Origin of the sequence: Nocardioides gilvus (assembly GCF_003194605.1) — a bacterium.
Taxonomy (GTDB): Bacteria; Actinomycetota; Actinomycetes; order Propionibacteriales; family Nocardioidaceae; genus Nocardioides; species Nocardioides gilvus.
Genome location: NZ_QHKY01000003.1, coordinates 568,263 through 620,429 on the forward strand (window position 1 = coordinate 568,263; position 52,167 = coordinate 620,429).

Sequence of the window (52,167 nt, forward strand, 5' to 3'; positions counted from 1 at the left end):
TCGTGGGCACGCTCATCGGGTTCGGCGTGATCGGTCTGGTGCACCTAGATGCCCTGCTGGGGCTCACCCTCCTGGTCGTCGGCACACTCACCTCGCCGGGGCTCTTGCGTCGGCTCACCGGGAGCTGCTGGATCGCCACGGACGCTCCGGCCGCTGACGAGGGGCACGAGGTGCGTTCCCAGCTGGACGCAGGTCTCGCCGCACTCGACGACAAGGAACTGTGTCGCAGGTGGCGGGAGAGCTACGTGGAGTTGGCGGTGGCCGACCCGGACCGACGCTGGCTGGTGGCGCAGTTGCGGGCCGCCTACCTGGACGAGATGACGCGGCGGCACCCCCGTGCGATGAGCGCCTGGTTGGCCGACGGCTGTCGCGCCTGGGCCAGCCCGGAGGCGTACTTCAAGGACTCCGCCTGAGCGTGGTCAGCCACGCAGCAGCGGCAGCAACTCCGTGGCCGCAAGGTCCAGGAACTCCTCCTGGTACTGGTCTCCGACCTGCACGAGTGCCAGGTCCGTGAACCCAGCCTCGGCGTACTGCTTCACCTGGGCCGCGATCTTCTCGAGGTCAGGACCGCACGCGATGGTCTCGGCCACGTCCTCGGGCCGGACCGAGCTGGTCGCCTCTGCGAATGCCGCCGGCCCTGGCAGCTCGGCGTTGACGCTCCACCCCGAGCCGGACCACCGGAACTGGTCGTGGGCCAGCTCGACCGCCTCCTGCTCCGACGGCGCCCAGCAGACGGGCAGTTGTCCGATCTTCCTGCCGGATGATCCGCCACGCTCGCGGTCCCACGTGTCCAAGAGCTCGGCATCGGGAACCACCGCGACCATGTCGTCCACCATCGTGGCGAACCGTTCGATCCCTCGCGGACCGGAGATCGCCGCCGCGATCGGCAGCCGGTCCTCGGGCAGGTCCCACAGCTTGGCCTCGTGGACCTCGAAGTGCTGACCGTCGAAGTTCACGGTCTCCCCGGCCAGCAGCGGGGAGATGATCTCGATGGCCTCCACGAGCATGTCCTGGCGCACCTTGGCCGCGGGCCACGGCCCCACGACGTGCTCGTTCAGGTTCTCCCCCGACCCGAGCCCCAGGGTGAAGCGTCCTTCGCTGAGGACCCCCATGGTCGCCGCCTTCTGGGCGACCACGGCGGGGTGGTAGCGACGTGTCGGGCAGGTCACGAACGTCATCAGCCCGACTCTGCTCGTCACCTGGGAGACCGCGCCCAGCATGCTCCACGCGTACGGGGAGTGGCCTTGCGAGGCCAGCCACGGGAAGTAGTGGTCACTGCTCACCAGGAAGTCGAAGCCGACCTCCTCGGCGCGTGCGGCGTACCGGACCAATTCGCGCGGGCCGGACTGTTCGGTCATCAACGTGTATCCGAGTTCCATGGGAGGCAGGTACCCACCCAGCCGCGCTCGTACACGCTGGACTCGACAGTTGCGGACAGGGCGGAGGGTGCGCCAAGGTCGCAGACACGAAGAAGAAGTGACGAGCGAGGGAGCGGCGATGGCCGAGAATGCGACACGACGGCAGCAACGCAAGCAGAGACTCGTCAACGCCTTCCAGCGCTACCTGGCCAACCCGGTCGTGAAGTTGATCGCCGGGCGCGTCCCGGGGGCCCCTGTCCTCCTGGAGACCATCGGCCGCAAGAGCGGGGAGCCGCGTCGCAACCCGGTGGGCGGGAGCCTGGTGGGCGACTCGTTCTGGCTGGTCTCCGAGCACGGGACGCGCTCGCAGTACGTCAAGAACCTCGTCGCGGACCCCCACGTCCGGTTGCGGATCCGCGGGCGGTGGCGCACCGGCCATGCGCATCCCTTGCCGGACGACGACCCTCGGGCCCGGCTGCGCAGCCTGCCGCGGGGCAACAGCTCCGCGGTCCGCGCGATGGGGACGAACCTGCTGACCATCCGCATCGACCTGGATCCCCTTACCGACCCGATGAACACCCGGGTCGGCGCATCTCACCCCAGGGTGGAGTTCCCGCGCGGCCCGTAGGCTCGTCCCGCCACACATTCCCCGATGGCTCACCGCCGACTCCCCGGCCCAGGAGGCCCCGTGTCCCGCACAGCCACCAAGATCCGGACGATGCTTCCCAGCCCGGCCCGCTCCGCGATCGGCGCCACGATCGCCGGCGGCGTGCTGACCGGTCTCTCCACAGCGCCCGAGCGAGTGGGCCGGCTCTTCCGGCGCCGCTTCCCAACGGTCGCGGTGACCGGGATGACCGGCGTCGGCAAGTCCCAGTTGGCTGACCGACTCGCCCGACGTACGTCCGGGGCCGGGGTCGCCGAGGTCGGCTCGGCGGTGATGGAGCGCCGTACGCGTCGTTCGGCGAAGTTGCGCGGGTTCCGTTTCCTGGTGGTGCCCGGCGACAACGCAGCCACCCGGCTCGGCGCCCTGGACGAGGTCTTCCACGACGAGCCGGTGGACGGCGTGATCCATGTGGTCGCCAACGGCTACGCCACGCCACGGCGTACGGCGGGCACCACCGGCACCGCGACCGCGACCCGTGAGGAGCAGTTGGCCGCCGAGCTGGAGGACTGGGCGATCACCTCGCACCTGATCGCGTCGATGGCGGTGCGCCGCGACAAGCCGGTCTGGCTCGTGATCGCCGTGACCAAGGCCGACCTGTATGCCAACGAGCTGGACGAGGTCGTGCGGTCCTACTCACCCGGCAGCGGCACCCCGTTCGGCAACAAGATCGATGAGTTGCGGGCCCTGGCCGGCGGCGCACGGCTCTCGGTCGACGTGCTCCCGGTCTCCAGCCATGGCGGTGAGCGCACGTCGGCGATCTCCGCCAAGGAGGCCAGCGCCATGGTCGATGCCCTCGCGGAGCGACTGGCCCAGCTCAGCGGTCATGTCTGAGCCGGGTACGCGCGCGGCCGGCGGCGTGCCCGCTGACGGCGCCTCGCCGGAAGCGAAGGTCCCGCCGGAGCTGGTGCAGGGGTACGCCCTCATCGAGCTGCCCTTCGAGGCGGCCTGCGAAGTGGCGCGTGAGGCGCTGGTCCCGAGGGCGCGCGTCGTCGCGCGCTCGCGGTGGCTACGCCGCTCCGAACCGGAGAGTGTGGTGGCACGTGATCTCGACACGGCCGCTGGGGCGATCGAGGCGATGGACTTCGTCACCTACCCGGCCAACACCTACCTGCTCTTCGGAGTCAACGAGCGCTGGACCGCGCTGGTGACGAACACCAGGGGTGGTTCCTCGGTCCCTGACGAGGCCCGCTGGATGGCCGAACGGACCGACGCGACCGTGCTTCGAGTGGTCGACTCTCCTCCGTCGTGGGTCATCACGCCGACCGGGTTCAAGGTCAGGATGAGCCACGAGGCACGCATCTTTGAGTTGTACCGGGACGGCGAACACCGCAGGGCCATCAGCAGCGCCGACGACGGCGGCCGGTCGACGCACGACGTCGTCGGCGATCCCCTGCCCATCGAGGCGACCTTCAACGTGACGGCCCGGCGCAAGTTGGACCGCTTCACCTCCGACGACCTCGCTCGCCTGCTCGAGTCGTTGGGCGCGGCGTCAGTCACCGCCGAGACGTTGCTGGCTGCTCCCCGCTACCGAGTGCTGCGCGTGGACCGGGAGGTCCACTCCGAAGGGCCCCGCGCGGAGGAGCAGAGTCCTGCGGCCGATTACTTTCGTCGCGGGCAGAAATGGCTCCCGGCCATGTCGACCCAAGCCAGCAGCGTCGCCCTCGACTTCACGAAGGCAACGCTGCTGGACCCGGCGTACGCCGAGCGGTGCGCCGACCCCCTCGCCCGGGCCCGTGAGGTCCTGGGGGATGAGGAGTTCGACCGTCTGGCTGCAGAGGCACGCGGCCAGCTCGAGGCTGGTCGCGGCTGAGTCGCCTCAGGGCTTGAAGACCACCTTGACCATGCCCTCTTCCTTCTTCTGGAAGTGCTTGTAGGCGTCCGGGGCTTCGGCCAACGGCAGGTGGTGAGTGGCGAAGGCGTCGACACCGAACGCGTCGTCATCGACCAGCATCGCGAGCAGCTCGTCGGTGTGGGCGCGCACGTTGGCCTGACCCATCCGCAACTGGATCTGCTTGTCGAAGAGCTGGAACATCGGCATCGGGTCGACCGCGCCGCCGTAGACGCCGGAGATCGAGACGGTGCCACCGCGGCGTACGCACTCGATCGCTGTGTGCAGTGCCGCGAGCCGGTCGACTCCGGCCTTCTTCATCATCGGCTCGGCGATCGCGTCGGGGAGCAACCCCACGAACTTCTGGATGCCCTGGGCCACCGGGGAGCCGTGCGCCTCCATCCCGACTGCGTCGATGACGGAGTCCGCGCCGCGGCCGCCGGTGAGTTCACGGACCCTCTCGGCGATGTCCGCGGAGCTCTTGACCTCGTTCATGTCGATGGTCTCCGCACCGAAGGCCTTCACGCGGGCGAGCCGCTCGGGGACCCGGTCGACGCTGATGACCTGGTGTCCGGCGCGTACGCCCATCCGTGCCGCCATGTCACCGATCGGGCCGGCGCCCATCACCAGCAGGGTGCCGCCGTCGGGCACGTCGGCGTACTTGAGCCCCTGCCACGCGGTGGGCAGCACGTCGGAGAGGAAGAGGAACCGATCGTCGTCGTGCTCGTGGGGCACCTTCACCGGAAGGAAGTTGCCGAAGGGCACACGCAGCAGCTCGGCCTGCCCGCCCGGCACCTGGCCGTAGAGCTTGGAGTAGCCGAAGAAGCTGGCGCCGGTCCCGTGCTCGTGGTTCTGGGTGGTCTCGCACTGGCTGTAGAGGTGACGGTCGCACATCCAGCACGACCCGCAGGAGACGTTGAAGGGGATCACGACCCGGTCACCGACCGCGACCTTCGTGACCTCTGAGCCGACCTCCTCGACGATGCCCATCGGCTCGTGGCCGACGATGTCGCCGGGCTCCATGAACGCGCCGAGCGTCTCGTAGAGATGCAGATCGGAGCCGCAGAGGCCGGTCGAGGTGACCCGGATGATGATGTCGGTGGGCTCCTCGATGCGGGGGTCAGGGACCTCGGTGACCTGCATGTTGTGAACGCCCTGCCAAGTCACTGCCTTCATGATCAACCACCTTCAAGTCGGGGAGGACTCGCAACGAGCCCTGCACCCCCGTACCCGCGAGCGGCCGTCTCTACACAGGCGAATCAGGAAGAGGCAATCCTGTCCGACATCTCGGAGGGCTCGTACGGCACGAAGTCCAGTTTCTCCCGCACCCCGCAGTCGGGGCAGCACCAGCTCTCGGGGATGTCGGCCCAGGCCGTGCCCGCCGCGAAGCCCTCGTGCTCGTCGCCGGCAGCGACCTCGTACGTGTAGCCGCACCCAGGGCACCGGGCCGCCAGCACCTCGGGCACCGCACCGGGCAGAGCTTCCGTACGAGCCTGCGGGACGGCGGGTACGAGGCCGCTCGACCCGCGTGGGGCGTACCGAGCGAGGATCTTCTCCCGCTTGCGCGGCGACAGGTTGGCGCGGCTGAGGTCGCCGTCGAAGTGGGCCAGCACGCGCGGGTCCATCACGCGCCGCCACACCGCCGGCACGATCGCCAGGACGATCATCCCGGCGTACCCGGTGGGCAGGACCGGCGACTCCTGGTAGTCGCGCAGTGCCTGGTAGCGCCGGGTCGGGTTGGCGTGGTGGTCGCTGTGGCGCTGCAGGTGGTAGAGCAGCACGTTGGTGGCAATGTTGTTGGAGTTCCAGCTGTGGCTCGGGTCGACGCGCTCGTAGCGCTGCCGGTCCCCCTCGCCGACCTTCTGGCGCAACATCCCGTAGTGCTCCATGTAGTTGACGACTTCGAGCAGCGAGATGCCGACGAGCGCCTGGATCACCAAGTACGGCACCAACCCGACGCCGAGCCACGCCACCAGGCCGACCCACAGGACGGCGGTCATCAGCCAGGCGTTGAGCACGTCGTTGCCGATGCGGAAGGGGTGCTGCTTGCGGCGCGCATACCGCCTCTTCTCCAGGCGCCAGGCCGAGCGCAGGGAGCCGAGGACCGTACGCGGCCAGAACTGGTAGAAGTTCTCGCCGACGCGGCTGCTGGCCGGGTCCTCCGGGGTGGCGACGCGGACGTGGTGGCCACGGTTGTGCTCGATGTAGAAGTGGCCGTACGCGACCTGGGCCAGCGCGATCTTGGAGAGCCACCGCTCGTGGGACTCGCGCTTGTGGCCGAGCTCGTGGGCGGTGTTGATCCCGATCCCGCCGACGCAGCCGATCGAGATCGCCAGCGCGACCTTGTCGACCGGGCCGAGGTCGGGAGCCCAGCCCAGCGGGTCGCCGCGCATCACCAGGTACATCGCGAGCACGAAGGCGACGTACTGGATGGGCAGGTAGAGGTAGGTGATCCAGCGGTAGTACTTGTCGTTCTCCAGCGCCTCGATCACGTCGTCGGGAGGGTTGGAGCGGTCGAGGCCGGCGATCAGGTCGAGGGCCGGGACCACGCCCAGGATGACGATGGGCCCCAGCCACAGCCAGACTCCCCAGCCCGTCGCGCCGTAGCCCGCGTACCCCACGAACGCCAAGGACGGGACGACGAGGCCGATGAGCCACAGGTACCGCTTGCGGTCCTTCCACTGCTCGGTGGACTCGGGTGTGACTGTGCTGCCGCGGGCCATGGCGACTCCTCCGACGTGCGAACCAGGGCCATCCCGACGTTAGCGATGTGGCGTCAGTGTGACAAGGGTCACGTGCGGCGGTGCGCTACTGCGTACGCGAGGGGGTGGGCCGTGCAGCCTTTGGCGCTGCGCTGCCGACCCTCTGTCCGTAATTGAACGTAGGAAGGTGCCGATTTCGCGCATGGATCGCTCCCTGACAGCACTTTTCTACGTCCAATTACGCCGGCTGAGCCCACCGCGCTTCCGCAGGCGATCAGCGGCGCCGTGTCGTGGCCACCACGGTGATGGCCACCGCCCTGGCGCTCGTAGCGAGGCCGATCATCATCATGGCGAGGAGGGGTCCGCTCATCTCTGTTCACTCCCGGGCGATGCAGGTGGAGGCACTCGGTCATCATGGTCCACGTGACCGATGACGACCTGCTCTCCCTCCTCAGCCAGATGCTCGGCCCGACGTTGGAGGCCGCTGGCTTCGGCGAGGCCCAGGGCGGGTGGGACGGCGTCACCTTCTGCGCGGCACAGGCCGACTTCACGGAGCGCTTCCCGTGGCTGCCGCAGGCCCATCCGGAGGACTGGCAGCGTGGGTCGAGCACCGACCTGGTGATCGAGTTCGACCAGACCACCGGACTGCTCGGCCGGGTGGACCTGGAGGGGATCACGCTGGCCGCCACGGTCTACCGGGTCGGTCGCGGCGAGCTCGCTGCGCGCCTGAAGTCCTCGATGGGGTGGCCGTTGGCCGAGAGCCTCCCGATCGTCGCCGAGGCGCTCGACGCTGCCTTCACCCATCGCGAGGAGCCGGCAGCGGAGCCTCCGGAGTGAACGTGGCTAGAAGACCAAGGTGAAGAGCATGATCAGAAGCACGCTGAGCGCGAGCGACACCAGAAGTGAGCCACCGCAGCCGAGGCGATTGCTGAAGAAGAAGAACATGTTGACCCCTTGAGTTCGTTGAGGCACGCCTCCTACCCGCGGCGAAGCTCAGCCAAGCCAAAGGTGAGTCAGGTCTCCCCTGTCGCCGAGGACTCCCAGTTTGACGCTCGGCCCTCGCAGTCGACGTTCCCCACATTCCGCGCTGACAAGCACCAACCTCGGCCGCCATGCTGGAGCGATGCGAGTCCTCTTCATCCACGGCGCCGGCGGCTACCTCGAGGACCAAGAGATCGCCGCCACCCTGCGTACACACCTGCAGGCCCCGGTCGAGATGCCGCAGATGCCCGACGAAGACATGTCCGTCGAGGCGTGGGCCACCATCGTCCGTCACCACCTGACAGGGCTCGGCGAGGACGACGTCGTCATCGGGCACTCGTTCGGGGCGACCATCCTCGAGTGGGTGCTGGGCGAGAAGACCTGGGCACCCCACCGGGCACTGCTGCTGGCGATGCCCGACTGGTCCCCCGACGGCTGGGACGTGGCGGACTACGCGCACCCAGGACCGGGGCCCCAGATGTCCATCGCGCTGCACCATTGCCAAGACGACGAGGTGGTGTCCTTCGAGCACCTGGCCTTGAACGCAGCGCGCCTGCCCTCAGCCACCGTCGTCGAGCACCAAAGAGGTGGTCATCAGTTCGAAGGTGTCGATCTCGGCCCTTGACAACCTACAACCATCTAGTTGTACGTTGGTCTCATGGACGGAACGGACGAGGACCGGGTGGACGCCTGGTTCCAAGCGCTCTCCGACCGCACGCGGCGCGACATCCTGCGCCGGGTGTTGGCCGGGGAACACTCCGTCTCGACGCTCGCGGCGTCGTACGACATGAGTTTCGCCGCGGTGCAGAAGCACGTCGCCGTGCTGGAGAAGGCCGGCCTGCTGACCAAGCGTCGGCAGGGGCGTGAGGCCCTGGCCAGCGGCGACGTGGCAGCGGTGCGGTCGGTGGGCACGATGCTCACCGAGCTGGAGTCCCTCTGGCGTGGCCGCATCACCCGGATCGACGAGCTCATCGCCGAAACCCACCCACAGAAGGACTGATCACCATGCCTGTCACCGACGTCTCGCACGACCTCGACGCCCGCACCCTGACCATCGTCGCCGACTTCGCCGCCCCGCCGAAGCGGATCTGGGAGGTGTACGCCGACCCCCGCCAGCTCGAGCGGATCTGGGGACCCCCGAGCCACCCCGCCACCTTCGTCGACCACGACCTCGCCCCGGGCGGTCGGATGAACTACTTCATGACCGGTCCCGAGGGCGAGCAGTACTACGGCTACTGGGAGGTCGAGTCCGTCGACGAACCCCACAGCTTCGCCTTCGACGACGGCTTCGCGCTCGACGAGGAGTTCACCAAGAACCCTGACCTGCCCGTCAGCAAGAACGTCTTCTCCTTCACCGACCACGAGGGAGGCACCCGAGCCACGTACGTCGGCATCTACGCCACCGCCGAAGGGCTGCAGCAGGTCCTCGACATGGGCATGGTCGAAGGCGCCTCCACGGCGATCAACCAGATCGACGAATTGGTCACCGCCTGAAGGCGAGCGCGATGTGCTCCCTCCCACTCAGCTCGCGATGCGCAGCGCGGTCCTGGCCTCGTCCGGCACCACACGGGAGCTGCTCTCCCTGCGGTCGCGCGAACGATCCAGGATCGTGAGCGGCAGCAGGACCAAGCAGTTGCTCACGCGGTGTCGCACGAGGACCGGGTGCGGCCGGGTGGGCGCAGCGCGGCGTACGACGTCCCAGGCGAACCCGAGCTGACGCAGCCGACCCTCCTCGACTCGGCTCTGCAGGAGAGGAAGGAGCACCTCCTCCTCATGCCGGACGGCATCCAGCAGGAGCCCGTGGAGCCGCTCGACGAGACGAGACCGTTCAGTGGGCTCCAGGTCCTCGTCCTGCAGGCGCCCGGCCAGCTCGTTCACCTCGCGGCGTTCCTCGTCCATCTGCTGCACGAGTGTCTCCCCGTACGGCAGATGCTTCCGGACCGCCGGCCACAGCACCGATTCATCGGCGAAGGCATGTGGAAAGACCACGCGACACACCTCTCGGAGCACCTCGTCCTGATCTGGTCCAGGATCGCGCGACAGCCTCTCCAGCAGCACCACGAGTAGTTGGTGGTCGCGCTTCTGCCGGACCAAGAGGCTCCAGTCGGACCCCAACTGGGTCTCGACCTGATCAGCCAGCGACCTCATCGGCTCAGTCCCCGTCCAGGTGCTCGGCCGCAAGACCTGTCATGGCCGAGAGGGCCAGCGTCCTCGACAACATCGAGGCAGCGCGCGGCCAGCGGCGATGGAGCAGGGTCAGCCCGACGCCGAAGTAGATCGACAGGCACCACGGGCAATCCATCAGGTAGGCGATCTTGGACGACTCCGGGGAGCCGTAGCGCGCCTCGACGGCGTCACGAAGAGGCTGGGTGATGCGGTCGTCACGCACCAGCTTCACCAGTCGGAACGTCGCCAAGCCGTCCATCAGGAGACCGACCCCTTGTTCACCGCGTCCATGTACATGCCCCATGAGAGGTCCCCTCGTCAGTTACTGCGCGTCCCTCTCTCCTACCCCCATCCGGCCGTTCCTGCTCGTTAACCACGTCACAGTCCGCACCTCCCGTCAGACTGATGCGTTTGTGTGCGCGGCAGATCCGAGCAATGGTGGAGGTGACACAGCCTCCATTCGAAAGGAGAGCCATGCTTGCTCTCACCGAGAACGTGACCGCTATCGTCAACCAGCTCACTGAGGGATCGCCGGAGGTTTCCGCCCTCCGCATCGCCGCCGAGGGGGACGGGCAGGCCTTGTCTGTCAGCCCTGTGGCCCAGGCGCAGCAGCACGACCAGACGATCGTGCAGGACGGCGCCACCGTGTACGTCGACGGCAAGGCTGCTGACCTCCTTGCCGACAAGATTCTCGACGGAGGCGTGGACGAAGACGGCAACATCCAGTTCGGGCTCGTCCAGCAGGCCTGACTGAGAAGTCAATGGAGTCCTGGGCCCGGTTGGGCTCAGGACTCCTGCCATGTCTGGGTCGGGTCCGGGCCATGACCGGCGATCGCATCCGGGCTTCGACGTCGTCGACGCGTAGCGAAATCATGGCGGTCAGGCAGAACCGTTTGGGGAGCTCTCCCTACGCTGTGATGAATATCCGTGCCGAGGAGGATCTCCATGAAGTGCCCCAATGATTCAGCCACTCTCGTCATGAGCGAACGTGCCGGTGTGGAGATCGACTACTGCCCGGAGTGCCGCGGCGTGTGGCTGGACCGCGGTGAGTTGGACAAGATCCTCGAGCGTGCGGAGGTTGAGTCGACGCGCGTTGCCCCCGCACCGGCGGCGCCGCCCCGGGACGCGCAGTACTCCCCTCGGCGGTCCGACAACGACCGTGACCGTCGCTACGAGGGCCACGGCGGCTACCGCAGCAAGAAGAAGGGTCACTGGCTGGGAGAGCTGTTCGACTGAACTGCCGGCCATCCTCAGCCGGTCTGCCCTTCCTCACGGCTCTCTGCGATGCGGTGCGGGATCCGCAGCAGACGAATGCCGGTGACGAGAACCAGCCCACCGACGAGGTTGCCGAACGCTGACCAGCCGAGCGCCCCGACCCAGTCGAGGTAGTCGTAGTCGGCATCCCCGGTCAAGAGACCGGCGAACATCAGGATCGAGTCGAGCACCGAGTGGAAGAGGCTGGCACCTACCAGCACGAACGACATCAACACCGCCGGCACCAGCTTGACCCCGAGGCTCTCGGTTGCGTTCTGCATCCGCGTCATGAGCGTGATCACCGCGCCGGCGAGCACCGCCAGGAAGAACGAACGCCACGACACCCCGAGGTGGGCGTAGTGCGAGCCCGCCTCCACCGCGACCTCGTGCACGCTCGGCAGCGCCACGACGATCATCCCGGCCATCATGAAGCCGCCCACCAGGTTGGCCGCCAAGGTCACGACCCAGAGCCTGATGAGCTGTCCGAACGTCCCCTCCTTGGCCACCACGGAGATCACCGGCACCAAGAAGTTCTCGGTGAACAACTCGCTGTTGGCCAACAACAGGGCAACAAAACCAACCGTGAACGCCATCGATGCGAGCAAGTGGTTGCCGGTCTCCGCCATCACCACCAGGAAGGCCAACACCCCGACCCCGACGTCGACGCCACCGAGCAGGCCGGTCGACAACAGCGGGAGCAGGGGGCGATCCAGCCGCTCATGACCCTGGGCGACCAAGCGGTCGTACGTCTCCTCCAGCTCGGTCTCCTCACGAGCACCCTTCGGCGCTGTCACGTCATCGGAGCCTCCGGACGGACGGCTCACGATCGGCCGCCGAGGATCAAGCAGGATGCGTTCATGGCGTCACGCTAGCGCTTTGGCGCCCGTCAGTTCCGCCGCGGCGCTGGGCGGTCTCCTCGTCCTGCAGCGCACGGGCTCTACACGACGTTCTGACCCACTGGTCCCGCTCCGCTGAGCAATGGTCGGCGTCGGCGTTCCCCACCGTTAGGCTCCGCGCATGAAACGTCGACGCGGGACCACGGACGTCCGCCGTTTCCTCGAAGCGGCCGAGGCAGCCTCTCCGGTGGAGGCTGTGGAACAGGTCGCGCGCGAGCTCGGGCTCGCATTCGGCGCCGCCACCGTCTCCTTCCTCATCGCGGACCTCTCCGGACGGGCGCTGGTGCGACTCGCGCACGTGCCGCTGACCCAGGACCCGGCCGCTGGCAACAGGTCTTCGGACCTGGGCGTACGTCGCGACGAAGAGGAGTCCGCGCGCGTGCTGCCCTTCGACGGCGGACCGGAGGAACAGGCCGTACGCACGCAGCAGGTCAGCGTGCTGCCCCCCGACGCTGCGGTGCCGCAGAGCGAGACCGCGGACATGTGGCGCGTCCTGGCCCCGGTGACCGAGCGCGGCGAGTCCATCGGTCTGCTCAAGATGTTCCTCCCCGAGGAACCAGACCAGGAGGTGGTCGACGAGATCGCCCAGGTGGCGCTCCTGATGGCGTTCGTCGTGATCGCCAACCGTCGACACACCGACCTCTTCGAGTGGGGCCAGCGCAGTCGGTCGTTCAGCCTCTCCGCCGAGATTCAGCAGCGGCTGCTGCCGGAGGCCCACACCTGTGAGGCATCCGCGTTCACTCTCGCCGCGTGGCTCGAGCCCGCCGCGAGCATCGGCGGAGACACGTTCGACTACTCCCAGGCGCGCGACTCCCTGCACCTCTCACTGACCGACGCGATGGGTCACGGCGTCAACGCCGCCCTGACCGCCAGCGTCTGCGTGGGAGGACTGCGTGGCGCCCGACGTCGCGGCATGTCCTTGCTCGAGCAGGCCGCGATCGCCAACAGTTCCTTGGCCGACCACGCCTTCGGTCGTGCCGGTGACGACTTCGCCACGGGGGTGATCGCCCGCGTCAACCTGGAAACCGGGGCGATCGAGGTCATCAACGCCGGCCACGTCCTCCCGTACCTCCTGCGCGGCACCGAGGTGACCTCGCTCGACCTGAAGGCCGACCTGCCCTTCGGCATGTTCGCGGAGACGGTCTACGAGAGCACGCACCTGACCCTCGAGGCCGGGGACCGGCTCGTCTTCGTGACGGACGGGATGCTGGAGCGCAATGTCGCCGGCATCGATCTTCCGGGGGCCATCCGCAACTCCGGACGACTCCACCCCCGAGAGGTCGTCCGGGCACTGGCCGACAGCGCCCTCGCGGCCGCCGGTCACGCGCTGGAGGATGACGCGACCGTGCTGGTCCTGGACTGGCACGGGATGCACGACGAATCCCGCGAGTCCGTGTCGGGGGCCGACCCCGAACGCGCCAGCGAGCCCTTGGACTAGGGCTGGAGGTCGGCGGCCTCGGACGAGTTGTCGCCCCGGCGTCGACGGAGTTGCGGGCGAGGCAGGCGCGGACGAGGCAGGCGCGGACGAGGCAGGGCGGCGCGCACCCGGCGTACGTACCTGCGGGCAGCGCCGCTCAGACGCTGACGGACCCGCCGCAGCACGTCGCGCAGTCGTCGGACACCTCGACGCACGTGCCCACCGACCCACACGAAGGGTGCGGTCAGCACTCTCCAGATGGCGCGAGCCACGGCCTTGGCCCATCGGACTGGCGCGCCGAACAACCGAGTGAGGAGCACGCGGGCCTGCGTGATCCAGCCACCGAGCATGCGCAGGGCGGCAGCAACCCATCGAAGCGGTGCGGTCATGAGACGACCCAGCGCACGCACCAGGGCCTCGAGCCCACGGCCCACCGCCCTGAGCGCAGCCGAGACCCACCGCAATGGCGTCGTGAGCAGCCGCCCCAGGGCGCGAAGCGCGGCGCGCGCCCAACGCAGCGGAGCTGTGACGAGTCGACCCAGGGCGCGAAGCGCGGCGCGCGCCCAACGCAGCGGAGCGCTCAGGGCTCGGCCGACGAGCCGCTTCACAGCCCTCAGGAACCGAGCCGCCCCGGCGACAACTGCGGTGAGCACCCGGCTCACTCCCCGCCCCAGTGCTCGGAGAAGGTCCCAGAGCATCACGAACGGGAGGAGCGGAAGTCCGAGGATGACCTCAAGACGTGACGGGGGCGCTGGCTGCTCGTCGCTCATGAGCGAGGAGTCTGCCTCAGTCGCCACGTGACGCCACGGCTCTGTCTCACGCCGGGCGACCGGCGTTCGCCTCAGGACTCAGTGATGTCGGGCAACGCCCCGTCGCGCAACTTCTCCTTGAACCTCCGCGCCTGCGCACGCGACGCACGAACGTCGTCGGCGTCGAGGATGCCGTCCCGCACCCCCATGCGCACGACGAAGTAGAGGACGACGACGGAGACGACGAGGAGCAGGAGTTCGACCACGGCTGCAGACTATTGACCCGAGCCGCAGGAGTCCACGACATCAGTCCGAGAGCAGCGCGAGGAACCGCTCGGCGTCGCCGGTCCGTGGCAGGTTGTTGAACATGACGTACGGCGTGGGCCGCCCGTCGAGCCGGTCCCGCAACCGCCGCAACTCGTCATCGGTGTGGACGTGCCGCGAACCGGTGGTGCCGTGCAGCCGGTAGTAGGTCTGCTCGGGGGTGACCGTCTCGGCCTGCATCGGGTCGACCACGTGGACGAGGTCCAGCTCGGCGCAGAGCTCGGTGAGCAGCTGCGTGGGCCACTCACCGCGGGGCTCCCACAGGAGCCGCCCCGCCGGCCGTTCGACCTGCGACAGGAAGTCGCGTAGCCGCGCAACGTTGTCATCGGTGGGGCGAAAACTCTTCGGGCACTGCAGCAGCACGGCACTGGCCTGCAGGATGCGGGCGCACTGGAGGGTCCGCTCCCAGGCCGAGAGGACCGGGGGCGTCGTGCGGAACCCCCCGACCTGTCCTCGGGCGCTGGCGGGGAGAGGCTGCTTCATGCGCCGGTACGTGGGGCTGTTGGACTCGTGGGTGACGACCTGCCACGCCTTGATCGTGAACTCGAAGTCATCCGGCACCTGCGCTCGCCAGCGCGTCAGCAGCGCATCCGCCGGCGGTTCGTAGAAGGTGTGCTGGACCTCGACGAGCGGAAAGCGACGCACGTACGCACTCTGCGAGATCGTCCAGCCGCACGGGCCCACGCGGACGTCCATTCTCGGCACTCCCCTCAGAAGAAGCGGTGCACGAGCGCAGCGACTTCGCCCGGATCGGGGGCCAGGTCCTTGGCCCGGAAGAACGCGTCTAGGTGGCCCGGGGTGACGATGAACAGGATGGTCGCCGGCCCGTCGAGGCCGTCACCGTCGACGACGGTTCGACAAGCAGCGAGGCTGCCGCCGGTGGACGCGGATACGGCGAGCAACGTCGTTGGACGCGACTCCCACACCGCGGCCACGGGTGCGCCCACCTCTGTCCGGTTGTCGATCGTCCGGGTCGCCATGATCGTTCCTTCCGTCGTCGTCCATTCAGCATCACGCGCCCCGCGCCTGTATTGTCGGCGTCCTCGGGATGAATCGTCCATACTCCATCCTTGAGGAACCTGTTGAGCCAGCTGCCCGCCGACACCGCAGTGCTGGACGCCCTGCAGGGCGTGACCGACGGCGTAGTGGATCTCGTCGGCTTCGAGGTGTGTGCCGTCAGCATCGCCCAGGACGAACACACTCTCGAGACAATGGTGGTCTCCGGGAGTGGTGACGTACGCGACCAACTGCTCGGGCTTCGCGCGTCGATCGCGGACGTCGAGCAGCAGTTGGCCGGCAGCGACCCTTGGCACGGCCTGCACTGCCTCCGACATGACCGGCCCCAACGGGACGGGACCGGCGACGACGCTGCTGGGTGGCCTCCGCTCGACCTGCTGGCCGCTCCCGTCCGGGACGCCTCGAACCGGCTCCGCGGACTGGTACAGATCCATCTGTCCCGTGAGCTCCAGGACCCCGACGAGGCCGCCTTCGACGTGCTCACCCGCCTCGTCGACCAGGCTCGGCACACGGTGCTGAACGCCATCGACCGGGACCGACTCGTCGAGCGGGTCCGGCTGGCGGACGCGGCCCGACTCATCGTGCGCCGCGCCAGTTCCGAACTCTCCATGGACCGGATCATGGAGTTGTCCCAGCCCGCCATGGCCAGCGGCTTCGAGGCCGTGGGCATGTGGATGCAGACCTTCGACGAGGACGGCGAGGCGACCGACCTGGTCTACGGCGCCACCCAAGGGGAGATCGTGATCCCCGACGACCTCAAGGAGCTCGGCCGTCGCATCGCCCTCCAGCTGTGGGACTCCCAGCAGGTCGCTGTCGCAACCGACCGCGTCGTGCCTGCGATCGACGGCCTTTTCCCCGAGGAGGAGCAGCGGGTCTATGAGTTCATGGCCGACACGCTGGACGCGACGTCCCTGCTCTTCGTGCCGCTCGGAGCCGGGCGGGAGTGCCTCGGCAACCTCGCCCTGACCCGTCGAAGCGCCCACCTGGACTGGAGCGAGTCGGAGAAACAGGCGGCCTCCGACATCGGACACGACCTGGGTCGCGCCCTGCTCAACGCGCGTACGTTCGAGCGTGAGCGGCGACTCGCCGCCGAGCTGCTCGAGCTGGACGGCTACAAGAGCCGTTTGATCTCCACGCTCGCGCACGAGCTCAAGAACCCCCTCACCGCCATCGCCGGCCACGCCGAGATGCTGGACTCGATGGTCGACCTGCCCGGCGGGGTCCGCCACTCCATCGCCGCGATGGAGCGCGGGGCAGCCCGGATGCAGCACACCATCGACGACCTGCTGGTCCTCGCCGAGGTCGACGGCTCGCAGCGGCCCCTCGCCCCTGGGTCCGTCGACATGCCCGACCTGGTCAGGGACGTGCTCGACCTCCTGCACACCACGATCGCAGCCAAGGGGACCAAGATCACCGTGGAGACGGCCGAGGAGTCGATCACGGCGCTCGGCGAAGCCTCCGGACTGGACCTGATCTGCACCAACCTGGTCAGCAACGCCGTCAAGTACACCCCGCCCGAAGGTGCCGTCACGATCTCGCTGAGCCGCACCGACGACGAGGTCGAGGTGGCCGTCACCGACACCGGCATCGGCATCGCCGAGGAGGACCTGGGGAGCCTCTTCCAGGAGTTCTTCCGCTCCACCAACCCGGCAGCGTACGTCGAACCGGGCACCGGTCTGGGCCTGGCGATCGTGCAGCGCATCGTCGACCGTCACGCCGGGCGGATCCAGGTCTCCTCCACCCTCGGTGTCGGCACCACCTTCACCGTCACCATGCCGGCTGCCCCCCGCTCCGACGACGCAGGTCTCAGCCCGAGCGCCTGACGCGGAGCGTTACGCTCGCCCCATGCTCATCGCCCTCGGAGACCACGCGCCCACCATCGACGACTCCGCCTGGGTCGCCCCCAACGCCACCCTCGTCGGGCAGGTGATCCTCGCTGAAGGAGCCTCCGTCTTCTACGGCGCCGTGCTGCGCGCCGACAACGAGCCGATCACCATCGGGCCGCGCTCCAACGTCCAGGACAACTGCGTCTTCCACGTCGACAAGGGCAAGCCACTCACCCTCGGTGAGGGTGTGTCGGTGGGTCACGGAGCAGTCATCCACGGCGCCACCATCGGCAACCACGTCCTGGTCGGCATGAGCGCCACCGTGATGAACAGCGCCGTCATCGGCGACGAGGTCCTCATCGCCGCCGGCGCCCTGATCACCGAAGGCATGGAGGTCCCTCCGCGTACGCTCGTAGCCGGCGTCCCCGCGAAGGTGCGTCGCGAGCTCACCGACGAAGAGGTCCAGCGTCTCCACGTCAACGCCGAGATCTACGAGGCGCACCGCGAGCTGCACCGCGGCGGGCGCGTCGTCGACTGACCCCCCCCCCCGTTTCGTCCCCGTGCTTCGTCACCGCAACGGCGGCGCATCCACTGCGTCCGGGCCGTGACCGCGGCGTACGACCTCGGCCCGGGCCCGGTCGATGCCGCCGTGCTCCAGGGCAGCCAGATCCGACTCGCCCTCCCAGACGACCCGGCCCCGGCGTCGCACGGTCACCTTCATGGTGGCGCCCAGGTGCTCGATCGCGCCCGGCACGTTGCGCCGCTCGAAGGGCAACGGCACGGGCAGGACGTGGGCACTGGCCAGGCTCCCTGTGCCTTCGATGTCGATGCGCCACTGGGCGCTGCGCCCGCGCAGGACCCAGTGTTCGTCACTGACCTCGGCGTGGACCGGTGACACGACGGGATCCCCGAGTCGGACCAGGGTGCCGTCGGGGAGCAGCACGACGACGGCGGTCACGGTCGTACGCAGCGGTCCGGCGCTGACCTCTCCGCCGGCGAAGGCGACGCAGACCGACGGATCGGCGAACCCTTGGGCCTGTCCCCACCACCACGAGTCGGGGAAGCCGCCCTTGCCCCAGTTCTTCTCCGTGTAGACCGACCAGCCGTCCAGGTCCCACGTCTCCTCGCCGACCACCGCCCGCCCGTGGGCAGAGCCTCCGAGCAGCCACGGATGCCAGTACTGGTTCAGCCCGGGCACCGCCTGGAAGACGCTCGACCCACCGAAACTGCGGCGCGGCCACGGCACGGCGTCACGCACCTCTACGTCGATCAGGGCGTCGGGCCCAAGATCCACCAACAACCGATCGGGGGTGCCGTGGAACGCGTCGCCCGAGCGCACGCCCAGTCCGTCGGTGGCAGCCTCACCGGCCGGATGCACGGTCGTACGCAGGAAGCCGTTGGGATGGGCCGCCAGCCCGAGCGTCGACCAGGTGCCGTCGTCGGCCCGGTTCACCCCGTTGAGCGCGATCACGACACGGCCGGACGCCGGGTCGGTGAAGCGCCAGAAGTAGCCCTCCATCGCGACACCGTGCGCCGGCAACGGATCCCCCCAAGGTCGGTCCGCGCCGCTGGAGCGGTAGGCGTCACGCAGGGACTCGAGGGCCGTTCGCGCCAAGGAAATCATCCCCGCACTATGGCAGGGAGCACCGACGACCAACACCCGTGCAGACGAGCGGCCCGTACGCTCGTGCCGCCCCCGCCACGAAGAAGGACGCCGATGACCGACCTGATCACCACCCCCGTCACCGCCGACCTGCTGCGTGGTTGCGTCGAGACGGAACAGACCGCGGACGGGTTGCTGCCCCACCGGCTGCCGGCCTGGGTGCGCACCCAGATCCCCGAACCGCAGCTCCTGATGGTCGAGTCGCAACCCTCCGGAGTGCGGCTTGCCTTCCGCACGAGCGCGACCCGCATCGAGCTCGACACGATGCCGACCAAACGGGCGTACGCCGGCAATCCGCCGATGCCTGACGGGGTCTACGACCTCGTCGTCGACGGTCGCCTCGTCGACCAGGGATCCGTCGACGGCGGCAAGACGCGCACCGTCGACATGATGACCGGCACCTCCGAGACCACGCCCGGACCCGGCGGCACCCTGCGCTTCGCAGGGCTCGAATCAGGCCCCAAGGACGTCGAGATCTGGCTCCCGTACGACGAGACCACCGAGCTGGTCTCCCTGCGCACCGACGCCCCGGTCGAGCCGGCGGCGCCCAGCGGCCGACGTACGTGGGTGCACCACGGCAGCTCCATCAGCCACGGGTCCGTGGCGGCGAGTCCGTCGCAGACCTGGCCCGCGAGGGCAGCGGGCCTCGCCGGGGTGGACCTGGTGAACTTCGGCTTCGGGGGAAGCGCCCTGCTCGACCCGGCCGTGGCACGCGTGCTGCGCGACACCCCCGCCGACGTGATCAGCGTCAAGATCGGGATCAACCTGGTCAACACCGACCTGATGCGTCTGCGCGCCTTCGGTCCGGCGGTCCACGGCCTCCTCGACACCATCCGTGAGGGCCACCCCACGGCACCTCTGCTCGTCGTCTCCCCCATCCTGTGCCCGATCCAGGAGGAGACGCCGGGCCCGCTGCTCCCGGACCTGAGCGGCGACAGCATCGCCTTCGTGGCCGCCGGGGACCCCGAGGAGGTGGCGTCAGGGAAGTTGACCCTGCGGGTGATCCGCACCGAGCTGGCCCGGATCGTCCTCCAGCGGCGCTCCGACGACCCCCACCTGCACCTCCTCGACGGGCGCGAGCTCTACGGGGAGGACGACGCCGCCGAGTTGCCGTTGCCCGACCGGGTGCATCCCGACGCCGCGACCCACCGACTCATGGGTGACCGCTTCGCCGAGGCTGCGTTCCTGCGGGAGGGCGCGCCGCTCGCGGCTGGTCGCTGAGGCGGACGGAGCCAGGGGAATCGATGTCGTGACTGGGTGACACGGACTCCCCGCTCCGCCACACTCCACCCATGGGGAACAGCAACTGGTGGTTGGCCACACTGCTCGCTCCCGCCACCTATTTCGTCGTCGTCGGCACCCGCTTCGACGGGTTCATCGGTCAGCCAGCTCTGGTGTTCGCCCGAGATCCGTCCACATTCGTACGTCTCCTGGCCGAGGTGGGGGGCGCGTCGGCAGCCAGGGACGGGGTGCTGGTCGACCTGGGATTCATGGCGCTGCTGGTGGGAGCGCTGGGGCTCTGTCTCGACAAGGCGGGAGGGCGGTGGACGCTGGTGCTCCCCGCTCTGGCTCTTGACCTTCTCGAGGGTCTGATCCTGTGGGTCGTCGCCGGCGCATCGGCTCCTTCGTCGACAGCACTCGTCGTGCTCTTCGGGATCGCGGTGGCCAAGCTGCTGGCGTACGCAGCTGGGATCGCCCTGGTCATCAGGGCCATCTTCAAGCACTAGGTTGACGCTCCATCTAGTTTGCTAAACAATCTAGTCATGCACGAGACGAGCCGCCCCGAACGCGCCTGGCCAGCCGGGTGGTTGCGCGGCGCGCTCGGCGTGAGCGTGCTGCACGTCATCGCCGCCGGACCGACGTACGGCTACGCCATCGCCTCAGCCCTTGCAGAAGCCGGCCTCGGGCGAATCAAGGGCGGCACCCTCTATCCACTGCTCACCCGTTTCGAGGAGGCCGGTCTCGTCGAGGTTGAGTGGCGCGCCGGCGACGGCGGACCCGGGCGCAAGTACTACTCACTCACCGAGCTCGGGCGCACCGAGCACCAGCGGCAGACCGACCAGTGGCTCGAGTTCACCGGGCTCACGCGCCACTTCCTGGAGGGATCATGATCGACACCCGCACTCCCCACGTCGAGCGGGCCTGGGCCGAGGCCCTGCTCCTCGAACTGCGCCTGCGCGGGGTCGCCGGCACGATGATCGGTGCCGTGCTGGCCGAGGTCGAGGCGCACTGCGCCGACAGCGGGGAGACCGCGCGCGACGCTTTTGGTGATCCGAAGGACTACGCCGCAGCACTCGACCTCCCGGAATCCGTCCTGCAAGACGGATCCTCACTGAGGGACATCGCGGTCCCTGCCGTCGGACTGCTCGGCATGTTCTCGACGATCGGCTCCGTGGCTGCTTGGCAGACCGGAACCACCGTGAGCGTGACTCTCGGTGCTGCTCTCGGAGCGCTCGTCCTGGTGATCTGCTTCGCAGTCCTTGCCCTCCGCACCACCAACGTGTTGCGGTTCATGATCCATCACCCGCTCGTGACGATCCTGGGTCTCGGGGCCTTCACCGGGGGCGCCGTGGCCCTCTTCGTGTCGGCCCGACAATCCCTCTTCGACCTGCCGTGGCAACCACTGCTTGCTCTCGGCCTCCTACTGGTGCTCGCCGAGTTCATCTGGAACGTACGCCACCGCGGCGAACTTGAGGATCCAGTGGTCGGGCCCGGTCCGGACGGCGCTGGCACGCTCCAGGTGACGCGTCTCGACCGGCTGGCCTCTGCGGTCGGGCCGTGGCTGACACCCGCCCTGACCGCTGCGCTGAGCCTGCCGTGGCTCTTCGTCTGACTCCACGGTCCGGTCACGGCGTAGCGGCCTGAACCTCGACCCCGTGACTCCCTGTGCAACGTGGTGTGTTGAACACACGCCCAGTTGGGTAGGGTGCCGCACATGGCAACGGAACCGATCCAGGACACTGATCCCACCATCGGCCGTCTGATCGGCGATGCGAGCCGGGACATCTCGTCCCTCATCTCCAAGGAGATCCAGCTCGTCAAGTCCGAACTGAAGGTCAGCGCAAAGTTCGGCGGGGTCGGCGTAGGCCTCTTCGCCGCCGCCGCCTTCCTCCTGCTGATCTTCATCGTGATGCTCTCGATGACCATCGCCTTCTTCATCTACTGGGGTGGCTCCGGCCTGGAACTCCACTGGGCATTCGGCATCGTCACGCTCTTCTACCTCCTCGTCGCCCTGCTGCTCGCCTTCATCGGCTTCCGCAAGGTCAAGAAGGTCAAGGCCCCGGAGCGTGCGATCCGTCAGGCCAAGGAAGCCAAGACCCTCGTCAAGCGCTGACCACGAGGCGCCTGACACCGGGCGCCGACCACGGGCGCCCTGGACACCGGGCGCTGACCCCCGTCACCCCTCGATGCTCGCGTCGGGGGGTTTCGTGTGTCTGCTCAACTGGCGCAGTCGCCCGTGTCGACCCCCTGCGTCGCGGTGCTGCCGATCCCGGCTGCCTCGGCCACTTGCTGGGAGGTGAGTGCGTAACCGGTGTTCCGGTCGGTGACCGAGGCCGCGAAGATGACGCCGACCACGGCACCGTCCGCATCGACCACCGGACCGCCGGAGTTGCCCGGACGCACCAGGGCCCGCAACGACAACACTTCACGGATCAGGGTGCCCTGGCCGTAGATGTCCGGCGAGCGCAGCCGCTGCTGGGCCCGGACACGGCCCGTCTGGACGTCGTACGGCCCGTCCTCGGGATAGCCGAGCACGGCGACCGGGGTCCGCGGCTCGACATCGGTGGAGAACTGCAGGCTCGGGAGACCACGCGCCGAGAGCGAGAGCACGGCGACGTCGAGGTCGGGGTCGTAGTGCACGACCTTGGCGGCGACCCGGTCGCCGTCGATCTCGATCTCCGGCTCGTCGACACCGGCAACCACGTGGGCGTTGGTCATCAACCGGCCCGGCGCGTAGAGGAACCCGGTGCCCTCGATCCCGCGGCCACAGGAGTTCTCGCCGTAGACCTTGAGCGTCGACTCACGCGCGGCGCGGACGTCGGGGTCGTTCAGGACCTTCGGGTCGCCCTCGGGGACGGCGACGATCTGCTCCGGGGCGAACGGCTCCAGGTAGCGCGGGAAGAAGGTGGTGCCGACGACGTTGTTGAACGCGTTCAGCGCCTGGGACGCCTCCCCCGGGAGCGCCTGGTCGACCTTGGCGAGCACCGCCGATGAGCGTACGAGCGGGGTCACGCCGCTGAGCTTGGAGCCGGAGATGGCGACGCCGAGCACCCACGCAACGATGAGCACCGCCCCCGCGCTGAGCGCTGCACCCCCGACTGCGTCGAGGGCACGGACCGGTTGCCAGGTGATCCGGTCGCGGATCTTGGCACCAGCCACCTGCAGGGCCGCCTGACCCAGTGAGGCCGACAGGATCACGATCAGCAGGGCACCCAGGGAGACCCACAGTGACGGGACGGCGTCACCGAGGGCGATCGGCGCCAACCAGACACCGAAGAAGCCACCGAGGAGGAGCCCGGCGGTCGCGAAGGCCCCGGTCACGAACCCTTGCCAGTAGCCCGAGAGGGCATAGATCCCCACCACAGCCAGGAGCACCCAGTCGAGCACGTTCACTGGTCTACTCCCGAAGGTTGGTGTTGGGGGCGAGGTCGGCCTGCCCGGGGACTCCACCCTGCAACATGAGAGGAGGCAGATCGCGCATCTGGGTCTTGTCCCACGCCGTGGTCCAGCCGATGTGGTCGAAGAGCCGAGCCACGATGCCGGCGGTGAAACCCCACAGGATCACGTCCTTGTCCTCGCCCACCGAAAAGCCGGGGCCGACCCAGCCCGAGGGGTGACGCACGTTGAACCGGTGCTCGGGGTCCAGCAGCTCGCTGATCGCTTCGTGGTGGATCGCGTGCACCTCGTCGGGACTGGCCAGGTGCACCCGGCCTCGGTCGCGCCAGTAGCCGACCACGGGAGTGACGACGTAGTTGGCAGGCGGGAGCCACAGGTCGGGGAGCTGCCCGATCACGTCGATCTCGGCGGAGACCAGCCCGATCTCCTCCCACGCCTCGCGCAGGGCGGCCTCCACGACACCCTCGCCCGGATCGATGCCGCCACCGGGGAAGGAGACCTGCCCCGGCTGCGTACGCATGTGGTGGGCGCGCTCGGTGAAGAGCAGCTCCGGCTCCCCGGACTCCGACTCGGCGAAGAGCATGAGCACCGCACCGCGGCGCGCGTCGGTGCCGGGCGGCGGAGCGAAGCGGGTCAACTCATCGACGGTGATCGAGGCGATGCCGGCCACCACCGGCGCCATCCACTCAGGCAGCTGGATGTCGCTCACGCGGCGTCCTCGTCTGCGGTCGGGTCCAGGTCGAGGTGCTTGCCCGCGACCTCCTCGAGCTCGGCGAGCTCGTCGAAGAGGACGTACTCCACCGCGACGAGTTGGCCCTCGGCGTCGACGAAGGCCAGCAGCGGCAACCCGCCGACCCGGGGGAAGGGCTTGCGCCCGTCGATGTCGCCGTCGAAGTCGCTCACCAACGGATAGGTGACGCCCGTCGAGGCGACCAACTCCTCAGCGGCCTTCGACCTGGGGTCCTGGAAGTCGATCCCGAGCACGTCGACCCGGCCCTGGTACTTCTGGTGGAACTCCTCCAGGATGGGCATCTCGTCGCGGCACGGCTTGCACCACGACGCCCACAGGCTGATCAGTGTCGGGCTGTCGATCTCGGCGAGGTTGCGCTCAGGTTGGTCGGCGAACCCGGCCAGGGTGAGCTCAGGCATCGGGGCCGGCAGGGTGTCGGCCTTCGGCGCGTCGTCGCTCTCCGAGCAGGCGGTGAGGGTCAGCAGCAGGCCAACCAAGGCCACCGCCACGACCCGCAACGGTGAGCGGTGCGTACCGATCTTCATGCTGGCCCCTGGGTCTTGACGAGAGCAGCGGCGGCCGTCGGGTCGATCGGCCCCTCGCCGAACGAAGGGCACCACCGCGCGACCGGGCAGGCACCGCAGGCCGGCTTCTTGGCGTGGCACCGGCGGCGACCGTGCCAGATGATGCGGTGGGACAGCATCGTCCAGTCGCTCTTGGGGAAGAGCGCCCCGACCGCGTGCTCGACCTTGACCGGATCGGTCTCCTCGGTCCAGCCGAAGCGACGCACGAGGCGTCCGAAGTGGGTGTCGACGGTGATGCCGGGGACGTCGAAGGCGTTGCCGAGGACCACGTTGGCGGTCTTGCGTCCGACGCCGGGCAGCGTCACCAGGTCGTCGAGGTTGCCGGGCACCTGTCCCCCGAAGTTGTCGACGATGGCGGCGCTCAGGTTGAGCAGGGCGGTCGTCTTCTGGCGGAAGAAGCCGAGCGGTCCGACGATCGCCTCGAGATCCTCCCGAGCCGCAGCGGCCATGGCCGCCGGGTCCGGATAGGCACCGAAGAGCCGTGGGCGCACCGCGTTGACCCGGCGATCGGTGGTCTGGGCGCTGAGGACGGTGACGACCAACAGCTGGAAGGGGTCGTCGAAGTCGAGCTCGCAGTGGGCCTCCGGGTAGGTCTCGGCGAGCACCCGGTGAACCTTGCGTGCCCGGCGCACCAAGGAGGTGTCGGGCTTGGGGGGTACGACTGACGCAGGCACGCGGCTCAGCCTACGGTGGGGGTCCGACATGTGACTTCCTGCCATGTTTCACACCCAATGTGCGCGTGTGAGGTTGACCACTGGTTAAGATGGACTTGCCTCGGGGGCTCCGGGGAGGCTTACCGACTGGAGGATCCGTGGACAACGACGTGCTCAGGCAAGCACCGCTGTTCAGTGCGCTGGACGACGAGGCGGCTACTGCTCTCAGCAACTCGATGGCCGAGAGCAAGATCCGGCGCGGTGACGTCCTCTTCCACGAGGGCGACTCCGGCGACAAGTTGTACATCGTGCTCGACGGCAAGGTGAAGCTCGGACGGTCCGCCGCTGACGGCCGCGAAAACCTGCTCGCAGTCATGGGCCCCGGCCAGATGTTCGGCGAGCTCTCCCTCTTCGATCCCGGCCCGCGCTCGGCGACCGTCACCGCGGTGACCGACGTCGCCTTCGCCTCGCTCTCGCACGAGGACCTGCTGCGTTGGCTCGACGGCCGCCCGATGGTGGCCCGCAGCCTGCTGAACCAGCTTGCTGGCCGTCTGCGCAAGTCCAACGACGTCGTGGCCGACCTGGTCTTCTCCGACGTCCCCGGTCGCGTGGCCAAGGCCCTGCTCGACCTGGCCGACCGTTTCGGACGTACGGCCGACGACGGCGTGCACGTGCACCACGACCTCACCCAGGAGGAGTTGGCCCAGCTGGTAGGCGCCTCCCGCGAGACGGTCAACAAGGCGCTCGCCGACTTCGCCTCGCGTGGCTGGATCCGCCTCGAGCCCCGCTCCGTCGTCATCATGGACATCGAACGTCTGGGAAAGCGCGCGCGCTGAATACTTGATTTTGGTGTGAAGGGTGAGGGGTCATTCCCTCGCCCTTCACGCATTTTCAGGCTCGGCGTTCGTCGGCCTGAGACGTCAAACGGCCAGACCCACAGAGGGCCTGGCCGTCAACGTACGTCCGCAGCGACAGCTGGTTCAGCGCTTGACGCGCAGCGTGACCGTCTTGGTCGACTTCTTGAAGCGCTTGCTGTCAGCAGGAGTGAAACTGATCTTCACCTTGTAGCGGCCAGGCTTCATCTTGCGCTTGAGTTGGTGGACGACCTTCTTGCCGGCCTTCACCTTGGCGTTCTTGAGGACCTTGCCGTTGAGCTGGATCTTTACTCGTCCCGAGGCCTGGGTAATGCCCTTGTTCTTCACGGACGCTGTGATCTTGACCGGCTTGGCGCCTGACTTGTGGGTCTTCTTCGACAACTTGGCGATGATCGAGGTCTTGAGCGCCGGTGCCGGCGCAGGGGCAGGGGCAGGTGCGGGAACCGGGAGTCGCGGTGAGGTGGCGGTACCGGTGTTCGACGAGGCAACCGGCGCCGAGAAGGCTGTCACATCGTCGATGAGCCCCCCGGGGGCACTGTCGACGAAGTACAGGTCAGCGCCAGAGGTGTTGAGCCCGGCCCACAGCACGTCGACGTGCACGGTCACGCTGGCGGGAGAACCGATGCACGTGCGCGGGATACTAAGAGTCAACGAACCGTTGACCCCCAAGGACTCTCGGGTTCCGATGCTCGAGCAGGTGATCCTCTCGCCTGCATCCTGGACGACGGCAAGACCCTCATCCTTCCCCCACAGGGCGGCGTAATCCGCGACGCCGTCACCGGTGGTGTCGATCTCCGCCCGGGCGATGTTCCAACTTTCGTCCACCAGGAAACTGAACCGGGACACAATCTCGAGATCCCTCGTGCCATGGTCGATGTCGATGCGGGTCAGATCGATGTCGTACTCGCCATATTCCATCCGGTCATTGACCAAGACGATCGCGTCGCCCGTGGGGTCGTATACCGCGCCGGTGGCCGCGAGAGCAGACGTCCCGACGAGAGTGAAGCTGGCCCCCAGGGCCACCGCACCCACTACTGATTTGCTGAACTTCATCATTTTCCCGTCCACGAGGGCGCGCCGATTCGAGCGTGCCATGACGTCGACCACGTCCCACCGGAGGTTCCGGGGCCGCAGTGACACCTGCAGTGAAACAGCCACCGGACACCCATGACGCCAAGACAGAGAAACTCGTCGCCCGCGCCACACCGCCGCAACGGCTGCATCTCCGACGTACCAAGTCCCCCAAACTCCAAGAAACGGCCTACGGACTCTGCCACGATCACCTCGTGAAACTGTTCGGACATGCTCGCGAGGTGGTCGGCAAGGCGAAGGACGTCGTTGCCGAGTACGACGCGCAGAGCCCCCACACCGCTGGCCAGGTGCGTCAGGCGATCGGCGGACTGCTCATCGCCGACGGTCTCGTCGGGCTGGAGAACCCCCTCGGTGGCAGGTCACGCCCAGGGATCTTCGGTCACCTCTTCCAGGCGCTCTTCGGGCTCATCTTCGTGGTGGTGGGCGTCTTCGTGTTCTCCATGACCAGCGCCGACGGTGACGCCACCACGACCGGCACCATCACCGACGTGCGCACCCACACCGGCGACGACAGCACGACGTGCTCACTGAGGGCCGAGTTCTGGGTCGACGACATCCCGTACCGAGCCGGGACCACCCACAGCTCCAGCAGCTTCTGTTCTGAGAACGTCGGCGGCACCGTTGACATCCGTTACGACTCCGCCAACCCTGCCGACGCAGACATCGACGAGGGATCGATGCTCTGGTTCGTCCTGGTCTTCCCCGCGGCCGGGTTGCTGGTGATGCTTCCGTCACTGATCGGTCTGGCCTTCTCCGCGGCCGCGATCTTCTTCGGCTGGCGCCTCCTGCGCAGCGGACGCGCGATGTCGGCCGCCAACCCGCCGACCTCCACCGACCAAGGCATCGTGGCCGAGGCGAAGGAGAAGTTCATCGAGGTGGTCGCCACCGTTCGCGGCGGCAGCTCGACCCGTTCCGCGGCGACCTCCTCGAGAGCCATCGCCCAGTCCCTTGGGCTCATCGCGGCCCCCGCCACGCCCCAGGTCCCGACCGGCCCCCCGGTGGCTCCGGCAGCCATCGCAGCCGGGTGGTACCGCACCGCCGACGGCGCTTCCGAGCGCTGGCACGACGGGATCAACTGGACCACCCACGTACGCCCGTACGCACCACCGCCGCACCACTGACGTACGCCGCTCGGCCCGCGTCGCGGGGTCCGTGAGAAATAGTTGCGGCCCGGTGACACCCGTACACCCCTCCCCGGACGTCTGACAGGGAGAAGGCAGCCGCCCCGGCCGCCGATGACGGCCACACAGGAGAGGGGGTGGGCATGCTCACCGCGGACGAGAGCGGCTTCAACGAATTCGTGGCAGCCCGTGGACCGGCGTTGCAACGCGTCGCCTACCTGCTCTGCGGCGATCACCACCACGCCCAGGACCTCGTCCAGTCCGCGCTCCTGCAGGCAGCACGCCACTGGGAACGGATCCACACCTCACCCGAGGCCTACGTACGCCGCTCCATCTTCACCGCCAACGTCTCCCGGTGGCGCCGCAGACGCTTCGACGAACACGAACTGATCGGCGACCGGGCCTCTGCCGCACACCCGGACCCTGCCCTGCGGATGACGCTGATCGAGGCCCTGGACCAGCTCACCACCCGACAGCGCGCCGTACTCGTCCTGCGCTACTACGAAGACCTCACCGAGACGGCCACGGCCCAGACCCTCGCGATCTCCGTCAACACCGTGAAGTCCACCCATCGTCGCGCCCTCGCCCGCCTGCGGGAGTGCGCCCCCGAACTCTCCGAGCTGATCGGGAGGACGTCATGACCGACCGCGACACCCTGCTGATGCGCGAACTGCGCGACACCTTCGACACGCTCGCCAGCGCCTACACCCCCGTACGCCTGCCCGACGACCTCTGGACGAGCGCACGCGCCCAACGACGTACGGACCGGGTCCGGGTGCTCGCGGCCGTCGCCGTCGTCATTGCGCTGCTCGGCGGGCTGGTCGCCGTCCAGCAGGGCTCCGGCGCGCTGCTCCCCGCGAAAACATCCGAAAGCGGTGCGTTGCCGAAGAACGTGTACGTCCCCAGCGCCGAGGAGGTTGCCGACCTCATGGCGCGCGACCCGCGCGCGACCCGCAACTACGAGGGCGGACGGGCCGCGATCGCCACCCTCACCGCGGCGGGCGAGATCCTCCTGGTCAGCGCAACCACCGGGGAGCACCACATCATCTCCGAGCTGGACGTCGACCTCATCCACGGATCGGGCGGGAACCTCCCTCTCGCGCTGTCTCCGGACGGGCGGAAACTGGCCTACGCCTACCGGGAGCGTTCCGACGACAGCGTCGAGGAGGAGACCGGGGTGGGAGTCATCGACCTGCTCGAGAGCGGGCTGGGCGGCGTGATGCTGCCGCTGGCCGCACCGGACGGTCTGTCGATCGAGATCGACGATCTCGCCTGGTCGCCCGACTCCTCCCACGTGGCTTGGCTGGGATCCAGGTACGTCCCCGGCCAGGGTCCGATCGAGTACGACACGAAGTGGCTCGGGAGCGGCGACGTCAACCTCGACGGGGCACGTCAGTGGTCCCTCGAGACCGAGAGGGGGACCTGGCCCAGCGAGATCGTGGTGGATGACCGCGGTCGAGGGTTCGTGATCGGCGACGAGGCATGGCCCTTCGGTGAAGACCCTGACCTCAGCGCCATCCCCGCAGACTCCGGGCGCGCTTTCCCCGTGGACGAGGACTGGCACACCACCAACGATCGCGGAGCGACGCTGACCGCCGACCGGCGGACGCTGCTCCTGGGAGGACCCAACGCCACAGGCGGCAAACGTGGAGCGACCACCACGCACCTCGAGGTGGATCTCGCCTCCCCCGACCTGACCTCGACCCGCACCGATTGGCCCATGGACAGCGAAAGTGGCGGTACCTACCTGGAGATGCTGGGCGAGACCCCGGACGGTTCGGTCGTGGCCACCCAGAACTTCACGCCGACCTCCATCGAGGCGGTCACTCCCGACGGCGACTTCCGGCGACTCACCACCATTCATGGGTTCACCGAAGTTTCGCTGACCGTGGCAACGGACCTGGCGGACGCTGATCCCGTCCGCTTCGCCGCTCCGGCGTGGGCGCCACGACCGCCGTTGTGGCCACTCGTCGGTGTCCTCGTGCTGGTGCTCGCGGCGCTCGCGGTCGTCGTACGCCGGCGGCGGCACCGCCCCGAAGGACGCACCGAGACCCGCACTGGCAGCGGGGCCCGAGAGGTCGTGGCCTGGACGGTGGTCCTGCTCGTCCTCCTCGGTGCACTCACCCACGTCAGCCGTCCATGGCCGAGCACCACGAGCGTGCGCTCGGCCGCCGGGTCGGTGCCGACGACCGTCCATCTCCCTCCGGACTACCTGAGCCTCTACGACGTGGAGCCCTCGAACCTGGACGTCGGCCGGATCGGTGCACTGGCCCAGAGCAGCGGACAGCCCGCGGTCCTGGTCGGCGCTGAGGACGGTCACCACCGGGCCGTTGCCCTCGACGGGCAACTGGACGACCACGGGCGGATGTCGCCCAGCACCACGGTGTTGAGTCCGGACGGCACACGTCTCGTCTGGGTCTTCAATGACGACGAGGACTTCATCGAGACGGCGCAAGGCCTCCGGATCGCCGATCTGGGCACCGGGGAGGTCGAGGACGTCAGGATCGCAGGCGAGGACGACAAACCCCTCCGCGTCGACGAGATCGTCTGGTCGCCGTCGGGCACCCACGTGGCATGGCTGGGAACCGGACCCCTGGTCAAGAAGAATTCGAGGGGCGAAAAGAACCGCAGATCCCAGGAAGTCGGAGTGGTGACTCTTGCCGGTTCTGGGAGCCAGGGCCTGGCGGCCACCCAGTGGAGACTCACCGACTCGGCCCGTTCGAGCGCAGCAATCGGTGTCGATGACGCCGGCCGCGCACGGGTGCTGGCCGGACGGCGACTGTGGACCCTTCCCGAGCCCTCACGGGCTGGCGGAGGGCCCACTTCGCGCCAGGTCGCTGGTGGCGGGCAGTCGTGGACCGGGGCCGCGATCTCCCCCGACGGCCGGCAGTTCGTCACCGGGCTCAACCACGGGGAGGGCGACGAGTACGTCTCCGGTCTGATGACCCTCGACCTCACCGCACCCGACAGCCGGATGGTCACCCATCCGTGGCGCGACCTCCCGCTCGGTGCCGCCAGCAGAGTCCTGGGCTGGACACCCGAGGGCGACGTGGTCGTCACCCACCACCTCGTGGACCTGGGAGGACAGTGGAGCGACCAACAGGTCTCCGTGGTCACCGACTCCGGGACCGCGACGCCGCTGACCGGGATCGACGCGACACACATGACGGTATCCGTGGCGAGCGACCTGGCTTCGAACCCCATGGAGTTTCCCGAGCCGATCTGGCCCCGCAGCGACGAGCGGTGGTGGGCTCTCGCCCTCCTCGGAGTCGCGGCTCTGGGCGCTGCCCTGATGCTGGGCCAAACGGTACGGCGTCGGACACCCCGCGGGAACCGAAACACGGCGCCCCGCGTCTGAACGTACGCCGGCCCGGACTCCACGGGGGAGGTCCGGGCCGGCGTACGTTCAGGTGGGTGCGGCAGTGAGTCACATGTGACCGGTGTCGAGGTACCTCTGGTGCCAACTCAACGCCTCGTTGAGCAGGTGCGGGGTGTGCAACGCGTTCGGTCGCGCCGCCGCGGCCCGGTCGACGTAGTCGCGCAGGGCGTCGCGGTAGTCGGGGTGCGCGGTGTTGTTGATGATCACTTCGGCGCGCTTGCGGGGCGACAGGCCGCGCAGGTCGGCGAGACCCTGCTCGGTGACGATCACCATCACGTCGTGTTCGGTGTGGTCGACGTGGCTCACCATCGGCACGATCGAGGAGATCGCGCCGCCCTTCGCCGTCGACGGGGAGACGAAGAAGTTGAGGTAGGCGTTGCGGGCGAAGTCACCCGATCCGCCGATGCCGTTCATGATCGCCGAGCCCATCACGTGGGTGGAGTTGACGTTGCCGTAGAGGTCGGCCTCGATCATCCCGTTCATGCAGATCAGGCCCAGGCGTCGGATCAGCTCCGGGTGGTTGGAGATTTCCTCGCTGCGCAGCAGGATCTTGCCCTTGTAGTCGTCGATCCTCTCCATGAAGCGCTTGACTCCCGCGTCGGAGAGACCGAAAGAAGTCGCCGAGGCGAAGTCCAGCGTGCCGTCGTCGAGGAGGTCGAGCATGCCGTCCTGGATCACCTCGGTGAATGCGGCGAGACCCTTGAAGGTGCTGCGGCTGAGCCCGGCGAGCACGGCGTTGGCGACGTTGCCGACGCCGGACTGGATCGGCAGCAGGTCCCTGGGCATCCGGTCGGCGGCGACTTCGGCCTGCAGGAAGTCGACGAGGTGCTCCGCGATCTGGATCGAGGTCTCGTCCAGCGGAGCGAATGCGGCGTTGCGGTCCGGCGCGTTGGTCTCCACCACCGCGACCACCTTGCGCGGGTCGACGCGCAGGTACTCGTCGCCGATCCGCTGGGTGGGGTCGGTCAACTGGATCGGCTGGCGGTAGGGCGGCAGCGCGGTGCCGTAGTAGACGTCGTGGAAACCCTCGAACTCGCGCGGCTGCCAGTGGTTGACCTCAAGGATCACCTTGTCGGCCTGGTCGAGCCACGTCTTGTTGTTGCCGACCGACGAGCTCGGCACCAACCGCCCGTCGGGGAGGATCGCGGTCACCTCGACCACGGCGATGTCGAGGTTGCCGTAGAAGCCGAACCACATGTGCTGCGCGGAATGGCTCAGGTGGATGTCGAGGTACTCCACCTCGCCCGAGTTGATCTCCCGGCGCAGCGTCGGGTCGGAGTTGTAGGGCAGACGCCGCGAGATCGCGTGGGCCTCGGCGAGCACCCCGTCGGCGTCGGGCGCAGTCGAGGCACCGGTCCACAGGTCGACGCGGAACTCCTCGCCGCGGGCCCGCGCCTCACGTACGCGCTCGGCCAGCGCCCCGGGCATGGCCTTGGGGTAGCCGGCGCCGGTGAATCCACTCATCCCGACCCGGTCCCCCGGGCGGATGTGGGTCACGGCCTCCTCGGCGGTCACGACCTTGGCGGCGAGCGTGGGACAGGCGATCCTGGCATTCACCCGACGATCATCGCATCCGGCGGAGGGCTTCGCCCTTCGTGGTCACGACCGGCCGGTAAGGTGCGCCAACTGGGCACGTACCGACAACTCGGCTGCACCCCACAACACCGGGTCGACGTCGGCGTAGACCCGCTCCACGACCGAGCGCGGTGACACCGTCGCACCGCTGCCGGGCGCGAGATCGAGCTCAGTGAGCGCCTCGGTCAGGGTGGCACGATCAGCCAGCGTGAGCACGGCCTGCTCCACCTGCGCGAGCCGGTCGCGACGGTGCGCGATGTAGAAGTCCAGCGCGCCGATCGCATCGTCGATGACCGGACCGTGCCCCGGCAGGATCGTGTTCGCCTCACGAGCCTCGGCCAATGCGTGCAGCCGGTCCAGGGAGTCGAGGTAGGCACCCAGCTGACCGTCGGGGTGCGCGACCACCGTCGTACCGCGCCCGAGCACCGTGTCGCCGGTCAGCACCGCCCCGTCACCGGGCAGCAGGAAGCAGAGTGAGTCAGCGGTGTGGCCGGGCGTGCCGACCACCCGGACCTCCAGACCGTCGACCTCGACGACGTCACCGTCACCGAGTCCTTCGGAGCCGAGTTGGTGCGCAGGGTCGAGGGCACGTACGCCGCACCCCATCCGCTCAGCGAACTCCTTCGCCGCCTCGGAGTGGTCCAGGTGGTGGTGCGTGAGCAGGACGACGCCCACCTCGCCGGCGACCTCGGCCACCCGGTCGAGGTGGCTGAGGATCGAGGGTCCGGGGTCGACCACGATGCTGCGCCGCGCGCCCGGCTCGCGCAGCACCCAGGTGTTGGTGCCGTCCAGGGTCATGATGTTGGGGTTGGGCGCCAGGACGCACTGCGCCCGCTCGCCGAAGGAGCCGCCCGACCAGAGGTCGCTCACGACGAGGCCAGTCCGCTCGAGCGCATCAGCGCCTCCCACTGCGGGTGCTGGGTGAGCGCGAACTCGCCGTCGCCGGCCTCGGCCACCTCGGGCATGAACATCTCGATCCGGCGGTCGGCGGTCGCGGTGAGCACCTCATGCGCAGTCGCGTGCTGCGCGACCTCGAGGCAGTTCTGGAAGGTCGGCGGCATCATCATCACGTTGCCGGCCAACGCCTCACGCACCGCGGACGCCGCCGTACGCCACTCGACGGCCGAGGACTCACTCGAGATGTCGCGGGTCACCTGCCCCTCGGGGAGCAACGCGACGAAGAACCACGTACGGAAACGGCGCGGCTCGAAGATCGGCGTCAGCCAGCCGCTCAGCGGCCCGAGAAGGTCGCTGCGCAGGACCAGGCCTCGGCGCAGCAGGAAGTCGTGGAAGCTCAGCTCGTGCGCCTCCAGGGCGACCCGGTCGGCCTCCCAGTCGTCGCCGGTGGTGTCGGCGACCACGGAGGTGGCGTCCGGACCGGCGAGCAGGACGCCCGACTCCTCGAAGGTCTCGCGGACTGCGGCACAGACCAGGGAACGGGCCAAGGACTCGTCGACGCCGAGCGCCTCGGCCCACTCCTGAGGCGTTGGACCGGCCCAGCGCAGGGCGGGGTCGTCGTCGCTCGGGTCCACGCTGCCACCCGGGAAGACCCACATGCCGCCGAACGCAGCCATCGTCTTCTGGCGGCGCATCAGGTAGACCTCGGGGCCGGCGTCAGAGCTGTCACCGGCGCTCTCGGAGTCCCCGGAACGCAGGAGCAGGACACTGGCCGCGTTGCGTGGTTCGGCCGGAGCCTCGTCACCTGCGTCGAAGCGACGGCTCTGCTCGACGAGGCGCTGCGGGAGGGCCATGCGCTCCACTCAGACCTCGACCATGATCTCGACCTCGACGGGCACGTCGAGCGGGAGCACCGCCACTCCGACCGCTGAGCGCGCGTGCACGCCGGCGTCGCCGAAGACCTGGCCGAGCAGCTCGGAGGCGCCGTTGGCGACCTGGGGCTGACCGGTGAAGTCGGGCGTCGAGGCCACGAAGACGACGACCTTGACGACCCGCTTCACCAGGGCCAGGTCGCCGATCTCGGCCTTGACCGCCGCGATCGCGTTGAGCGTGCACTGCCGCGCGCACTCGACGCCGACCTCGGGAGTCACCGCTCCGCCGACCTTGCCGACCGCGATCGGGGTGCCGTCACGGACCGGGATCTGCCCCGAGGTGAGGACGAGGTTGCCGGTGCGGATCGCCGGGATGTAGGTGGCGACCGGCTTGGCGACGTCGGGGACGCTCAGGCCGAGCTCGGCCAGGCTCTCCTCGGGGTGCATCAGTCGTCCTGCGGCCGCTTCAGGAAGGCGACGAGGCCACCCTGGGCGTTGGTGTGGATGGCAACGAGCTCCCACCCGTCGCCACCGAAGTTGTTGAGCATGAGCGCTTCGTTGTGGAGCGGGATGGGGGCGACCTGGTACTGCCACTTCGTGTTCGACTGAGTCATGGGACGACCCTATCCCCGCCACCTGCGGACGTCATCAGGAGCCACACCTGGGCGTACGGGTGGTGATGACGTCCCGCTGCTTCGACGGGCGGACGGAGTCAACGGCAGTTTCAGGCGCATTTCCGGGCCGTCCGAAGGGTTGACTCCGTTCTTCTGCGGGCACCTCATGCATTCGGCAAGATCGTATATCATCGCATTATGGCCTACAGCACCATCACTGACCTCGACGTCGCCGCCCACCAGAAGAAGAGCCTCGAGCTCCGCACGCGCCTCCTGAAGAGTGCGTCGAAGACCTACGTCACAGGCCCCACCGGCGACGGCAACGGCGAGGTGGTCCTGCTGCTGGGCGGCACCGGCTACATCGGTCGCGCTGTCGTCCCGGAGCTCGTCAGGCGCAACTACGCGCCGGTGGTCCTGGCCCGTTCGGAGTCGGCACGCGGCGAGAAGGAGTTCGCGGGCGCCACCGTCGTCGTTGGCGACCCCACCCGCATCGCCGACGTGCAACGCGCCGTGGCCGAGACCCAGCCGCAGGTCGTCATCTCGCTGCTCTCCGGACGCCGTCCCAACGACGCCGAGGAGTGCCGCCAGGTCGACCACGAAGCGATCGGCAACGGGATCAAGGCCGCAGTCGCGGGCGAGGTGAAGCAGTTCATCCACATCTCCGACTTCGGCGCCTACCGTCCCGAGCTGATCCCGCAGGTCTACAAGCTGCAGGTCGAGGGCGAGCTGATGGGCCGCCACCACGGAGACCTCGACTGGACGATCATCCGGCCCACCGCCTACTACCCCTACCTGTCGATGACCTTCGGGGACGTGAAGAACGGCGAGAAGTACCGGATCTTCGACCACGGCGAATACTCGGTCGTCAACCCGATCGCTCGCGAGGACCTGGCCGAGTTCATCGTCAACCAGGTGCTCGATCCGGACGCGATCGGACGCATCCTCCCCGTCGGGGGGCCGTGGAACGCCGACAACACCGTCACCCTCAAGGACGCCGGCCAAATGATGTTCGACGTGCTCGGCAGGCCCGCCGACTTCGACGTCGTCACCATGGCGTCGTGGGACAAGAAGATCGCGAACCTGGCCCGCGCCGGCAAGCTCTACAAGAAGCTCGCCCCCGTCGCCTACTACCTCGAGGCAGCGAAGTACTGGTCGGTCGTTGACCACGTCGCCCCGGCGTACGGCACCCGCACCCTGCGCGGCTTCATGGAGAAGCTGAAGGACCGTGAATTCCCGACCGGGTCGTTCAAGGAGCGGATGAAGAGCGGCACCCAGCTCATGCCCACCGACGTGTGAGGAGTGAGCCGGAGGCAGGCCGAAGCGCAGCGAGGTCTGGTGGAGGCGAGCCCCGCAACATGTCGGTGGGTAGTACCGACGTGTGAGGAGTGAGCCGGAGGCAGGCCGAAGCGCAGCGAGGTCTGGTGAAGGCGAGCCCCGCAACATGTCGGTGGGTAGTACCGACGTGTGACCTTCCGCGCCACCTATCGTGGTCCGGTGGCGAAGAAGCAGGCGGTGGCGAAGAGTGCCCGTGGCAGCACCCCGGCGACGGATGCCCTGAGCGAAGCCGGACTGCCATTCACGTTGCACCCCTACACCCACGACCCGCGAGCCACCTCGTACGGGCTCGAGGCTGCCGAGCTCCTCGAGCTCGACCCGGAGCGAGTCTTCAAGACCCTGGTCGTCGACCTGGCGAGCGACGCTCGTCCCCGGTTGGCCGTCGGCGTGGTCCCGGTCTCCGGCCGACTCGATCTCAAGGCGATGGCGGCAGCGCTGGGAGCGAAGAAGGCCGTGATGGCCGATCCGACCCTGGCGGCCCGCTCGAGCGGATACGTGGTCGGCGGGATCTCCCCGCTCGGCCACCGCACCCCACTCCCCACCGTCGTCGACACCTCGGCCCGCACGTACGAGACGATCTACGTCTCGGCCGGACGCCGCGGGCTCGACGTCGAACTCTCACCCGACCACCTCGTCTCCCTGCTCGGGGCGACGTGGGCGGAGATCTCGCGTTGACCAGCACCACCACGCCCCAGCCGGGCGTCCTGTCGCCCGCCTACCTGGCCACCACACTCGGCACTGTCGCGGTGATCGCCCTGGTCGCCTTCGAGACGCTGGCGGTCACCACCGTGATGCCCACGCTGACGGCTGCCCTCGACGGACGGCACCTCTACGCCCTCGGCTTCGCCGCCCCGCTGGCCAGCGGCGTCGTCGGGATGATGATCGCCGGCCTGTGGAGTGATCGCTCCGGGCCGTCACTCCCGTTGTTGACCGCGCTGACGGTCTTCGGCAGCGGCCTGCTGGTCGCTGGGCTGGCCCCCTCGATGGAGGTCTTCGTCGTCGGACGAGTCCTTCAGGGCCTGGGTGGTGGTGGCGCGACAGTGGTCCTCTACGTGGTCATCGGGCTGATCTATCCCGGGCCGCTGCAGGCGTCGGTCTTCGCTGCCCTCGCCGCCGCCTGGGTGCTCCCGTCACTCTTCGGTCCTGCAGTGGCCGCCTTGGTCGCCGAGGCGTTCGGCTGGCGCTGGGTCTTCCTCGGCACCGTCGGCCTGGTCGTGCTGATCACCCTCGTCCTGGCTCGCCGGGTGCTCGGCCTCCCGCGACCCGAGACGCCGCCGGCGACCACGTCGTACGCAACTCTGGGGTGGGCGGTGGTGGCCGCCGTGGCCGTGCTCGGCGTACGCCTGGTCGGCGACCGGATCCTGCTCTCCCTGCTCTGCGTGGCCATCGTGCTGTACGCCCTCTCCCACCTGCTGCCGAAGGGGGCGCTGCGACTGGGCACCGGACTTCCGTCGGTGATCTCGACCCGTGGCCTGCTGGCCGGCTCGTTCTTCATGGCCGAGGGCTACATCGTCCTCACGTTGGAGGAGAAGTGGGGGCTCACGCCGACCGTCGCCGGGCTTGCCCTGACTGCGGTCGGCATCGTGTGGGCCCTGAGCAGCTGGGCACAGGCCCGACTCAAGCATCTGAGCCACACCAAGGTCCTGACGCTGGGCACCGCCTTCGTCGCCCTCGGGCTGGCGCTGCTCACGGGTGCCATCTTCTTCGAGGTCAACCCGTGGCTGACCGCGGCGGTCTACGTGGTCGCCGGGGCAGGAATGGGCTTCGCCTACCCGCGTACTGGCGTGGCGATGCTGCAGTCGTCGACCGATGCCGACCGGGGGTCGAACTCAGCCGCCCTCAACGCTGCCGACTCGATGGGTGGGGCGCTGTCCTTGGCCGTCGGTGGGCTGGTCTTCGCGTGGCTGGAGAAGTCGGGCGGCGATCCGTTCGCGGGCGTCTACCTCTTCGCCTCGGCGGTCGCGATCATCGGTCTCGTCGCTGCGGCGAGGACTGCGTCCTCGGGGACGCCGGCCAACGCCTGAGCGACGTCTCGCTGGCCCGCCAGTCGTATTTGAACGTAGGAAACCCTGCTCGGCGGGCACTTGATGGCCCCGGCGTCCACTTTCCTACGTTCACTTACGAGAACGGTGCCTCAGCCGGCGAGCAGACGCAGGGTCTCCTCGCGGGCGGGGAACCGATCGACCGGGTCACCGGCCACCGCGCCAGCAACCGGCTGGATCATCACCTCGTCGACGCCGAACTGCTCGGCGAACGCGCCGACCCGCTGACGGGCGGCCACGGGCTCGTCGACGACCCACTTCTCCAGCATCGCGCCGACCATCGACTGCTGCGCGGCGGGGAAGCCGATCTCAACGGCCTGGTCGACGGTGCGCTGGGCCTCGAACGAACCACCGATGCGCAGGGCGATCATCGCCTGCATGTGGGGGGTGGCGAGGCGAACCGCCTCCTCCTTCGTCTCCGCGACGGCGGCATTGAGTGTCAGGAACGTACGCGGCTCCGGGTGCTCCTCTGACGGCTGGTAGTTCTCCCGGTAGAAGTCGAGCGCCTTCTCCGTGCCCTGGCCGAAGAAGTGGTGGGCGAAGACGTACGGCAGCCCCTGCTGGGCCGCGAGTCGTGCGGAGTAGTCCGAGGAGCCGAGCAGCCACATCCGGGCGACGCTGGTCGCGAGCGGGGTGGCGCGCAGGCTCTGGCGGTGCTGGCCGTAGGCCAGCTCGACGCCTTCTGGGCGCATCAGCATCGCAATGTCGGAGACGTACTCGGGGAAACGGTTGACCGCTTCACCTGCGTCCTCCATCTCCTGACCGCGCAGCACGAAACGCGTCAGCGCGTCGGTGCCGGGTGCGCGGCCGATACCGAGGTCGATGCGACCGGGGAAGGCTGCCTCGAGCAACGCGAACTGTTCGGCGATCACCAGGGGTGAGTGGTTGGGCAGCATCACGCCGCCGGAGCCGACCGAGATCCGGTCGGTTGCGCCGGCGAGCATCGCGATCAGGACCGGCGGGTTGGTCGCAGCGACCGAGGTCGTGTTGTGATGCTCGGCCACCCAGAACCGGCGGAAGCCCAACTCGTCGGCCGTTCGCGCCAGCGCGACGCTGGCGCGGATCGCCTCGCCGCTGCTCTGCCCGGTGCGGACCGGGATGAGGTCAAGGACGGAGAGGGCGGGCATTCCAGGCAGAGCGGAGTCGGGGGAGGTCACCTGGCGTGAACCCGGACGGGCTGCGGGCTATTCCGGTGAGACGTACTCGCAACCGCCCACGGGGGCAGGTCGCGCACCCTAGGATCCCCGACATGGGAATCGGAGTGGCTGAACTGGGAATCATCGTCATCGTCTTCGGCGTCATCAGCATCGCCGTCTTCGTGTGGTGGCTGATGATGCTCATCGAAGCCCTGCGCATCCCCTCGGGCCGATGGACCGCGACCGGTCAGAGCCAGATCCTCTACGTGCTCGCGATGATCTTCCTTGGCATCATCGGCACGATCCTCTACGTCCTGATCCCCCGCAAGCAGCTCACGTAACAGCACTCTCTTAGACCCCTGCCGCTCCCGGCCGGCGCTCACGGTGAGTTGGGGCACTCTGGATCGCGCGCTCTAGGCTGGCGCAGGTGACTTCTGATCGACGCCGCCCAGACGTGGACGCGCTGGAGTTCTTCGGCGCCCCGGAGACCGACAAGTTGGTGCTCGTCGAGCACGACCCGGGCTGGTCCTCACAGTTCGTCGCTCACGCGGAGCGGATCCGCTCGGTGCTGGGCGACATCGCGCGCGGGCTCCACCACGTCGGATCGACCGCTGTGCCCGGCCTGGCCGCCAAGCCGGTCATCGACATGCTGCTTCTGGTCGACGACATCACCGCCGACGAGGACTACGTCGAGCCGTTGGTGGCCGCCGGGTACGTACTGCGGGTCCGGGAGCCGGGGCACCGCCTGCTCCGTACGCCGGAGCGCGACGTGCACCTGCACGTCCACGAGCCCGGCGACCCCGAGGTCGACAGACTGCTGCTCTTTCGCGACCGGCTGCTCGATGACGCCGAGGACCGGTCCCTGTACGAGGCGACCAAGCGGGAACTGATCACGCAGGAGTGGACGCACATGCAGGAGTACGCAGACGCCAAGGACGACGTGATCGCGCTCATCAGGTCCCGCGCTCGCGACTGACGCCCGACGACGGGACCCCGCCGGACGTGGTCCGACGGGGTCCTGTCTGACCTGTGGGTCAGAGCGCTGCGATGAGCTCCGGCTCGGTCTTCTCGCGTACCTCGGCCTCAGTCACCCCGGGAGCGAGTTCGACCAGGACGAGGCCCTCGGGCGTGACGTCGATGACCGCGAGGTCGGTGATGATCCGCTCGATCACACCCCGCCCGGTGTAGGGCAGCGAGCACTCCTTGACGATCTTGTAGGAACCGTCGCGCGCCACGTGCTCCATCAGCACGATGACCCGCTTGGCCCCGTGCACCAGGTCCATCGCGCCGCCCATGCCCTTGACCATCTTGCCGGGGATCATCCAGTTGGCGATGTCACCGGCTTGGGAGACCTGCATGGCGCCGAGGATGGCGGCATCGATCTTGCCGCCGCGGATCATCCCGAAGCTCATGGCGGAGTCGAAGAACGACGCGCCACGGCGCACCGTGACCGTCTCCTTGCCGGCGTTGATCAGGTCGGCGTCCTCCTCGCCCTCGAGCGGGTAGGCCCCGACGCCGAGGATGCCGTTCTCCGACTGCAGGACCAGCTCGACGTCGTCGGGCACGTAGTTGGGGACCAGGGTCGGCAGCCCGATGCCGAGGTTGACGTACTGGCCGTCGCTCAGCTCGGCGGCGGCGCGGGCCGCCATCTGCTCACGGGTCCAGCCGTGGGCCACGCTCTGCTCAGTGCGTTCGGTCAAGGCTCAGCCCTCCTGCGTCTGGTCGGCACGCGGCGTGACGGTCCGCTTCTCGATCCGCTTCTCAGCGGCCTGTTCGGGCGTGAGCGCAACGACGCGTTGCACGTACACCCCCGGCACATGGACGTCGTTGGGGTTGATCTCGCCGGGCTCGACCAGCTCCTCCACCTCGGCGATGGTGACCTGGCCACACATCGCAGCGAGCGGGTTGAAGTTGCGGGCCGAGTCACGGAAGACCAGGTTGCCGTGGCGGTCGCCCTTCCAGGCACGTACGAGGCCGAAGTCGGCGACGATCGCCTCCTCGAGGACGTACTCGCGCCCACCGAAGTCGCGGGTCTCCTTCGGCGGGGAGGAGACCACGACGTTGCCCTCGGAGTCGTACTTCCAGGGCAGGCCACCCTCGGCGACCTGCGTGCCGCCGCCGGTGGCGGTGAAGAAGGCGGGGATCCCTGAGCCGCCGGCGCGCATGCGCTCCGCGAGCGTGCCCTGCGGAGTCAGCTCCACCTCGAGCTCGCCGGAGAGGTACTGCCGGGCGAACTCCTTGTTCTCCCCGACGTAGGAGGAAATCATCCGCCGCAACCGCCTGGCCATCAGCAACTTGCCCAGGCCCCAGTCGTCGACGCCGCAGTTGTTCGAGACGGCTTCCAGGTCCTGGATGTCGGCGTCGAGGAGCGCGTCGATCAGCACCGACGGGATCCCGCAGAGGCCGAACCCGCCGACCGCGAGCGTGGCGCCGCTCGGGATGTCGGCGACTGCCTCGGCGGCACTGGCCACCACCTTGTCCATGGGTTTCCCTTCTCCGGAGCCCGGAGGGGCTCGTCGCGTGGGCCGATTCAAGCGGGAAGCGCCGACAGGGTCAACGGCGGACCATTGAGCTGACGCAAACCTCTCGCAGGGCGACACAGATCGAGCGGTAGCGTTCATTCAATGGACACCCCCACCGACGTCGTCGGCCGCGTCGCCGCCCTGCTGCGAGCCGTCGCGGCCAGCGAACCTGACGGGGCGCGTACGAGCGAGATCGCCCGCAGTGTCGGCCTGACCCGCCCCACCGCCCATCGCCTCCTCACCTCCTTGTCCGAAGCCGGCCTCACCGACCGGGACGCCCACTCAGGACGCTGGCTGCTCGGGCCCGAGCTCTTCTTCATGGGCAACGCTGCCAAGGCCCGCTACGACGTCGCGGCGCTCGCCCATCCGGTGGTCAGGAAGCTCGCGCAACTGACCGGCGAGAGCGCGTTCTTCTCGGCTCGCCGCGGTGACGAGACCATCTGCCTGGTGCGCGAGGACGGCTCCTTCCCGATCCGCTCGCACGTCCTGCACGAAGGGATCCGTTTCCCGCTCGGCGTCGCCTCGGCCGGCATGGCGATCCTGGCCTTCCTGCCGGACGCAGACGTCGAGGCGTACCTGGCGCGGGCCGACCTGGTCGCCGACTTCGGCGAGAGCCACGACCCGGAGGCCCTCCGTCGGCGCATCGCCGAGACGCGCGCCGCCGGCTGGGCCGTCAACCCAGGACTGTTGGTGGAGGGCAGTTGGGGCATGGGTGCCGCCGTCTTCGACGCTGCCGGGCGCCCCGGGTGGGCGTTGAGCCTGACCGGCATCGAACGCCGTTTCTCGTCCACAAGGCACAAAGAACTGGGCGAACTCCTCCTGCGTGAGGCACACAACCTTTCGATGCTTCTCGCCCGCCACTAGGTTGAATGCGTGTCGCCATCCACTGACTCCCACCCCACCGTCGCCGACCCGACCGCTGACTGGGCAGGCGTGCAACTGCATGTCGTGACCGGCAAGGGCGGCACGGGCAAGTCCACCGTCGCCGCCGCGCTCGCCCTCGCGCTCGCCTCCTCGGGCCGTACGGTCCTCCTCTGCGAGGTGGAGGGCCGTCAGGGGATCGCCCGCATGTTCGACGTCGACCCCCTGCCGTACGCGGAGACCAAGATCGCCCGCGGCCTCGCCGACGACCGGGGGCACGCGGGATCGGTGTACGCGCTGCACATCGACGCCGAGTCGGCCCTGCTGGAGTACCTGGCGATGTACTACCGCCTGGGGCGCGCCGGCAAGACCCTCGACAAGTTCGGGGTCACCGAGTTCGCCACCACCATCGCGCCGGGCGTGCGTGACGTCCTGCTCACCGGCAAGGTCTTCGAGGCGGTCGAGCGCAACAGCCGCAACAAGGGCGCGATGACCTACGACGCCGTGGTGCTCGACGCTCCCCCGACGGGACGGATCGCGCAGTTCCTCAACGTCAACGGTGAGCTCGCAGGGCTCGCGAAGGTGGGCCCGATCCGGAGCCAGGCCGATCGGGTGATGACGCTCTTCCGCTCCCCTCGCACGGCCATCCACCTGGTCACGTTGCTCGAGGAGATGCCCGTGCAGGAGACCGTGGACGGGATCGCCGAGCTCCGCTCCATCGACCTTCCGGTGGGCGCGGTGATCACCAACCTCGTACGCCCCCACGAGCTCGACGAGGAGGCGCTCGCCGCCGCCGCGGAGCGGGGTCTCGACGCCGAGGACCTGGCTGCCGACCTGGACCGTGCTGGTCTCGAGGCCACCGACACCTTGGTCTCGGCGCTGCTCGACCAGGCGGCCGACCACGCCACCCGTGTGGAGCTGGAGAACCGGCAGCGTGAGGTGGTGGCCGAGGCCGGTGTGCCGACGTACACGCTGCCCCAGCTGCCGGGCGGCGTCGACCTGGGCGGGCTGTACGAGCTCGCCGCCACACTCAAGGAACAGGGGTTGGGACGATGAGCCGGACGAGAGTGGGCCCCCTCACAGGCACCCCGGGCAGCCAGGCCCCCGCACTCGACATCGACGCGATGATCGACGACCGCTCGGTCGGGATCGTGGTGTGCTGCGGCTCGGGCGGGGTGGGCAAGACCACCACCTCCGCCGCGTTGGCGTTGCGCGCCGCTGAGCGGGGGCGCAAGGTCGTCGTCCTGACCATCGATCCGGCCCGTCGACTGGCCCAGGCGATGGGCATCGAGAAGCTCGACAACGTCCCCCGTCCCGTGCCCGACATCGACGGGACCGGATCACTCGACGCGATGATGCTCGACATGAAGCGCACCTTCGACGAGGTGGTCACCAGCCAGGCCACGCCGGAGAAGGCGGAGCAGATCCTCTCCAACCCCTTCTACCAGGCACTGTCGAGCTCGTTCGCTGGCACGCAGGAGTACATGGCGATGGAGAAGCTGGGCCAGATCCATCGCCAGGCCCAGAAGGACGGCTCCTACGACCTGATCGTTGTCGACACCCCGCCGTCGCGCTCCGCGCTCGACTTCCTCGACGCTCCTGAACGGCTCTCGAGCTTCCTCGACGGACGGTTCATCCGGATCCTGCTGGCTCCCGCGAAGGGTCCGGCGCGTCTGATGACTGCTGGGTTCGGGCTGGTCACCGCAGCGATGACCAAGATCCTGGGCACCCAGGTGCTCAAGGACATGCAGATCTTCGTGGCCGCCTTCGACACCCTCTTCGGCGGCTTCCGAGCCCGTGCGGAGAAGACGTACGCACTGTTGCAGGCCGACGGCACGGCCTTCCTCGTGATCGCCGCCCCCGAGGAGGACGCGTTGCGCGAAGCGGCGTACTTCGTCGAACGGCTCAGCGAGGACGAGATGCCGCTGGCCGGCCTGGTCATCAACCGTGCCACCTTGGCCTCCGACCACCAGATCTCGGCCGACGAGGCCGCCGCCGCAGCCGCACGGCTGGAGCGTGGGGCACGGGAGAGCACGGAGGGCACGGCGGAGCAGTCGGACCGCACGGTAGGTCTCCTGCGGCTGTACGCCCGTCGGCTGCGGCTCGTCGAGCGCGAGGGTCGACTGCGCGAGCGGTTCAGCGCGGCGCACCCGCAGGTGCCGACTGCAGTGGTGCCGGCACTCCCCACGGACGTTCACGACCTGAAGGGACTACGCCTGATCGGGGATCTACTCGCAGATCGAGCCTGATCACCCGGCGTGCGGGCTGGTCGACCAGCGTTCTCACGGCGCACGAGCTGCGTACGCAAAATGCGTGACGCCGCAGACCTCGGGAGTCTGCGGCGTCACGTCACACTGGGTGAGAGATCGTTTCAGAGCTTGGCGGGAAGGCCCGTCCGGGTGTGCTCCTCGCGAGCAACCTCGAGGACGTTGCGCCAGGAGGCACCGGGACGACGGCGGAGCAGCGCACGGCGCTCACGCTCAGTCATTCCGCCCCAGACGCCCCACTCGATCTGGTTGTCGAGAGCTTCGGCCAGGCACTCGGTGCGAACCGGGCAACCGTTGCACATCTGCTTCGCCTTGTTCTGCTCAGCTCCGCGCACGAACAGTTGATCCGGTGCCGCTTCCTTGCAAGCCGCCTTGGATGACCAGTCTTCGACCCACATGCTGACTCCCCCAAACATCATCAATATGGTGGTGGACATCCCCATGATTTCCGCTCACCGTGGTGCTGCAATAACAAAGGTATAAACCAGAACGAGTTTGGGACAGACACCTTTAGCCCAGATCGTATAGTCCGGTATGACTAGTCCCCTGTGACTACTCCCGACTGGGGTCGCCTGACCGAAATGCCGTGTTGCCCTCACGAGCGAGGGAAAAGTGTGATGGGGTGTTGCCCCTCCCTCACGTAGGCTGAGGCGCATGTCCACGCCTGAAGAGCCGTCCCGCACGCGGCGCATCGCCCAACACCTCGGGATCATGGCCGCCGTCGCCACGGCGCTCGGCGTGCTCACCGCCGGACTGGCCATGCCCTTCGCCGCCGTCGTCAGTGCTGTGGCCAGTGACGTCTCCGAGACCATGGAGGAGCTGCCCGCCGAGCTGGAGACCCAGCCGCTGGCCCAGAAGACCAACGTCCTGGACCGCGAGGGCAACCTGATCGCCTCGTTCTACGACGAGAACCGCGTCACCGTGAGCCTCGACCAGATCGCCAAGCCGATGATCCAGGCGATCGTCGCCATCGAGGACTACCGCTTCTACGAGCACGGCGCCCTCGACCTCAAGGGCACGGCTCGGGCTCTGGTCAGCAACCAGGCCAACAACGGCAACGTGCAGGGTGGGTCCTCGATCACCCAGCAGATGGTGAAGCTGACGCTCGTCGACCAGGCGGACGACAAGGCCGAGGCCTCGGCTGCCAAGGAGCGCAGTTACGCCCGCAAGCTCCGCGAGTTGCGCTACGCGATCGCCTTCGAGCAGCAGTACTCCAAGGACTGGATCCTGGAGCGCTACCTCAACATCGCCTACTTCGGCGACGGTGCGTACGGCGTGCAGGCCGCCGCCAAGCGCTACTTCAACAAGAACGCCAGCAAGCTGACCGTACGAGAGGCAGCGCTGCTCGCAGGCCTGGTGAAGAACCCGGTCGGCTACGACCCGACCAGCTTCCCGGAGCGGGCCAAGGCGCGCCGCAACGTCGTCCTGGAGCGGATGGCCCAACTCAACGTCATCGAGCAGAAGGAAGCCGACGAGCTGCAGGAGAAGAAGCTCGGACTGAAGATCCAGCCCGCCGCCAACGGCTGCGTCAACTCGCCGGCCGCCTTCTTCTGTGACTACGTCTACCGCTACCTCCTCGAGGACCCGGCCCTCGGCAAGACCCGCGAGGAGCGCAAGGACCTGCTGCGTTCCGGTGGGCTCACGATCAACACGACCGTGGATCTGCGCTTCCAGAAGGAGGCCGATCGTTCCGTGCGGGACCGGGTCTACGCCACGGACCAGGCGCTCGGCGCACTGGCGATGGTCGAGCCCCGGACGGGCGACGTCAAGGCCTTGGCCCAGTCGCGCCCGATGGGTGACAACAAGAAGGCCGGCGAGACCTACCTCAACTACCTGGTCCCGCAGCGGTACGGCGACTCCGGCGGCTTCCAGGCCGGCTCCACGTTCAAGGTCTTCGTCCTCGCCGCAGCCCTCAACCAGGGCAAGATCTCGATGACCCAGACGATCAACTCGCCCAAGTCGATGAACATCCCCGAGAGCCAGTTCATGGACTGCGACGACGAGCCGTACGGCTTCGGGACCTGGCCGGTGAGCAACTCGACGGACTCCGGGTCCATGAACATGTACACCGGCACCCGCCTCTCGGTGAACACCTACTACGCCCAGCTCACCAAGTCGACCGGTCTCTGCGAGCCGTTCGAGCTCGCCAAGAAGATGGGCATCGAGCTGACCAACCCCGAGGGCAAGGAGAACCCGGCCGCTCCGGAACGAGTTCCCTCCTTCGTCCTCGGCGTCGCCAACACCAGTCCGCTGGAGCTGGCCGAGGCGTACGCCACCTTCGCCGGGCGCGGTCTGCACTGCGCGTCGCGTCCCGTCACCTCGATCGAGGACTCGGGCGGCAACGTGTTGAAGGAGTACCCGGAGGACTGCGAGCAGGTGCTGAGCGGCGCCGTCGCCGACGCCGTCAACGACGTGCTGCGCGGCGTCCAGGAGCCCGGTGGCTTCGGGCACAGCGCTGGCCTGGCGCTTCCTCAGCAGTCGGCGGGCAAGACCGGAACCATCCAGGAGAACCGCGCCGTGTGGTTCGCCGGCTACACCCCGAACCTGGCCACCGTCTCGATGATCGCGGGAGCCAACTCGCTGGGCCACCCGATCACCCTGAACGGCAAGACCGTCGGTGGGCGCCGGATCGGGTCGGCCTTCGGTTCCTCGACCGCAGGCCCGATGTGGATCGGCGCGATGCGGCCGATTGCCCAGTGGCTCAAGGACGAGGAGTTCAAGCGACCCACCGGATCGCAGATCCTGGGTGCCCGACTTTCGGTCCCCTCGGTGAGTGGGATGAGCATGGAGGACGCCCTCGAGGAGGTCGAGGACGCCGGCTTCGTCGCTCAGCGGGGCAACCAGATCAACTCCAACGTCGACCAGGGGATGGCCGCCGGGACCTCCCCCGGTTCCGGATCCACGCTCAGCAGCGGTGACACCGTCTACGTCCACCCTTCGTCGGGGTACGTACCGAGGCCGACGCCGCGCAGGTCACGGGAGAACTCGGGCGACTCCGGTGACTCCGGTGACTCCGACAACGCTGGCCGCGGGGAGCGCGGCAACGGCGGTGACCGGGGTCGCGGCGGACGCGGCGGGCGCGGCGACGACTGACATCCCCTGAAGCAGACAGGGCCCCGGGACCTCACGGTCCCGGGGCCCTGCTGCGTCGTCAGATCGTGGGGTGCTCAGCCGAGCTGGCGGCGCACCTCGGCGGCCAGGACGCCACCGTCGGCGCGACCCTTGGCCTGCGGGGTGACCACGCCCATCACCTTGCCCATGGCCCTCATGCCCTCGTCCGCAGCCCCGGTCTCCGCGATCGCCGCGGCGACGATCTCGGTGATCTCGCCCTCGGTCAGCGGGGTCGGCAGGTACTCGGCCAGGATTGCCGCCTCCTCGGTCTCCTTGGCAGCCATCTCCGGGCGATCACCGTCGGTGAAGGCAGTCGCGGCCTCACGGCGCTTCTTGGCCTCGCTGGAGAGCACGCCCAGGACGTCGTCGTCACTCAGCTCTCGGGCCTCCTTGCCGGCCACCTCGGCGTTGGTGATGGCCGTCAGGACCATGCGCAGCGTCGAGGAGCGCACCTCGTCGCGCGCCTTGATCGCGGTGGTCAGGTCAGAACGCAGGCGATCCTTCAACTCACTCATGTCACCCAGTGTGTCAGCCTTGGGTGGTGTCGGTGAAACGGTTTGTGTCCTGCACCCTCGGCCTGGGGGTGGCGAGCGGCGCCGCTGCGGCCTCGTACGCCGCCTGGGAGGCCCGCCAGTACACCCTGCGCGAGGTCCAGGTTCCCGTCCTTCCTGCAGGTCACGACGCGATCCGGGTGCTGCACCTCTCGGACATCCACATGACCCCCGAGCAGCGCAACAAGCAGGAGTGGCTGGCGAGCCTGGCCGACCTGCAGCCCGACCTGGTGATCAACACCGGTGACAACCTCGCCCACCGTGACGCGGTGCCCTACGTCGTCGACCACCTTGCAGGGCTGCTCGACGTGCCGGGTGCGTACGTGATGGGTTCCAACGACTACTTCGAGCCGGGGTTCCGCAACCCGCTCGCCTACTTGCTGCCGGATCGCGGCAACCGGCACATCGGCACCCCGCAGATGCCGTGGCGCGACCTCAAGGCCGCCTTCGACCGCGACGGTTGGGTGGACCTGACCAACGGGTTCGGCGAGCTCACCGTGCGCGGCACCAGGATCTCGTTCGCCGGCGTCGACGACCCACACCTCGGGTACGACCGCCTCGACGAGGTCGCTGGTCCCGCTGACCAGAGCGCCGACCTCCGTCTGGCCGTGGTGCACGCGCCTTATCTGCGGGTCCTCGACCAGTTCGCCGGTGACGGCTACGACGCGATCATCGCTGGCCACACCCACGGCGGTCAGGTCTGCCTGCCCACCCTCGACGGACGAGGCCGCGCACTGACCACCAACTGTGATCTGGAGCCCGCCCGGGCGAAGGGCCTGCACCGGCACCCGGCCGATTCCGAGCCCGGTGGTGCCGGGTCGAGCTGGCTGCACGTCTCGGCGGGCCTGGGGACCAACCCGTACGTACGTCTACGCGTCGCCTGCCGCCCCGAAGCCACCCTGATGACGCTCACAGCCAAGGCCTGAGAGGGCTCGTTCGGTCGGGGCGCCGACTGCGGTGACCCGATTTAGTACGCCCCGACGGGCTCGGCTATGCTCGCTTCGTTCGTGAGTGTGCAAGCAGTCGCGGACGATCGGGGTGTGGCGCAGCTTGGTAGCGCGCGTCGTTCGGGACGACGAGGCCGCAGGTTCAAATCCTGTCACCCCGACAGTGTGATGTCTCAGGACATCGGAACTCCCGGACCTGCGGAATGCAGGTTCGGGAGTTTTTTGATTTGATGGGTTGGTAGTCCCGCTTGGGGTTGATGGTGAGCTCGCGCAGGAGTTCGCCGGTCACTGCGTTGACGACGCGTACGTCGAGGTCTTGGACGAGCAGGATGACGTGGGTTCGGGCGTGGGTTCGTCCGATGCCGATGTGGTGGAGTTTGCCGTTGACGCGCAGGGTCACGGCGCCGGTTTTGTCGATGCGGTCGTGACGGATCCGGTCGTGGGTGTCGTCGCGGGAGTTGCCTGGGAGTGCTTTGGGCATCGAGTTGAACAGGGTCGCTGGTGTGGCGCGGTGCGGCAATGAGCGGTGTGGCCGGTGGTGGTTGTAGTGGTCGACGAACGCGTCGAGGAGGTTCTGCAGTTCTGCGATCGTGGCGGGTTGTGCGGGTTGGGCGCGGAGCCATTTCTTCAGGGTCTGGTGAAATCGTTCAACTTTGCCGCAGGTGGTGGGGTGGTTGGGGCGGGAGTTCTTCTGGGTGACGTGTAGTCGCCTGAGTTCTGCTTCGAAGCTGTTGAGGCCGCCTTGTCGGCCGATGCCGGCGAGTCTGACGGTGAAGACCATGCCGTTGTCGGTCAGTGTTGAGGCTGGTACGCCGTGGGTTTTGATCGCGGATCTGAACTCGGCCAGGACGATCGGTGTGGTGACCCGTTGGTGTGCGGTGACGCGTATTGCCATGCGGGTGCAGTCGTCGATCCAGGGCAGGATCTGGGACTGCTGCACGATCAGGTGACAGTGATTAGTCACGCAGCCTGAGTGGCTGGCGTGGTCATGATTGTCTCGAACTCGATGGGGGTCAACCGGCCGAGACGGTCTTGCCGACGGCGCCGGTGGTAGGTCCGCTCGATCCAGGTCACGATCGCGATCCTCAGGTCTTCACGGGTGGCCCAGGAACGTCGGTCCAGGACGTTCTTCTGCAGCAGGGCGAAGAAGGATTCCATGGCGGCGTTGTCGCCGCAGGCGCCGACGCGGCCCATGGATCCGACCATGTCGTGACGGTTCAGGGCGTGCACGAATTTCCGGCTCCTGAATTGGGAGCCTCGGTCGGTGTGGACCACGCACCCGGCCACGTCACCGCGCCGGGCGACGGCGTTGTTCAGGGCTGTGACGGCCAGGCGTGACTTCATCCGCGAATCGATGGAGTACCCGACGATCCGGTTGGAGTAGACGTCCTTGAACGCGCAGACGTAGAGCTTTCCTTCACTTGTCCAGTGCTCCGTGATGTCCCCGATCCAGAGCCGGTTCGCAGCATCGGCGGTGAACTCGTGCCGGGTCCGGCCCTTCTCATCGGTGATCGCGCAGAGGTCGTCGTGGACCGGTGGCC

The 52,167-nt window shown here is 68.4% G+C and carries 61 protein-coding genes and 1 tRNA gene (1 of these 62 cut by a window edge); 33 read left to right on the top strand and 29 right to left on the bottom strand.

All coding sequences use genetic code 11. The annotated features are described in order from the left end of the window. Positions 1–413, top strand: the 3' portion of a protein-coding gene (locus tag DNK52_RS11570) for a hypothetical protein (RefSeq protein WP_110241123.1). 277 nt of this gene lie to the left of the window's left edge; 413 of the gene's 690 nt are visible here — the last part of the coding sequence; its start codon lies beyond the left edge, outside the window; its stop codon occupies positions 411–413. Positions 414–419: 6 nt separating this feature from the next. Here DNK52_RS11570 and DNK52_RS11575 read toward each other — a convergent pair whose 3' ends face one another. Beyond that, a complete protein-coding gene (locus DNK52_RS11575; protein WP_110241124.1) occupies positions 420–1,379 on the bottom strand; it encodes a TIGR03557 family F420-dependent LLM class oxidoreductase in 960 nt (319 codons plus the stop codon). A gap of 118 nt (positions 1,380–1,497) precedes the next feature. Between DNK52_RS11575 and DNK52_RS11580 the strand changes: the two genes are divergently transcribed. From DNK52_RS11580 to DNK52_RS11590, 3 genes are read left to right on the top strand one after another with little or no spacing between them, the layout of a single operon-like run. Continuing rightward, positions 1,498–1,986 (top strand): nitroreductase/quinone reductase family protein, encoded by a 489-nt coding sequence (locus tag DNK52_RS11580; RefSeq protein WP_110241231.1) that lies wholly within the window; start codon positions 1,498–1,500, stop codon positions 1,984–1,986. Between the two features lie 60 nt (positions 1,987–2,046). Next, positions 2,047–2,853 (top strand): GTPase domain-containing protein, encoded by an 807-nt coding sequence (locus DNK52_RS11585; RefSeq protein WP_204163496.1) that lies wholly within the window; start codon positions 2,047–2,049, stop codon positions 2,851–2,853. After that, a complete protein-coding gene (locus tag DNK52_RS11590; protein WP_162598741.1) occupies positions 2,846–3,832 on the top strand; it encodes a hypothetical protein in 987 nt (328 codons plus the stop codon). The genes DNK52_RS11585 and DNK52_RS11590 overlap by 8 nt, the downstream gene beginning before the upstream one ends. 6 nt (positions 3,833–3,838) lie before the next feature. Here DNK52_RS11590 and DNK52_RS11595 read toward each other — a convergent pair whose 3' ends face one another. Continuing rightward, positions 3,839–5,026, bottom strand: coding sequence for a zinc-dependent alcohol dehydrogenase (locus DNK52_RS11595; protein ID WP_110241126.1), 1,188 nt, complete (start codon positions 5,024–5,026; stop codon positions 3,839–3,841). A gap of 83 nt (positions 5,027–5,109) precedes the next feature. Next, positions 5,110–6,573, bottom strand: a complete 1,464-nt coding sequence (locus tag DNK52_RS16455; RefSeq protein WP_110241127.1) for a fatty acid desaturase — start codon at positions 6,571–6,573, stop codon at positions 5,110–5,112. 402 nt (positions 6,574–6,975) lie between these two features. Between DNK52_RS16455 and DNK52_RS11605 the strand changes: the two genes are divergently transcribed. Continuing rightward, positions 6,976–7,389 (top strand): hypothetical protein, encoded by a 414-nt coding sequence (locus DNK52_RS11605; protein WP_162598742.1) that lies wholly within the window; start codon positions 6,976–6,978, stop codon positions 7,387–7,389. 6 nt (positions 7,390–7,395) lie between these two features. On the opposite strand, the gene DNK52_RS16460 is transcribed toward DNK52_RS11605, so the two are convergent. Then, entirely contained in the window at positions 7,396–7,524 is a 129-nt protein-coding gene (locus DNK52_RS16460) for a hypothetical protein (RefSeq protein ID WP_275426151.1), read from the bottom strand. A gap of 151 nt (positions 7,525–7,675) precedes the next feature. Between DNK52_RS16460 and DNK52_RS11610 the strand changes: the two genes are divergently transcribed. The 3 genes from DNK52_RS11610 to DNK52_RS11620 are packed head-to-tail and all read left to right on the top strand — an operon-like array spanning position 7,676 to position 9,027. After that, complete coding sequence (locus DNK52_RS11610; protein WP_110241129.1) at positions 7,676–8,158, top strand: alpha/beta hydrolase; 483 nt, start codon at positions 7,676–7,678, stop codon at positions 8,156–8,158. A 33-nt stretch (positions 8,159–8,191) separates the two neighbouring features. After that, positions 8,192–8,533: an ArsR/SmtB family transcription factor gene (locus DNK52_RS11615; protein WP_110241130.1), complete on the top strand. Its 342-nt coding sequence runs from the start codon at positions 8,192–8,194 to the stop codon at positions 8,531–8,533. Between the two features lie 5 nt (positions 8,534–8,538). After that, on the top strand, positions 8,539–9,027 hold the full coding sequence (locus DNK52_RS11620) for an SRPBCC family protein (RefSeq protein WP_110241131.1): 489 nt from the start codon (positions 8,539–8,541) through the stop codon (positions 9,025–9,027). Between the two features lie 27 nt (positions 9,028–9,054). On the opposite strand, the gene DNK52_RS11625 is transcribed toward DNK52_RS11620, so the two are convergent. Next, complete coding sequence (locus DNK52_RS11625; RefSeq protein WP_110241132.1) at positions 9,055–9,681, bottom strand: hemerythrin domain-containing protein; 627 nt, start codon at positions 9,679–9,681, stop codon at positions 9,055–9,057. Positions 9,682–9,685: 4 nt separating this feature from the next. Next, positions 9,686–9,958, bottom strand: a complete 273-nt coding sequence (locus DNK52_RS11630; protein WP_162598743.1) for a DUF1360 domain-containing protein — start codon at positions 9,956–9,958, stop codon at positions 9,686–9,688. Between the two features lie 215 nt (positions 9,959–10,173). Between DNK52_RS11630 and DNK52_RS11635 the strand changes: the two genes are divergently transcribed. Beyond that, positions 10,174–10,449, top strand: coding sequence for an iron-sulfur cluster assembly accessory protein (locus DNK52_RS11635; RefSeq protein ID WP_110241134.1), 276 nt, complete (start codon positions 10,174–10,176; stop codon positions 10,447–10,449). A gap of 228 nt (positions 10,450–10,677) precedes the next feature. Continuing rightward, the gene (locus tag DNK52_RS11640) at positions 10,678–10,935 is read left to right on the top strand and encodes a TFIIB-type zinc ribbon-containing protein (RefSeq protein ID WP_239455516.1); all 258 of its coding nucleotides are present in this window, start codon (positions 10,678–10,680) and stop codon (positions 10,933–10,935) included. A 14-nt stretch (positions 10,936–10,949) separates the two neighbouring features. Here the strand turns inward: DNK52_RS11640 and DNK52_RS11645 are convergent, their stop codons facing one another. Further along, positions 10,950–11,747 (bottom strand): formate/nitrite transporter family protein, encoded by a 798-nt coding sequence (locus DNK52_RS11645; RefSeq protein ID WP_110241233.1) that lies wholly within the window; start codon positions 11,745–11,747, stop codon positions 10,950–10,952. Between the two features lie 223 nt (positions 11,748–11,970). On the opposite strand from DNK52_RS11645, the gene DNK52_RS11650 reads away from it, so the two are divergent. Continuing rightward, positions 11,971–13,287, top strand: a complete 1,317-nt coding sequence (locus tag DNK52_RS11650) for a PP2C family protein-serine/threonine phosphatase (protein WP_110241136.1) — start codon at positions 11,971–11,973, stop codon at positions 13,285–13,287. On the opposite strand, the gene DNK52_RS11655 is transcribed toward DNK52_RS11650, so the two are convergent. From DNK52_RS11655 to DNK52_RS11665, 4 genes are all read right to left on the bottom strand, one after another. Continuing rightward, positions 13,284–14,036, bottom strand: coding sequence for a hypothetical protein (locus DNK52_RS11655; protein ID WP_162598744.1), 753 nt, complete (start codon positions 14,034–14,036; stop codon positions 13,284–13,286). The two genes, DNK52_RS11650 and DNK52_RS11655, sit on opposite strands and share 4 nt — an antisense overlap. 71 nt (positions 14,037–14,107) lie before the next feature. Further along, on the bottom strand, positions 14,108–14,281 hold the full coding sequence (locus DNK52_RS16040; protein WP_162598745.1) for a hypothetical protein: 174 nt from the start codon (positions 14,279–14,281) through the stop codon (positions 14,108–14,110). A 40-nt stretch (positions 14,282–14,321) separates the two neighbouring features. Continuing rightward, on the bottom strand, positions 14,322–14,984 hold the full coding sequence (locus tag DNK52_RS11660) for a DUF72 domain-containing protein (protein ID WP_204163497.1): 663 nt from the start codon (positions 14,982–14,984) through the stop codon (positions 14,322–14,324). A gap of 65 nt (positions 14,985–15,049) precedes the next feature. Further along, positions 15,050–15,319 carry a hypothetical protein gene (locus tag DNK52_RS11665; protein ID WP_110241138.1) on the bottom strand — a complete coding sequence of 90 codons (270 nt, stop codon included), beginning with the start codon at positions 15,317–15,319 and terminating at the stop codon, positions 15,050–15,052. 90 nt (positions 15,320–15,409) lie between these two features. Between DNK52_RS11665 and DNK52_RS11670 the strand changes: the two genes are divergently transcribed. Continuing rightward, positions 15,410–17,179, top strand: coding sequence for a sensor histidine kinase (locus tag DNK52_RS11670; protein ID WP_162598746.1), 1,770 nt, complete (start codon positions 15,410–15,412; stop codon positions 17,177–17,179). 22 nt (positions 17,180–17,201) lie between these two features. Then, on the top strand, positions 17,202–17,720 hold the full coding sequence (locus tag DNK52_RS11675) for a gamma carbonic anhydrase family protein (protein ID WP_110241140.1): 519 nt from the start codon (positions 17,202–17,204) through the stop codon (positions 17,718–17,720). A 30-nt stretch (positions 17,721–17,750) separates the two neighbouring features. On the opposite strand, the gene DNK52_RS11680 is transcribed toward DNK52_RS11675, so the two are convergent. Then, positions 17,751–18,806 (bottom strand): tocopherol cyclase family protein, encoded by a 1,056-nt coding sequence (locus DNK52_RS11680; RefSeq protein WP_110241141.1) that lies wholly within the window; start codon positions 18,804–18,806, stop codon positions 17,751–17,753. Between the two features lie 93 nt (positions 18,807–18,899). Between DNK52_RS11680 and DNK52_RS11685 the strand changes: the two genes are divergently transcribed. From DNK52_RS11685 to DNK52_RS11705, 5 genes are all read left to right on the top strand, one after another. Beyond that, entirely contained in the window at positions 18,900–20,066 is a 1,167-nt protein-coding gene (locus DNK52_RS11685) for an SGNH/GDSL hydrolase family protein (protein WP_110241142.1), read from the top strand. Between the two features lie 71 nt (positions 20,067–20,137). Next, entirely contained in the window at positions 20,138–20,572 is a 435-nt protein-coding gene (locus DNK52_RS11690) for a hypothetical protein (RefSeq protein ID WP_110241143.1), read from the top strand. Between the two features lie 36 nt (positions 20,573–20,608). Beyond that, positions 20,609–20,956, top strand: coding sequence for a PadR family transcriptional regulator (locus DNK52_RS11695; RefSeq protein ID WP_110241144.1), 348 nt, complete (start codon positions 20,609–20,611; stop codon positions 20,954–20,956). After that, the gene (locus tag DNK52_RS11700; RefSeq protein ID WP_110241145.1) at positions 20,953–21,678 is read left to right on the top strand and encodes a hypothetical protein; all 726 of its coding nucleotides are present in this window, start codon (positions 20,953–20,955) and stop codon (positions 21,676–21,678) included. Before DNK52_RS11695 ends, DNK52_RS11700 begins: the two co-directional genes overlap by 4 nt. Before the next feature lie 102 nt (positions 21,679–21,780). After that, a complete protein-coding gene (locus DNK52_RS11705) occupies positions 21,781–22,179 on the top strand; it encodes a phage holin family protein (RefSeq protein WP_110241146.1) in 399 nt (132 codons plus the stop codon). Positions 22,180–22,283: 104 nt separating this feature from the next. Here the strand turns inward: DNK52_RS11705 and DNK52_RS11710 are convergent, their stop codons facing one another. From DNK52_RS11710 to nth, 4 genes are read right to left on the bottom strand one after another with little or no spacing between them, the layout of a single operon-like run. Continuing rightward, a complete protein-coding gene (locus tag DNK52_RS11710; RefSeq protein WP_110241147.1) occupies positions 22,284–23,459 on the bottom strand; it encodes a MarP family serine protease in 1,176 nt (391 codons plus the stop codon). 4 nt (positions 23,460–23,463) lie between these two features. Next, positions 23,464–24,171: an NUDIX hydrolase gene (locus DNK52_RS11715; protein ID WP_239455517.1), complete on the bottom strand. Its 708-nt coding sequence runs from the start codon at positions 24,169–24,171 to the stop codon at positions 23,464–23,466. Beyond that, positions 24,168–24,737, bottom strand: coding sequence for a TlpA family protein disulfide reductase (locus DNK52_RS11720; protein WP_110241148.1), 570 nt, complete (start codon positions 24,735–24,737; stop codon positions 24,168–24,170). Before DNK52_RS11720 ends, DNK52_RS11715 begins: the two co-directional genes overlap by 4 nt. Beyond that, a complete protein-coding gene (nth, locus tag DNK52_RS11725; RefSeq protein WP_420812354.1) occupies positions 24,734–25,480 on the bottom strand; it encodes an endonuclease III in 747 nt (248 codons plus the stop codon). Before nth ends, DNK52_RS11720 begins: the two co-directional genes overlap by 4 nt. Before the next feature lie 107 nt (positions 25,481–25,587). On the opposite strand from nth, the gene DNK52_RS11730 reads away from it, so the two are divergent. Continuing rightward, on the top strand, positions 25,588–26,265 hold the full coding sequence (locus tag DNK52_RS11730; RefSeq protein ID WP_110241150.1) for a Crp/Fnr family transcriptional regulator: 678 nt from the start codon (positions 25,588–25,590) through the stop codon (positions 26,263–26,265). Positions 26,266–26,409: 144 nt separating this feature from the next. Here the strand turns inward: DNK52_RS11730 and DNK52_RS11735 are convergent, their stop codons facing one another. After that, a complete protein-coding gene (locus tag DNK52_RS11735; RefSeq protein ID WP_162598747.1) occupies positions 26,410–27,360 on the bottom strand; it encodes a hypothetical protein in 951 nt (316 codons plus the stop codon). 230 nt (positions 27,361–27,590) lie between these two features. On the opposite strand from DNK52_RS11735, the gene DNK52_RS11740 reads away from it, so the two are divergent. The 3 genes from DNK52_RS11740 to DNK52_RS11750 all read left to right on the top strand — a co-directional run bounded on the left by DNK52_RS11740 (position 27,591) and on the right by DNK52_RS11750 (position 31,875). Further along, entirely contained in the window at positions 27,591–28,517 is a 927-nt protein-coding gene (locus DNK52_RS11740) for a DUF3592 domain-containing protein (protein WP_162598748.1), read from the top strand. A gap of 143 nt (positions 28,518–28,660) precedes the next feature. Continuing rightward, positions 28,661–29,158, top strand: a complete 498-nt coding sequence (locus DNK52_RS11745) for a SigE family RNA polymerase sigma factor (RefSeq protein ID WP_110241236.1) — start codon at positions 28,661–28,663, stop codon at positions 29,156–29,158. Continuing rightward, on the top strand, positions 29,155–31,875 hold the full coding sequence (locus tag DNK52_RS11750) for a hypothetical protein (protein ID WP_110241153.1): 2,721 nt from the start codon (positions 29,155–29,157) through the stop codon (positions 31,873–31,875). The genes DNK52_RS11745 and DNK52_RS11750 overlap by 4 nt, the downstream gene beginning before the upstream one ends. 69 nt (positions 31,876–31,944) lie before the next feature. Here DNK52_RS11750 and DNK52_RS11755 read toward each other — a convergent pair whose 3' ends face one another. The 5 genes from DNK52_RS11755 to DNK52_RS16165 are packed head-to-tail and all read right to left on the bottom strand — an operon-like array spanning position 31,945 to position 35,854. Further along, positions 31,945–33,453, bottom strand: a complete 1,509-nt coding sequence (locus tag DNK52_RS11755) for an acetyl-CoA hydrolase/transferase family protein (RefSeq protein WP_110241154.1) — start codon at positions 33,451–33,453, stop codon at positions 31,945–31,947. 42 nt (positions 33,454–33,495) lie between these two features. Beyond that, the gene (locus tag DNK52_RS11760; protein WP_239455518.1) at positions 33,496–34,341 is read right to left on the bottom strand and encodes an MBL fold metallo-hydrolase; all 846 of its coding nucleotides are present in this window, start codon (positions 34,339–34,341) and stop codon (positions 33,496–33,498) included. Continuing rightward, entirely contained in the window at positions 34,338–35,222 is an 885-nt protein-coding gene (locus tag DNK52_RS11765) for an NUDIX hydrolase (protein WP_204163499.1), read from the bottom strand. Before DNK52_RS11765 ends, DNK52_RS11760 begins: the two co-directional genes overlap by 4 nt. Before the next feature lie 9 nt (positions 35,223–35,231). After that, the gene (locus DNK52_RS11770) at positions 35,232–35,690 is read right to left on the bottom strand and encodes a RidA family protein (RefSeq protein WP_110241238.1); all 459 of its coding nucleotides are present in this window, start codon (positions 35,688–35,690) and stop codon (positions 35,232–35,234) included. Continuing rightward, the gene (locus tag DNK52_RS16165; protein ID WP_204163500.1) at positions 35,687–35,854 is read right to left on the bottom strand and encodes a Sp36 family protein; all 168 of its coding nucleotides are present in this window, start codon (positions 35,852–35,854) and stop codon (positions 35,687–35,689) included. Before DNK52_RS16165 ends, DNK52_RS11770 begins: the two co-directional genes overlap by 4 nt. Positions 35,855–36,052: 198 nt before the next feature. On the opposite strand from DNK52_RS16165, the gene DNK52_RS11775 reads away from it, so the two are divergent. The 3 genes from DNK52_RS11775 to DNK52_RS11785 all read left to right on the top strand — a co-directional run bounded on the left by DNK52_RS11775 (position 36,053) and on the right by DNK52_RS11785 (position 39,213). Continuing rightward, positions 36,053–37,150 (top strand): NAD(P)H-binding protein, encoded by a 1,098-nt coding sequence (locus tag DNK52_RS11775; RefSeq protein WP_110241155.1) that lies wholly within the window; start codon positions 36,053–36,055, stop codon positions 37,148–37,150. A gap of 198 nt (positions 37,151–37,348) precedes the next feature. Beyond that, positions 37,349–37,864, top strand: a complete 516-nt coding sequence (gene ybaK / locus DNK52_RS11780; protein ID WP_110241239.1) for a Cys-tRNA(Pro) deacylase — start codon at positions 37,349–37,351, stop codon at positions 37,862–37,864. After that, entirely contained in the window at positions 37,861–39,213 is a 1,353-nt protein-coding gene (locus tag DNK52_RS11785; RefSeq protein ID WP_110241156.1) for an MFS transporter, read from the top strand. Before ybaK ends, DNK52_RS11785 begins: the two co-directional genes overlap by 4 nt. Positions 39,214–39,323: 110 nt before the next feature. Here the strand turns inward: DNK52_RS11785 and DNK52_RS11790 are convergent, their stop codons facing one another. After that, positions 39,324–40,358, bottom strand: coding sequence for an LLM class flavin-dependent oxidoreductase (locus DNK52_RS11790; protein ID WP_110241157.1), 1,035 nt, complete (start codon positions 40,356–40,358; stop codon positions 39,324–39,326). A 122-nt stretch (positions 40,359–40,480) separates the two neighbouring features. Between DNK52_RS11790 and DNK52_RS11795 the strand changes: the two genes are divergently transcribed. Next, positions 40,481–40,708, top strand: a complete 228-nt coding sequence (locus DNK52_RS11795) for a hypothetical protein (protein ID WP_110241158.1) — start codon at positions 40,481–40,483, stop codon at positions 40,706–40,708. An 86-nt stretch (positions 40,709–40,794) separates the two neighbouring features. Further along, the gene (locus DNK52_RS11800; RefSeq protein ID WP_110241159.1) at positions 40,795–41,343 is read left to right on the top strand and encodes a GrpB family protein; all 549 of its coding nucleotides are present in this window, start codon (positions 40,795–40,797) and stop codon (positions 41,341–41,343) included. A gap of 58 nt (positions 41,344–41,401) precedes the next feature. On the opposite strand, the gene DNK52_RS11805 is transcribed toward DNK52_RS11800, so the two are convergent. Continuing rightward, positions 41,402–42,067 (bottom strand): CoA transferase subunit B, encoded by a 666-nt coding sequence (locus tag DNK52_RS11805; RefSeq protein ID WP_275426152.1) that lies wholly within the window; start codon positions 42,065–42,067, stop codon positions 41,402–41,404. Positions 42,068–42,070: 3 nt separating this feature from the next. Beyond that, complete coding sequence (locus DNK52_RS11810; protein ID WP_110241160.1) at positions 42,071–42,850, bottom strand: CoA transferase subunit A; 780 nt, start codon at positions 42,848–42,850, stop codon at positions 42,071–42,073. Between the two features lie 141 nt (positions 42,851–42,991). On the opposite strand from DNK52_RS11810, the gene DNK52_RS11815 reads away from it, so the two are divergent. Genes DNK52_RS11815 through bagB form a run of 3 tightly spaced genes read left to right on the top strand, consistent with a single transcriptional unit; the run spans position 42,992 to position 45,999 of the window. Beyond that, positions 42,992–43,753 carry an IclR family transcriptional regulator gene (locus tag DNK52_RS11815; protein ID WP_110241161.1) on the top strand — a complete coding sequence of 254 codons (762 nt, stop codon included), beginning with the start codon at positions 42,992–42,994 and terminating at the stop codon, positions 43,751–43,753. A 9-nt stretch (positions 43,754–43,762) separates the two neighbouring features. Further along, complete coding sequence (gene bagA, locus DNK52_RS11820; RefSeq protein ID WP_239455519.1) at positions 43,763–44,806, top strand: ATPase BagA; 1,044 nt, start codon at positions 43,763–43,765, stop codon at positions 44,804–44,806. Continuing rightward, complete coding sequence (gene bagB / locus DNK52_RS11825; protein ID WP_110241162.1) at positions 44,803–45,999, top strand: ArsA family ATPase; 1,197 nt, start codon at positions 44,803–44,805, stop codon at positions 45,997–45,999. Before bagA ends, bagB begins: the two co-directional genes overlap by 4 nt. A gap of 122 nt (positions 46,000–46,121) precedes the next feature. On the opposite strand, the gene DNK52_RS11830 is transcribed toward bagB, so the two are convergent. After that, on the bottom strand, positions 46,122–46,415 hold the full coding sequence (locus DNK52_RS11830; protein WP_110241163.1) for a WhiB family transcriptional regulator: 294 nt from the start codon (positions 46,413–46,415) through the stop codon (positions 46,122–46,124). A gap of 256 nt (positions 46,416–46,671) precedes the next feature. Between DNK52_RS11830 and DNK52_RS11835 the strand changes: the two genes are divergently transcribed. Next, on the top strand, positions 46,672–49,110 hold the full coding sequence (locus DNK52_RS11835; RefSeq protein WP_162598749.1) for a transglycosylase domain-containing protein: 2,439 nt from the start codon (positions 46,672–46,674) through the stop codon (positions 49,108–49,110). Between the two features lie 74 nt (positions 49,111–49,184). On the opposite strand, the gene DNK52_RS11840 is transcribed toward DNK52_RS11835, so the two are convergent. Further along, positions 49,185–49,643: a GatB/YqeY domain-containing protein gene (locus DNK52_RS11840; protein ID WP_110241164.1), complete on the bottom strand. Its 459-nt coding sequence runs from the start codon at positions 49,641–49,643 to the stop codon at positions 49,185–49,187. A gap of 32 nt (positions 49,644–49,675) precedes the next feature. Between DNK52_RS11840 and DNK52_RS11845 the strand changes: the two genes are divergently transcribed. After that, entirely contained in the window at positions 49,676–50,605 is a 930-nt protein-coding gene (locus tag DNK52_RS11845) for a metallophosphoesterase (RefSeq protein ID WP_239455520.1), read from the top strand. Between the two features lie 108 nt (positions 50,606–50,713). Further along, positions 50,714–50,787, top strand: a tRNA-Pro gene (locus DNK52_RS11850). Here the strand turns inward: DNK52_RS11850 and DNK52_RS11855 are convergent. After that, on the bottom strand, positions 50,769–51,566 hold the full coding sequence (locus DNK52_RS11855) for an integrase core domain-containing protein (RefSeq protein WP_204163501.1): 798 nt from the start codon (positions 51,564–51,566) through the stop codon (positions 50,769–50,771). The genes DNK52_RS11850 and DNK52_RS11855 overlap by 19 nt on opposite strands. A gap of 20 nt (positions 51,567–51,586) precedes the next feature. Then, positions 51,587–52,167: IS3 family transposase (locus tag DNK52_RS11860; protein ID WP_110241166.1), on the bottom strand; the 581-nt coding region annotated here is incomplete at its 5' end.

Excerpts from the sequence above, each read along its gene's own strand:
- DNK52_RS11575 (WP_110241124.1), bottom strand. The coding sequence starts at position 1,379 with ATGGAACTCGGATACACGTTGATGACCGAACAGTCCGGCCCGCGCGAA.
- DNK52_RS11580 (WP_110241231.1), top strand. The coding sequence starts at position 1,498 with ATGGCCGAGAATGCGACACGACGGCAGCAACGCAAGCAGAGACTCGTC.
- DNK52_RS11590 (WP_162598741.1), top strand. The coding sequence starts at position 2,846 with ATGTCTGAGCCGGGTACGCGCGCGGCCGGCGGCGTGCCCGCTGACGGC.
- DNK52_RS11595 (WP_110241126.1), bottom strand. The coding sequence starts at position 5,026 with ATGAAGGCAGTGACTTGGCAGGGCGTTCACAACATGCAGGTCACCGAG.
- DNK52_RS16455 (WP_110241127.1), bottom strand. The coding sequence starts at position 6,573 with ATGGCCCGCGGCAGCACAGTCACACCCGAGTCCACCGAGCAGTGGAAG.
- DNK52_RS11610 (WP_110241129.1), top strand. The coding sequence starts at position 7,676 with ATGCGAGTCCTCTTCATCCACGGCGCCGGCGGCTACCTCGAGGACCAA.
- DNK52_RS11615 (WP_110241130.1), top strand. The coding sequence starts at position 8,192 with ATGGACGGAACGGACGAGGACCGGGTGGACGCCTGGTTCCAAGCGCTC.
- DNK52_RS11620 (WP_110241131.1), top strand. The coding sequence starts at position 8,539 with ATGCCTGTCACCGACGTCTCGCACGACCTCGACGCCCGCACCCTGACC.
- DNK52_RS11625 (WP_110241132.1), bottom strand. The coding sequence starts at position 9,681 with ATGAGGTCGCTGGCTGATCAGGTCGAGACCCAGTTGGGGTCCGACTGG.
- DNK52_RS11630 (WP_162598743.1), bottom strand. The coding sequence starts at position 9,958 with ATGGACGGCTTGGCGACGTTCCGACTGGTGAAGCTGGTGCGTGACGAC.
- DNK52_RS11635 (WP_110241134.1), top strand. The coding sequence starts at position 10,174 with ATGCTTGCTCTCACCGAGAACGTGACCGCTATCGTCAACCAGCTCACT.
- DNK52_RS11640 (WP_239455516.1), top strand. The coding sequence starts at position 10,678 with ATGAGCGAACGTGCCGGTGTGGAGATCGACTACTGCCCGGAGTGCCGC.
- DNK52_RS11650 (WP_110241136.1), top strand. The coding sequence starts at position 11,971 with ATGAAACGTCGACGCGGGACCACGGACGTCCGCCGTTTCCTCGAAGCG.
- DNK52_RS11655 (WP_162598744.1), bottom strand. The coding sequence starts at position 14,036 with ATGAGCGACGAGCAGCCAGCGCCCCCGTCACGTCTTGAGGTCATCCTC.
- DNK52_RS11665 (WP_110241138.1), bottom strand. The coding sequence starts at position 15,319 with ATGGCGACCCGGACGATCGACAACCGGACAGAGGTGGGCGCACCCGTG.
- DNK52_RS11675 (WP_110241140.1), top strand. The coding sequence starts at position 17,202 with ATGCTCATCGCCCTCGGAGACCACGCGCCCACCATCGACGACTCCGCC.
- DNK52_RS11680 (WP_110241141.1), bottom strand. The coding sequence starts at position 18,806 with ATGATTTCCTTGGCGCGAACGGCCCTCGAGTCCCTGCGTGACGCCTAC.
- DNK52_RS11685 (WP_110241142.1), top strand. The coding sequence starts at position 18,900 with ATGACCGACCTGATCACCACCCCCGTCACCGCCGACCTGCTGCGTGGT.
- DNK52_RS11690 (WP_110241143.1), top strand. The coding sequence starts at position 20,138 with ATGGGGAACAGCAACTGGTGGTTGGCCACACTGCTCGCTCCCGCCACC.
- DNK52_RS11695 (WP_110241144.1), top strand. The coding sequence starts at position 20,609 with ATGCACGAGACGAGCCGCCCCGAACGCGCCTGGCCAGCCGGGTGGTTG.
- DNK52_RS11700 (WP_110241145.1), top strand. The coding sequence starts at position 20,953 with ATGATCGACACCCGCACTCCCCACGTCGAGCGGGCCTGGGCCGAGGCC.
- DNK52_RS11705 (WP_110241146.1), top strand. The coding sequence starts at position 21,781 with ATGGCAACGGAACCGATCCAGGACACTGATCCCACCATCGGCCGTCTG.
- DNK52_RS11720 (WP_110241148.1), bottom strand. The coding sequence starts at position 24,737 with ATGAAGATCGGTACGCACCGCTCACCGTTGCGGGTCGTGGCGGTGGCC.
- nth (WP_420812354.1), bottom strand. The coding sequence starts at position 25,480 with ATGTCGGACCCCCACCGTAGGCTGAGCCGCGTGCCTGCGTCAGTCGTA.
- DNK52_RS11735 (WP_162598747.1), bottom strand. The coding sequence starts at position 27,360 with ATGATGAAGTTCAGCAAATCAGTAGTGGGTGCGGTGGCCCTGGGGGCC.
- DNK52_RS11745 (WP_110241236.1), top strand. The coding sequence starts at position 28,661 with ATGCTCACCGCGGACGAGAGCGGCTTCAACGAATTCGTGGCAGCCCGT.
- DNK52_RS11750 (WP_110241153.1), top strand. The coding sequence starts at position 29,155 with ATGACCGACCGCGACACCCTGCTGATGCGCGAACTGCGCGACACCTTC.
- DNK52_RS11765 (WP_204163499.1), bottom strand. The coding sequence starts at position 35,222 with ATGGCCCTCCCGCAGCGCCTCGTCGAGCAGAGCCGTCGCTTCGACGCA.
- DNK52_RS16165 (WP_204163500.1), bottom strand. The coding sequence starts at position 35,854 with ATGACTCAGTCGAACACGAAGTGGCAGTACCAGGTCGCCCCCATCCCG.
- DNK52_RS11775 (WP_110241155.1), top strand. The coding sequence starts at position 36,053 with ATGGCCTACAGCACCATCACTGACCTCGACGTCGCCGCCCACCAGAAG.
- DNK52_RS11790 (WP_110241157.1), bottom strand. The coding sequence starts at position 40,358 with ATGCCCGCCCTCTCCGTCCTTGACCTCATCCCGGTCCGCACCGGGCAG.
- DNK52_RS11795 (WP_110241158.1), top strand. The coding sequence starts at position 40,481 with ATGGGAATCGGAGTGGCTGAACTGGGAATCATCGTCATCGTCTTCGGC.
- DNK52_RS11810 (WP_110241160.1), bottom strand. The coding sequence starts at position 42,850 with ATGGACAAGGTGGTGGCCAGTGCCGCCGAGGCAGTCGCCGACATCCCG.
- DNK52_RS11815 (WP_110241161.1), top strand. The coding sequence starts at position 42,992 with ATGGACACCCCCACCGACGTCGTCGGCCGCGTCGCCGCCCTGCTGCGA.
- bagB (WP_110241162.1), top strand. The coding sequence starts at position 44,803 with ATGAGCCGGACGAGAGTGGGCCCCCTCACAGGCACCCCGGGCAGCCAG.
- DNK52_RS11830 (WP_110241163.1), bottom strand. The coding sequence starts at position 46,415 with ATGTGGGTCGAAGACTGGTCATCCAAGGCGGCTTGCAAGGAAGCGGCA.
- DNK52_RS11835 (WP_162598749.1), top strand. The coding sequence starts at position 46,672 with ATGTCCACGCCTGAAGAGCCGTCCCGCACGCGGCGCATCGCCCAACAC.
- DNK52_RS11840 (WP_110241164.1), bottom strand. The coding sequence starts at position 49,643 with ATGAGTGAGTTGAAGGATCGCCTGCGTTCTGACCTGACCACCGCGATC.